This is a genomic window from Streptomyces sp. NPDC051976 (assembly GCF_040680795.1).
Classification (GTDB): Bacteria; Actinomycetota; Actinomycetes; order Streptomycetales; family Streptomycetaceae; genus Actinacidiphila.
Genome location: NZ_JBFAXL010000010.1, coordinates 173,014 through 230,684 on the forward strand (window position 1 = coordinate 173,014; position 57,671 = coordinate 230,684).

General features: G+C 73.0%; 32 protein-coding genes and 1 riboswitch (2 of these 33 only partly in view). Of the genes, 13 read left to right on the top strand and 19 right to left on the bottom strand.

Annotated features, from left to right (window positions below):
- Together AB0M29_RS14040 and AB0M29_RS14045 are read left to right on the top strand one after the other, a co-directional pair.
- On the top strand, nt 1-571 hold the 3' portion of the coding sequence (locus AB0M29_RS14040; RefSeq protein WP_365382493.1) for a hypothetical protein. It extends 398 nt beyond the left edge of the window; only the last 571 of its 969 coding nucleotides appear in the window; its start codon lies beyond the left edge, outside the window; its stop codon occupies nt 569-571.
- Nucleotides 572-856: 285 nt separating this feature from the next.
- On the top strand, nt 857-2,041 hold the full coding sequence (locus AB0M29_RS14045; protein WP_365382494.1) for a type III polyketide synthase: 1,185 nt from the start codon (nt 857-859) through the stop codon (nt 2,039-2,041).
- 81 nt (nt 2,042-2,122) lie between these two features.
- On the opposite strand, the gene AB0M29_RS14050 is transcribed toward AB0M29_RS14045, so the two are convergent.
- Complete coding sequence (locus AB0M29_RS14050; protein ID WP_365382495.1) at nt 2,123-4,297, bottom strand: SpoIIE family protein phosphatase; 2,175 nt, start codon at nt 4,295-4,297, stop codon at nt 2,123-2,125.
- A 257-nt stretch (nt 4,298-4,554) separates the two neighbouring features.
- Nucleotides 4,555-6,873, bottom strand: coding sequence for a 5-methyltetrahydropteroyltriglutamate--homocysteine S-methyltransferase (metE, locus tag AB0M29_RS14055; protein ID WP_365382496.1), 2,319 nt, complete (start codon nt 6,871-6,873; stop codon nt 4,555-4,557).
- A gap of 161 nt (nt 6,874-7,034) precedes the next feature.
- A riboswitch (cobalamin riboswitch) is annotated at nt 7,035-7,251 on the bottom strand.
- 216 nt (nt 7,252-7,467) lie between these two features.
- On the opposite strand from metE, the gene AB0M29_RS14060 reads away from it, so the two are divergent.
- Nucleotides 7,468-8,427 (top strand): ROK family protein, encoded by a 960-nt coding sequence (locus AB0M29_RS14060; RefSeq protein WP_365382497.1) that lies wholly within the window; start codon nt 7,468-7,470, stop codon nt 8,425-8,427.
- 184 nt (nt 8,428-8,611) lie between these two features.
- Nucleotides 8,612-8,812 (top strand): DUF397 domain-containing protein, encoded by a 201-nt coding sequence (locus AB0M29_RS14065; RefSeq protein WP_365382498.1) that lies wholly within the window; start codon nt 8,612-8,614, stop codon nt 8,810-8,812.
- Between the two features lie 263 nt (nt 8,813-9,075).
- Here AB0M29_RS14065 and AB0M29_RS14070 read toward each other — a convergent pair whose 3' ends face one another.
- The 4 genes from AB0M29_RS14070 to AB0M29_RS14085 all read right to left on the bottom strand — a co-directional run bounded on the left by AB0M29_RS14070 (nt 9,076) and on the right by AB0M29_RS14085 (nt 13,434).
- Nucleotides 9,076-9,498: a hypothetical protein gene (locus AB0M29_RS14070; RefSeq protein WP_365382499.1), complete on the bottom strand. Its 423-nt coding sequence runs from the start codon at nt 9,496-9,498 to the stop codon at nt 9,076-9,078.
- Nucleotides 9,499-9,583: 85 nt separating this feature from the next.
- Entirely contained in the window at nt 9,584-10,444 is an 861-nt protein-coding gene (locus tag AB0M29_RS14075) for a helix-turn-helix transcriptional regulator (protein WP_365382500.1), read from the bottom strand.
- A gap of 261 nt (nt 10,445-10,705) precedes the next feature.
- Nucleotides 10,706-12,511 carry a ricin-type beta-trefoil lectin domain protein gene (locus AB0M29_RS14080; protein WP_365382501.1) on the bottom strand — a complete coding sequence of 602 codons (1,806 nt, stop codon included), beginning with the start codon at nt 12,509-12,511 and terminating at the stop codon, nt 10,706-10,708.
- A 287-nt stretch (nt 12,512-12,798) separates the two neighbouring features.
- A complete protein-coding gene (locus AB0M29_RS14085) occupies nt 12,799-13,434 on the bottom strand; it encodes a TetR/AcrR family transcriptional regulator (RefSeq protein ID WP_365382502.1) in 636 nt (211 codons plus the stop codon).
- 583 nt (nt 13,435-14,017) lie between these two features.
- Here AB0M29_RS14085 and AB0M29_RS14090 point away from each other — a divergent pair.
- Nucleotides 14,018-15,256 carry an RICIN domain-containing protein gene (locus AB0M29_RS14090; RefSeq protein ID WP_365382503.1) on the top strand — a complete coding sequence of 413 codons (1,239 nt, stop codon included), beginning with the start codon at nt 14,018-14,020 and terminating at the stop codon, nt 15,254-15,256.
- A gap of 111 nt (nt 15,257-15,367) precedes the next feature.
- On the opposite strand, the gene AB0M29_RS14095 is transcribed toward AB0M29_RS14090, so the two are convergent.
- Nucleotides 15,368-16,111 (bottom strand): SDR family oxidoreductase, encoded by a 744-nt coding sequence (locus AB0M29_RS14095; protein WP_365382504.1) that lies wholly within the window; start codon nt 16,109-16,111, stop codon nt 15,368-15,370.
- A 104-nt stretch (nt 16,112-16,215) separates the two neighbouring features.
- Here AB0M29_RS14095 and AB0M29_RS14100 point away from each other — a divergent pair, with 104 nt between their 5' ends.
- The 3 genes from AB0M29_RS14100 to AB0M29_RS14110 all read left to right on the top strand — a co-directional run bounded on the left by AB0M29_RS14100 (nt 16,216) and on the right by AB0M29_RS14110 (nt 17,387).
- Nucleotides 16,216-16,710 (top strand): Rrf2 family transcriptional regulator, encoded by a 495-nt coding sequence (locus tag AB0M29_RS14100; RefSeq protein ID WP_365382505.1) that lies wholly within the window; start codon nt 16,216-16,218, stop codon nt 16,708-16,710.
- A 115-nt stretch (nt 16,711-16,825) separates the two neighbouring features.
- Nucleotides 16,826-17,005: a CopG family transcriptional regulator gene (locus AB0M29_RS14105; protein ID WP_365382506.1), complete on the top strand. Its 180-nt coding sequence runs from the start codon at nt 16,826-16,828 to the stop codon at nt 17,003-17,005.
- 1 nt (nt 17,006) lies between these two features.
- Nucleotides 17,007-17,387, top strand: a complete 381-nt coding sequence (locus AB0M29_RS14110) for a VOC family protein (protein WP_365382507.1) — start codon at nt 17,007-17,009, stop codon at nt 17,385-17,387.
- Nucleotides 17,388-17,393: 6 nt separating this feature from the next.
- Here the strand turns inward: AB0M29_RS14110 and AB0M29_RS14115 are convergent, their stop codons facing one another.
- The 4 genes from AB0M29_RS14115 to AB0M29_RS14130 all read right to left on the bottom strand — a co-directional run bounded on the left by AB0M29_RS14115 (nt 17,394) and on the right by AB0M29_RS14130 (nt 21,550).
- On the bottom strand, nt 17,394-18,311 hold the full coding sequence (locus AB0M29_RS14115) for a LysR substrate-binding domain-containing protein (protein ID WP_365382508.1): 918 nt from the start codon (nt 18,309-18,311) through the stop codon (nt 17,394-17,396).
- A 105-nt stretch (nt 18,312-18,416) separates the two neighbouring features.
- A complete protein-coding gene (locus AB0M29_RS14120) occupies nt 18,417-19,610 on the bottom strand; it encodes a glycine C-acetyltransferase (RefSeq protein ID WP_365382509.1) in 1,194 nt (397 codons plus the stop codon).
- A gap of 80 nt (nt 19,611-19,690) precedes the next feature.
- Nucleotides 19,691-20,719, bottom strand: a complete 1,029-nt coding sequence (gene tdh / locus AB0M29_RS14125; protein ID WP_365382532.1) for an L-threonine 3-dehydrogenase — start codon at nt 20,717-20,719, stop codon at nt 19,691-19,693.
- Between the two features lie 96 nt (nt 20,720-20,815).
- The gene (locus tag AB0M29_RS14130) at nt 20,816-21,550 is read right to left on the bottom strand and encodes an alpha/beta fold hydrolase (protein WP_365382510.1); all 735 of its coding nucleotides are present in this window, start codon (nt 21,548-21,550) and stop codon (nt 20,816-20,818) included.
- A 317-nt stretch (nt 21,551-21,867) separates the two neighbouring features.
- Between AB0M29_RS14130 and AB0M29_RS14135 the strand changes: the two genes are divergently transcribed.
- The 5 genes from AB0M29_RS14135 to AB0M29_RS14155 are packed head-to-tail and all read left to right on the top strand — an operon-like array spanning nt 21,868 to nt 33,072.
- Nucleotides 21,868-28,992 (top strand): amino acid adenylation domain-containing protein, encoded by a 7,125-nt coding sequence (locus AB0M29_RS14135; RefSeq protein WP_365382511.1) that lies wholly within the window; start codon nt 21,868-21,870, stop codon nt 28,990-28,992.
- 24 nt (nt 28,993-29,016) lie between these two features.
- The gene (locus tag AB0M29_RS14140) at nt 29,017-30,555 is read left to right on the top strand and encodes an amino acid adenylation domain-containing protein (protein ID WP_365382512.1); all 1,539 of its coding nucleotides are present in this window, start codon (nt 29,017-29,019) and stop codon (nt 30,553-30,555) included.
- Between the two features lie 59 nt (nt 30,556-30,614).
- Nucleotides 30,615-30,911 carry a hypothetical protein gene (locus AB0M29_RS14145; protein ID WP_365382513.1) on the top strand — a complete coding sequence of 99 codons (297 nt, stop codon included), beginning with the start codon at nt 30,615-30,617 and terminating at the stop codon, nt 30,909-30,911.
- Complete coding sequence (locus AB0M29_RS14150; RefSeq protein ID WP_365382514.1) at nt 30,911-31,963, top strand: 2-ketoarginine methyltransferase; 1,053 nt, start codon at nt 30,911-30,913, stop codon at nt 31,961-31,963. Before AB0M29_RS14145 ends, AB0M29_RS14150 begins: the two co-directional genes overlap by 1 nt.
- On the top strand, nt 31,960-33,072 hold the full coding sequence (locus AB0M29_RS14155) for a beta-methylarginine biosynthesis bifunctional aminotransferase (protein ID WP_365382515.1): 1,113 nt from the start codon (nt 31,960-31,962) through the stop codon (nt 33,070-33,072). Before AB0M29_RS14150 ends, AB0M29_RS14155 begins: the two co-directional genes overlap by 4 nt.
- 58 nt (nt 33,073-33,130) lie before the next feature.
- Here AB0M29_RS14155 and AB0M29_RS14160 read toward each other — a convergent pair whose 3' ends face one another.
- The 8 genes in view from AB0M29_RS14160 to AB0M29_RS14195 are tightly spaced (at most 40 nt apart) and all read right to left on the bottom strand, a layout consistent with a single transcriptional unit that may run on beyond the window.
- On the bottom strand, nt 33,131-39,841 hold the full coding sequence (locus AB0M29_RS14160; protein WP_365382516.1) for an aminotransferase class III-fold pyridoxal phosphate-dependent enzyme: 6,711 nt from the start codon (nt 39,839-39,841) through the stop codon (nt 33,131-33,133).
- A complete protein-coding gene (locus AB0M29_RS14165) occupies nt 39,838-44,058 on the bottom strand; it encodes an SDR family NAD(P)-dependent oxidoreductase (RefSeq protein ID WP_365382517.1) in 4,221 nt (1,406 codons plus the stop codon). The genes AB0M29_RS14160 and AB0M29_RS14165 overlap by 4 nt, the downstream gene beginning before the upstream one ends.
- A complete protein-coding gene (locus AB0M29_RS14170) occupies nt 44,051-47,539 on the bottom strand; it encodes an amino acid adenylation domain-containing protein (RefSeq protein WP_365382518.1) in 3,489 nt (1,162 codons plus the stop codon). The genes AB0M29_RS14165 and AB0M29_RS14170 overlap by 8 nt, the downstream gene beginning before the upstream one ends.
- A 7-nt stretch (nt 47,540-47,546) precedes the next feature.
- Nucleotides 47,547-53,168, bottom strand: coding sequence for a type I polyketide synthase (locus AB0M29_RS14175; protein WP_365382519.1), 5,622 nt, complete (start codon nt 53,166-53,168; stop codon nt 47,547-47,549).
- Entirely contained in the window at nt 53,165-53,530 is a 366-nt protein-coding gene (locus tag AB0M29_RS14180; RefSeq protein WP_365382520.1) for an acyl carrier protein, read from the bottom strand. The genes AB0M29_RS14175 and AB0M29_RS14180 overlap by 4 nt, the downstream gene beginning before the upstream one ends.
- A 40-nt stretch (nt 53,531-53,570) precedes the next feature.
- Nucleotides 53,571-54,317, bottom strand: a complete 747-nt coding sequence (locus AB0M29_RS14185; RefSeq protein WP_365382521.1) for an SDR family oxidoreductase — start codon at nt 54,315-54,317, stop codon at nt 53,571-53,573.
- Nucleotides 54,314-55,687 (bottom strand): fatty acid--CoA ligase family protein, encoded by a 1,374-nt coding sequence (locus AB0M29_RS14190; protein ID WP_365382522.1) that lies wholly within the window; start codon nt 55,685-55,687, stop codon nt 54,314-54,316. The genes AB0M29_RS14185 and AB0M29_RS14190 overlap by 4 nt, the downstream gene beginning before the upstream one ends.
- Nucleotides 55,688-55,699: 12 nt before the next feature.
- Nucleotides 55,700-57,671: the 3' portion of an amino acid adenylation domain-containing protein gene (locus AB0M29_RS14195; protein ID WP_365382523.1), read on the bottom strand. The gene runs 5 nt beyond the window's last position; only the last 1,972 of its 1,977 coding nucleotides appear in the window; its start codon lies beyond the right edge, outside the window; it ends in the stop codon at nt 55,700-55,702.

Here is a 57,671-nt window from a genome sequence, read left to right on the forward strand (position 1 = left end):
CACGGTCAGGGACGGCTACACCACCATCTACACCCCGACCATGTACCCGCCCGGCGGCTCCTGCGTCGAACTCGTCACCGTCTACACCAACACCGGCCGCTCGGTCTCCGCCTGGGACTGGTGCCAGAGCGTCAACTTCGCCGCGTCGGTGCCCATCAACAGCTCCTTCCTGAGCACCTACACCAACGGCACCGGCGCCTACACCGGCCGCGTCATCCGTACCAGCACGGCCTCCAACACCTGGTCGGCGGCGCTCTGGAACTACACCACCGGCCGCTGGGACACCCTGTTCACCCAGTCCGGCGTCAACCAGTCGGGCCGCACCGACGGTTGGGACATCGAGGAGCTGTACTCCACCGTCGCCTCCTCGGGCCGCGCCTACTCCTGCGACGACATGGCGGGCATCACCTTCGAGTCCAGCAACATATCGGTGCGCAGGAACGGCGCCTGGTCCGCCGCGTCCACGGCCAACGCCGACACCCACTACGACGCTCCGAACAGCGCCTTCTACTGCCCGAGCCGCAGCTACCAGATGGTCAGCGCGTACGACCACTGGAAGGCGGTGGGCTGACCCTCCCGCCGTTTCCGCACGTCACACCGCACGTCCTGGACCCCCGCCGGTCGCACCGCCTCGCGGTCACGGCGGGGGTCCCGCGCGTCCCGGACCCGTAACTCCCCTTCCTGGGAGGGGTGTGGCGCAGGCCACAGAGAGGCATCTCACAGCCGCATCCGGGCCAAATCGGTATATAAATTCCTAAGTGGAGTGCAACGGCACTTACTTGAACATCATTCGCCGAAGTGACCCATTTCATACGCCCCATGGCAGCCGTCAACCCTGCGTAGAAAGGTGCTTATTGTGGCCGCGTACCTGTCTCCCCCCGCCGTGATACACGGCGAGAACGCCGTCGAGACCCAGCAGATCCTGGCCGAGGTGCGTGACCGGCACCCCCAGGCGCCCTGGCTGTCGCGGATCGACGGCATCGCGGCCAGCACCGGCATCGACACCCGCGGGTGGATGCTGCCGCTGGACGCCGCGGTCGCGCCCGGCGGTGGGAGCGGGCTGCGGAGCACGGGCGTCGGCCCGGCCCGCGCGGCGCTGATCCGCGACGGCTTCAGCGAGCAGGACGTGGACCGCGCGATCGCCGCGCTGGAGGCGATACCGGCGCAGCAGACCGTGCAGGAGCGCACCGCGCCCGCATGGGAGGCCGTACAGGCGTACGGCGAGCGGGCCGCCCGCGGCGCCCTGCAGATCGCCGGTCTCGACACCTCCGACGTCGACTGCCTGATCACCAGCAACTCCACCACCCCGGCGCTGCCCGGGCTGGACGTGGCACTGGCCAACCGGCTGCCGCTCCGCGACGACACACTGCTGCTGCCCGCCACCCAGTGGGCCTGCATCGCCGGGACGCGCTCCCTCGCGCTGGCCGCCGACCTGGTGGCCGCCGACCCCGACCGGGTGGTCCTGGTCGTGATCGCCGAGGCGCTGAGCACCACCTACCAGCCCGCCGACGACACGCTGGAGTCGCTGATCGTCCGGCTGCTGTTCGCCGACACCGCGGTCGCCGCGGTGGTCACCGGGCGCCCCCGCCCCGAGTCCGTGCTGCGGCTGGACGCGTCCTGGCACCACACCCTGCCCGGCACCCGTGACCTGCACAAACTGGACACCCGCGAGACCGGCACGCACTTCGTGATGGACCGCCGCGGGCCGCGCGCCGTGCAGGAGACCGTCATCGCGATGTGGGAGTGGCTGCGCAGCCGCCACGAGGGCGACGCCGACCCCTGGCACCCCGACCTGCTGCTCGCGCACCCCGGCGGCACCCGGGTGCTGGAGTATATGGAGCAGACCATGCCCGAGGGCTGGCCGACGGACGTACTGGAGTACAGCCGGGACAGCTACACCAGCGGCAACCGCGGCGGTGCGGCCGTGTTCGACATCCTGCGGCGCGCCCACGACGCGGGCCAGGAGAGCGGCAGCCGTACGGTGCTGTACGCGGCGGCCCCCGGGCTCACCGCCACCGCCGTCGAGGGCGAGTGGCTCTAAAACCTGCCGCCCTTGGCCCGGTGACCTCGCGTTACCCCCGGTAGTACAGGTGGGTGCGTGACACGCGTCACCTGACAGCGCCTACCTGGCGATCTCCGCCCAGACGACCTTGCCGGTGTCCGTCCACCGCACACCCCACCGGGTGGTCAGCCGGTGGACGACGTGCAGACCGCGCCCACGGTCGTCCAGCGGTCCCACCCGGCCCAGCCGCGGCCGGCCGTTGCCGGTGTCGCCGACCTCGCACAGCAGACCGTGACCGGCGTTGATCAGCCGTACGGTGACGGGCCCGGTGGCGAAGCGGACCGCGTTGGTGACCAGTTCGCTGATCAGCAGCAGCGCGCTGTCCCTGGTGTCCTCCTTGGTGTCCCACTGCCGCAGGAGCGTGGAGGCCAGCGCGCGCGCCTTGGCGGCCGCGTCGTCGCGGGCCGGCAACCGCCAGGCCGCGGTGTCCCGCTTGCGACGGCCCGCCATCCGGGCCAGCAGCAGCGTCACGTCGTCGCGCAGCCCGTTGCGCGGGGTCATCTCCACGACCAGGCGCCGGGCGGCCTGCTGCAGGTCGTCCCAGGGATGCACCCGGCTCACCACCTCCGCCAGCCGGGCGATGCCCTCGTCGATCGGCACCACCGGGGTCTCCACCAGGCCGTCGGTGTAGAGGGCGAGCATCGATCCCGGGGGAGCGGCGAAGGTGTGCACGTCGAACGGCTCCCGCAACGCGAACTCGGTGCCCAGACCGGGGTGCGGGTTCACGGTGAGCACTCTCGCGGACCCGTCGGGCAGCACCAGGATCGGCGGGAGGTGCCCCGCGCTGGACGTCACCACCTGGTGGCTGACCGGATCGTAGACCGCGATGCAGCAGGTCGATCCCAGGGCGCTGTAGCCCGCCGCCAGGCCCGCGTCCGCGTCGTCCAGCAGCGTGACCGTCTCGTCCAGGTGCTCCAGCACCTCGTCCGGCGCCAGCCCCGCCGAGAGCAGCGCCCGCGCCTCCATGCTGAGCTGGCCCATCGCCGCCGCGGCCCCCAGCCCGTGCCCGACGACGTCGCCGACCATCAGCGCGGTTCGGCCGCCCGGCAGCGGAAAGCTGTTCACCCAGTCACCGCCGACGCCCGCGCTGTCGGGTGTGGTGGGCTGGTACACGCTGGCCACCTCGATGGTGCCGCTGCCGGTGCGCGGCAGCAGCCGCCGCTGCAGCGCCAGCACCTGGGCGTGCTCGCGCTGGTGCTGACGGGCAAGGTCGACGTGGTGGGCGGTCCTGGCCACCAGTTCCTGCAGGTCCAGCAGCTCGCTGTCCTGGAACGGGCGGTCCGGCCGCCGCCAGATCTCCGCCACGCCCAGCACGATCGGCGGCGTGATGTCCGAGCCCTCCAGGACCAGCGGGATGCACGCCACGCTCACCGGACGGTCACCGGGCACCAGGGCGCGCACCAGCCGCGGATCGCCGAGCGCCCGCGCGATGGCCTCCCGGTGCGGGATCACGATCGCCTGGGCCACGTCGCCGCGCCTGACCGCGTCGGACAGCAGCCGGCTCGCCTCGACGGGCAGGCTGTCGCCGGGGGTCAGATAGCCGTCGGGCCACACCCGGTCCGGCACCAGGGCCGCCCGCCGCAGCCGGATACGCTCCTGCGCCTGCTCGGTGACCGCCTCGCCCGTCCACACCGCGTAGTCGAGGTCGACCGCGGCCACGTCCCCCCAGGCCAGCAGGGACTGCGCCAGCGACTGGGCGGTCTCGCCGATGTCCAGCGAGGTGCCGATCGCGGTCTCGGAGGCGTACAGGTGCAGCCGCTTGGCCATGGCGATCAGCGAGACGGTCAGGGCCTCGTCCGGCGCCGCGGCGGGCAGGATGCTCATGGAGACCACCAGCTCCGTGCCGTCCTCCCGGCGCAGCCGCTGCACCCGGGCGACATGTGCCTCGCCCGTCTCGACGACCTGCCGCAACCGCCGGATGACCGTCGGCACGTCCCCCGCGGGCAGCAGCTCGGCGAACGGCCTGCCCGCTGAGCCCCTGAGCCCCTCGAAGGCGGGCGCCTCCAGGTTGGAGCGGGTGATCCTCAGGTCCTGGTCCAGGTTGACGGCGCCGAGTATCTGCTCCTGGCTGCCGGTGGACCGCTCGCCCTGCCCGGGTGCGGGCACCGGGGGGTCGCTCGGTGTGGCGGCAGCACTGACCGCCGCCGTCGCCCCACCTCGCGGGAGGTAGTCCCCCAAGGCGCGGCTGACCTGGTCGAACGGCGACGACGACGAGGGGGAGGGTGTGGAGTCCATGCGGCGCTCCCAGCTCGCTCGCCAACCCCGGCATCTGACCGGAGGCGTATCCGAGTTTTCCGTGCGATGAAGCCCCGAGATCCCTACCGCACCCCCATTGAATAACACTCGTGCCCGCTTCGCCTGTACGAGCGCCGGTGACACGCGGTGACGGGCCCGCGGCAGGCGTGGGTACGGGCGCGGACGCGGCGCCGGTACGGGCACGGGGACGGGCGCGGGCCGGGGGGCCTGCCCCGGCCCGCGCCCGCTCCGGTCGGTCAGGACGCGGTCAGCTCGCCGCGTACCGTGCGGGCGGCCGTGACCAGGTTCTCCAGGGAGGCCCGGGTCTCGGGCCAGCCGCGGGTCTTCAGGCCGCAGTCCGGATTGACCCACAGGCGGTCCGCGGGGATGGCCCGCAGTCCGGTGCGGAGCAGCTCGGCCGCCTCGTCGGCGCCCGGCACCCGGGGCGAGTGGATGTCGTACACGCCCGGTCCCGCCTCGCGCGGGTAACCGTGGGCGGCGAGCTCGCGGGCCACCTGCATGTGGGAGCGGGCCGCCTCCAGGCTGATGACGTCGGCGTCCAGGTCGTCGATGGCGCCCACGATGTCGCCGAACTCCGCGTAGCACATGTGGGTGTGGATCTGGGTGTCCGGGCGCACGCCGCCGGTGGTGAGGCGGAAGGACGCGGTGGCCCAGTCCAGATACGCGGGCCGGTCGGCGGCGCGCAGCGGCAGCGTCTCGCGCAGCGCGGGCTCGTCGACCTGGACGACCGACGCGCCGGCCGCCTCCAGATCGGCCACCTCGTCGCGCAGGGCGAGCGCGACCTGCCGTGCGGTCTCGCCGAGCGGCTGGTCGTCGCGGACGAAGGACCAGGCCAGCATGGTGACCGGGCCGGTGAGCATGCCCTTGACGGGCCGCTGGGTGAGGGACTGGGCGTAGGACGTCCAGCGCACCGTCATCGGCGCGGGCCGCGAGATGTCACCGGCCAGGACCGGCGGCCGTACATAGCGGGTGCCGTACGACTGGACCCAGCCGTGCCGGGTGGCGAGGTAGCCGGTGAGCTGCTCGGCGAAGTACTGCACCATGTCGTTGCGTTCGGGCTCGCCGTGCACCAGGACGTCGATGCCCGTCTTCTCCTGGAAGGCGATCACCTCCTGGATCTCGGCCCTGATGCGCTCCTCGTACCCGGCCGTGTCGATCCGGGCCGCCCGCAGGTCGGCGCGCGCGGCGCGCAGCTCGTCGGTCTGCGGGAAGGAGCCGATGGTGGTGGTCGGCAGCAGCGGCAGACCGAGGTGCGCGCGCTGGGCCGCGGCCCGCTCGGCGTACGGCTGGGAGCGGCGGCCGTCCGCCTCGGTGATCGCGGCGGTACGGGCCCGCACCGCGGGGTCGCGGGTGAGGGTGGAGTGCGCGCGGGAGGCCAACCCGGCGCGGTTGGCGGCGAGTTCGCCCGCGATGGCGCCCGTGCCCTCCGCCAGACCGCGGGCCAGGGTGACGACCTCGGCCGCCTTCTGCCGGGCGAAGGCCAGCCAGCGCAGGATCTGCCCGTCGATGTCGCGCTCGGCCGCCGCGTCGAGCGGCACGTGCAGCAGCGAGCAGGAGGCCGCCACGTCGACCCGCCCGGCGAGGCCGAGGAGGGTGCCGAGGGTGGACAGCGACTTCTCAAGGTCGTTGACCCAGACGTTGCGGCCGTTGACGACGCCCGCCACCAGCCGCTTGCCGGGCAGGCCGCCGACGGCGGCGAGGTCGTCGAGGTTGGCGGCGGCGGGCCCGGTGAAGTCCAGGGCGAGACCGTCGACCGGGGCCTTGGCCAGCACCGGCAGCGCCTCGCCGAGCCGGTCGAAGTACGACGCGACCAGCAGCTTCGGCCGGTCGGTGAGGCTGCCGAGGTCGCGGTAGGCGCGGGCGGCGGCGTTCAGCTCGGCCGGGGTGCGGTCCTGGACGAGCGCGGGCTCGTCGAGCTGCACCCACTCGGCGCCGGCCGCGCGCAGGTCGCCGAGGACCGACGCGTACACCGGCAGCAGCCGGTCGAGCAGCGTGACCGGGGCGAAGTCCGAGGGCACCCCCGGCGCGGGCTTGGCCAGCAGCAGATAGCTGACCGGCCCGAGCAGGACGGGCCGCGCGGTGTGGCCGAGCGCGAGAGCCTCCCGCAACTCGCCCACCTGCTTGGCGGAGTCGGCGGTGAAGACGGTGTCCGGTCCCAACTCGGGCACCAGATAGTGGTAGTTGGTGTCGAACCACTTCGTCATCTCCAGCGGCGCCACGTCCTGGGTGCCACGGGCCATGGCGAAGTAGCCGTCGAGCGCGTCGGTTTCGACCGCGGCGCGGTGCCGGGCGGGGACGGCGCCGACCATCACGCTGGTGTCCAGGACGTGGTCGTAGTACGAGAAGTCACCGGTGGGCACCTCGTGGACGCCCGCCTCGGCCAACTGCCGCCAGTTCGCCCGGCGCAGGTCGGCGGCGGTGCGGTGGAGGGCGTCGGCGGTGACACGGCCCTTCCAGTACCCCTCGACGGCCGTCTTCAGTTCACGGTGGGGGCCCTGGCGGGGGTAGCCGTACACGGTCGCCCGTGCTGCCGCGGCTGCGGACTTCGCTGTCACGGAAATCTCCTTCGCGAGATGATTCCTGAACATCCCGGCGACGGGACGCGGACGCGAAGGGACTGCGCGACCGGCGGACGCGTGACGCGCCTTCCGCGCGTACGTCCGCCTGGTGTGCACGCCGACCCGCCCACGAGGTCACCGGGACACCGCACGCGATCGGTCGCGTACGGGCAACGGGCAGGTCTTCGGACTCGCGGGCACGCCTGCCGGGGCAGACACCTACTGGCCGTCGCTTCCCGGATCCCGCGGATCCAGTGCGTATGACGGCGGTTGTTCCCACTCACCGCTGCGGGGCAGTCCCGGATTCCCACCGGGTTCCCTCTTGCGACGCACCTGCCTGGCGGGCAGGGGCGAACCAGTTGCACACGCCACGTTAGGGGGCGGGCGCCCTCCTCGGCAGCACAGTTCGCCATCCGAAACGGATCACGCCCGGTTTCGGGCCTTCGCCCTCCCGCCGGCTGCTCGGGTCCGCCGGACTCATTGCGCGTTCATGACTGAATCTGGTACTAAACACTCACCTTCGAGCATGACGTGCTGATTCTCTGCTGTCGTGGCGGTCGAAGGTCTGACCAGCCTGATCGGAGGAGCCGGGTGAGGGACGCACGGGTGATCGCCGTCGACGTGGGCGGCGCGGACATCAAGGCGGGGCTCCTGGAGGACGCTTCGGCGCATGTCGGCGGATGGATACGGCGGCCGACCGGGCAGGCGGCGGGCCCCGAGCGGGTGATCGCGAGCATCGTCGAGCTCGTGGCCGAACTCCAGGCCCGGGCCGAGCGGGAGGGCGCGCCGGCGGCCGCGGTGGGGCTCGCCGTGCCCGGGATCGTGGACGAGGAGGCCGGGGTCGGGATCTACTCGGCGACCATCGGCTGGCGTGACGTGGCGTTCCAGGCGCTGATCGAGGAGCGCACCGGGCTGCCGACCGCGGTCTGCCACGACGTACGCGCCGGTGGCACGGCGGAGGCGCGGCTCGGTGCGGGCCGCGGCCGCGGCGACTTCCTCTTCGTCCCCGTGGGGGCCGGGATCGGCGCGGCGGTCATGACCAAGGGCCACGCGCGGACGGGCGCCACCCACCGGGCGGGGGAGATAGGCCATCTCGTCGTGCGCCCCGACGGTGAGCGTTGCGCGTGCGGGGCCCACGGCTGCGCCGAGGCGTATGCCTCCGCGCCCGCCATCGCCCGCCGCTACCTGGCCGCCACAGGCCGGTCCGCCGAGCCCGCCGAGGTCGCCCGGCGCGCCGCCGCGGACGACATGGCGGCAGGCGCCGTATGGGACGACGCGGTCGAGGCGCTCGCCGACGCGCTGCTCGCGACCGTCTCGGTGCTCGACCCCTCGCTGATCGTGCTGGGCGGCGGTCTGGCCCGCTCCGGCGGCCAGCTGCTCTTCCCGCTGGAGAACGCGATGATCTCCCGGGCCGGCGTCCAGGCGATCCCGCCGCTCGCCCCCGCCGTGCTCGGCGACCGCGCCGGGTGCGTCGGCGCCGGCCTGGCCGCCATGGACCTCGCCGCACGGCTGCGGACGAGCCGCCGCCGGGTCACGGTGTTCGCCCGCTGACGCCCGCACGGACACGCCGGCCTCCTTCATGTGCCGGGGTGATGGTTTCCGCCAGGTTTTCGCCCCCGGTGGGTTTCATCCGGCCTTCTCCGGTACTTTCCTGCGGTCGCCGAAGGTGGCCGCTATCTTCGGAAAGTACTGATCCGAGCGAATCGGGGCAGGCGTGGGGGGAGTGGAGGGGACTGTGGGGCATGAGGGGCGACCCTTATGGCGCAGGAGCACAGCCTGTGGCAACGAAGGTGAGTGTGTGGAGGTCGCCTTGGGACATGAGCAGGTGCTCGCCCGTGACTCCAAGAACCCTTCAGGTCCGACGCTGAGCTTCACCGGCTCCGCATGGACGTTCTTTCTCCATGCCGTCGTCTCAGGGGAGTTCGACGGCTCATGACGATCTCTTCACAGCGGCAAGGGGGCGAGGTCTGATGGACACCAGGGAAATCACCGCGCAGCGGTCGGGGACACCTTCTCCGCGGCCATCCGGCGGGGTCGGCGAGGTCCTGCTCTTCACGGTGTCCACCGGAGTCGCCGCCACGATGGTCGCGGCGGCGTGCTCGCTCCTGGTCTCCGGTACGTCGGCCAAGCTCCTGGTGTGGATCGTGACCGCGCTGCTGGTGTCCGTGGTCGCGGGACTGTGGCGCGCCTCGGTCTCGGTCACGGGGCACCAGCGCGGTCTCGGTTCCCTTCCTCCGTTCGATCGTCGGGCGGGCTCTCCGAGGTAGCCGACTGCCGACGGCCCGTCAGGAGCCGTCGGCCGCCGAAGAACGCCAGACCGCTGACGCCCGAGCCGCCGAGGACGGTGCTGGCCACCAGGCCGAGGAACGGCAGATGCATCCCCGCCACGGCGTGGATCACGATGTACGCGCCCAGCACGATGACGACGAGCAGCATCAGCACGATGACGCCCACCGCCCGCATGATCTTGAGATCCGCCGTGCTGCGGGCGTTCTCGATCGCGATCAGGTTGCGCGTGCGCTCGGCGCTCTCGCTGGCCCGCAATTTCACCAGGTTGTCAGTGGGACACCCCGCCTCTTCCTCGGACTGTGTCGGTTCCGTTCCGGACGTGCTGGTGCGCACCCACTCTCGCAGGCGCTGGGCTATCGACCCCAAGCCCATGCAGACCCCTCCCCTGAATCCGCCACCGGTGTTGGGAAACGGGGCCTCAGCTCACGCCGAGGTCCTCTTTGATGCGGCGGATCAGGTTCAGCGAGTCGTTCTCGTCAAGTGACCTGTCCATCAGCGTCTCGAAGCACTCCTGGTAACGCCCCAGGAGATCCATGTCCTCGCCGCCGGTCATGCTTCCGGCGGCGTGTTCCAGGTACAGCAGGTCGTCGTCCTCCTCGAACGTGAGCAGGACGAAGCTGCCCAGGGTGCTGTAGTGCGCGCCGGACTCGAACGGGAGGACCCGGATCGACACGTCGTCCCGTGCCCCGAACGCCTCCAGCGCGTCGAGTTGGCCGCGCATGACCTCGCGCCCGCCGACCTGGCGGCGCAGGGCCGCCTCGTCGAGGACGAACCGGGCCGGGGGCCGGCTCCGGCCGTTGAACATCCGCTCCTGCCGGAGCATGCGCAACTCGACCAGCCGCTCCAGGCGCTTGCCCTCCAGGCCGCGCGCCTCGAGCAGTGCGGTGGCGTACTGGTGCGTGTGCAGATGACCGGGCACCACGATCGGGTGGTACGTGCGCAGCGACGTGGCCGCCGTCTCGTAGCCCAGGTACTTGGCGAACTGCGGGTTGAGCACGTCGTGGAAGGACGACCACCAGCTCGCCCCCTTGCTGCCCCGGGCGGCCGCCTCCAACTCCGTGACCTTCCGCGGGTCGCGGACCTGATAGAGCTTCAGCAGGGCGCGCAGGTCGGTCACCGACACACCGACCGTGCCGGTCTCCACGCGGATGAGCTTGGAGGGCGACCACTCCAGGGCCGTCGCGGCATCACGCTGCGTCAGCTTGGCGCCCTCGCGCGCGTCGCGCAGCGCGAGGCGCAACTTGCGCCTGTTGAGGCTGGGATCGTCCTGGGGTGTCATTCGCCGCTCCTTCGTCGTGCACCTACCCGGGGCAACGGGGGCCATGCTCAATATGTTCCTCGCTATTGGTGCCCATCAGTATGCACCTACCGAAAAGCTACTAGCCAAACGACACTGGCATGTACGCGGCATATGGAAAAGGGCAGCGGACGAGGGCGGCCGGGGTGCCGCCACCGGCGGCGAAAAGGGCAGAGAACAGGGCAGCGAAAAGGGCAGTGGCCAGGGCGAATGCCCCGGCCACTGCCCTGCTGTTCGCGCCGGCTAGGCGGCGGGTGGTGCGGTGAAGGGGGCGCTCCAGGTCTGGTTGGGCTGGTGGCTGCCGCAGGCGTACGTGGCGACGACGGAGTTCTGGTTGGTGAAGTCGCTGCCCGCGATGTCGGCGCAGACGCCGCCGGCCTGGCGGAGCTGGCCCGAGCGGTTGTACGTCCACACCTGGTGGCTGTCGGTCCCGTCGCAGGCGGCCAGCCGCAGGCCGGTGGAGTCACCGGACAGGCAGAGCGCGCTGTTCTGCAGCGAGGAGATCAGGCCGTTGGACTGCCGCTTCCACTGCTGGTTGGCGCCGCCGTGGCAGGAGTAGAGGGCGACCTTGGTGCCGGAGGTGGCGCCGTTGTAGGCGTCCAGGCAGAGGGCCGCGCTCTGGAACGCGCTCTGCGGTGCCTGGATCTGGCCGACGGCCGACGCGGCGCCGCAACTGCCGGGATCGATCGTGTAGATGGCCGTGTCATGAGCGGCGATGGTGGTGCTGATCGACGACGTGACGGCGAAGTTCGTGTGGCTCCACAGGTCGCGCGCGGTGCGTGAGCAGCCGAGGTTGTCGAAGCCGGCCCGCGCCAGGTCCAGGGTGTAGGAGGTCGCGGAGGCGTTCTTGTTGAGCACCGCGACCGCCCGGCGGCCGCCCGACAGCGGCTTCACCACGACGTCGACGCCCGCGGTGGTCGAGGAGTTGTCACGGGAGGCCAGATAGCCGCCCGCGCCGAGCGCGTCCTGGTCGACGGCGATGATGTCGGCGTTCTTCAGGATGGCCAACTGCGGTGCGTACGTGGTGGGGTCGGCGGCCATCTTGCGGACGTCGGTGCTGAGCATCAGAGGCGAGCCCATCGCCGACCACAGGGCGAACTGGCTGCGCTGCTCGGCCAGGGTGAGCTGGCCGTTGTCGCCGATCAGCAGCATGTCCGCGTCGTTGTGGTTGCCCGGCCCGTCGTAGCGCGCGAGGGCGAGGGTGTCGGTGAGGTTCTGGTAGACGCCGCCCTCGTAGTAGTCGCCGCCGTGCGGCCAGTCCCAGGCGGAGGCGGGGCTCGGGTGCCACACCGCGATGTCCGGGCTGACCCGCCACATCTGGCCCAGCCCGCGCACCCAGTCCAGCGAGTTGTACTTCTCCGCGCTCGTCGGGGAGTAGCCCGCGGGGGCCGACTCATTGAAGAGGATCTTGCGGCTGCTGTTGGCGGTGGCCGTGTTCAGGGCCTTCGCCATCGTGGTGAACTCCTGCTGCCGATTGGCCGACGTCGTACCGCAGTTGTCCAGCTTCAGCGAGTCGACGCCCCAGTACGCCAGTGAGTTGGCGTCCGCCTGCTCGTGCCCCATCACTCCGGCGGGCACGCCCTGGCAGGTGTTCACGCCCGAGGTGCTGTACACCCCGGCCTCCATGCCGAGCCCGTGCAGGTAGTCCGCGTACCCGGTCAGCTCCCAGTCGAAGCCAGGCTGGCTGCTGCCGCCCCAGGTCGCGGCGCCGTGCAGATACCCCGCGCTGGTGCGCTGCATCCAGCAGTCGTCCACCGTCATGTTCGTGTACCCGGCGGCCACCAGGCCGGTGTCCTTCATCGCCTTCGCCTGGTCCTCCAGGAACTGCTGGAACGAGTAGCCGTCCCGCGTCCCGTCCAGCCGCGCCTGCGCCGCGCAGGTGAACCGCGCCCAGTCGTTGAACCCCATCATCGGCTGCACGCCGACGGGTGCGTTCGTGTTCGCGGCCACGCCGTCCGCCACCGCGGGCCCCTCACCGCTGATGGCGAGACATGCTCCGGCGAGGATCATCACTCCGCCGAACCCGACAAACCGCTGACGCCATCTCATGGGACGCTCCGGAGGTGAGGGGGGATGTCTGAAGTTGCTCATTCCGCGCTTTCGCTGCGCAACTTCGAGCACACCGTGCCAGCCGGGCATGCACCAGTCAAGGGGGTGCGGTGCGCTTGGCGGGTGCCCGGCGGGGGCGGGTCGGACGTCAGGGGTCGGCGCCGGTCACGGGTATCTCCTCGGCGGCGAACGCGCGCGCACTCCGCCGCTGACCGTCTTCCGGTTCGCCACCCTGCGGGGACACCCCTGCCCGTCGCCTCCCGGTCGGTTCGTCTGCCGGGGTGCGGTCAGGGGGTGGGGCCGAAGAGGAGGACGGCGGCGGAGTCCCAGGCGGTGACCAGGTCGACCGATTCGGGGGCGCGGAGCCACTGGATCTGCAGGCCGTCCATCAGGGCGACGATGTGGCGGGCCAGGGCCTCGGGGTGGTCGCTGATGTCCTCGGCGAGGGAGGTGAAGGCGGCGATGGCCTGCTGCTGGCGCCTGACGAAGTAGTCGTGCGCCGGGTGGGTGGGGGTGAGGGACTCGGCCTCGAGGACGGTGAACAGGCGTACGAACTCCGGCTGCTGGGCATTGCGCCGCATGGTCGCGGCGCACAGCTGGCGCAGGTCGACGCCGTCAGGGCCCCCCGCGGACCACTCGTCGGGGACCTCGTCCTCGCCGACGCCGAGCTGGGCGCGCAGCGAGCGGGCGTCCTCCAGGTCGCGGTGTTCCAGCACGGCGACGAGCAGCCCGACCTTGGAGCCCGCGTGGCGCAGCACGCCGGGCACGGTCAGCCCGCACCGGTCGGCCACGTCCTGCATCGACATACCCCAGAAGCCGCGCTCGGCGATGAGGACGGACGTCACGTCGATGATCTGCCGCCGCCGTTCGGCGGCGGGGAGCCGTGGCCGGTCGCGCCGGTAGGAGGGCGCACCCTCAGCCATCGTTGCCAGAACCCTTTCCCCGGTCTCGTTCGCCAGTGGCTACCCGGGCGAATTGGTGAGTAGCTACTAGCCAGTGACCAGCTTTGGGACGGCACCCTAGTCCGGCCCCCGCGGCCGCGGCAAGACGCGCGTCCGTAACGCACGGGAAGTGATGTGAGAGAGGGTCGTGCGTACCCCGTCCCCTTTGACTGGTGAACTCACCGCGACACCAGGGGTGTTCGGCGGCCACCGTGAACGAGGCCAACACGTTCCCGCTCGTCAGCGGCATGACGTATTGGCTTCACGAAGTGAACACACGCACACCGCTTGACAGTTAACAAGACTCGCTGGCTTCATGTCTCCCGGCGTGCACGAGCCGGGCGAGCTCGCATGCCGCGTACGGGCGTCGAACCGTGAAACGCCAACCGCAAGCCGTACCGCGAGTACCGCACCGCGACGTCGCACCGCACCTGATGTCACCTCCCTCTCCGGAAGGAGTCGGCGTCGGCGTCGCCATGAACGGGAGCGCTCCCATGCTCCCGGCACGCCTCCCCCCACCGACCGGGAGCGGCACCCGCCGCACCTGGCGATCGAAAGGATCCCCATGCCCAGATCGCGCCTCAGGCCCTATCGCGGGGCCGCCGCAGTCGTGGCGGTCGTCTCCGCCCTGCTGCTGGCCGCCCTCTCGCTGACCAGCGCCTCCTCGGCGTCCGCGAGCACCACCCTGTGCGGCAAGACGGACAGCATGAAGGTGTCGGGCGGCAAGTACGTCGTCCAGAACAACGAGTGGGGCGACTCGATCCAGCAGTGCATCGATGTGAACGACGACGGTTTCAACGTCACCACGGGCTGGCACAACGTGGGCACCGGCGGCGCGCCCGCCGCGTACCCCTCGATCTACGCCGGCTGCCACTACGGCAACTGCTCCAGCGGCAACGGCCTGCCCCTGCAGGTGTCGGCCTTCGGCAACCCGCAGTCCAGCGTCAACTTCAACACCGCCGACGGGCAGTGGGACGCGTCCTACGACATCTGGTTCGACACCAGCGCCAACCCGTCGGGGCAGAACAACGGTGAGGAGATGATGATCTGGGCCAACCACTCCGGGCCGCCCTCGCCCTTCGGGTCCAAGGTCGGCACGGCCAGCATCGGCGGCGCCACCTACGACGTCTGGTACGGCCGCCAGAACAACGGCATCGCCTGGAACACCGTCAGCTACGTCCGGCAGCAGACCACCAACGCGATCACGGTGAACATCAAGGACTTCACCAACGACTCCATCAGCCGGGGCTATCTGCAGCCGTCCTGGTACATGACCAGCGTGCAGTTCGGCTTCGAGCCGTGGGTCGGCGGCCCCGGCCTGGCGGTCAACTCCTTCTCGTACGACTCCAACGGCTCCGGCGGCACCGGCGGTTCCACCGGTGGCGGCACCGGCGGCGGTGGCGGTGGCGGCAGCGCGGGCACCATCTCCGGCCAGCAGAGCGGCCGTTGCCTGGACCTGAAGGACTGGGGAAGCGCCGACGGTACGGCCGTGCAGATCTGGGACTGCGGCACCGGCTGGAACCAGCAGTGGAAGCGGAACGGCGGCCAGGTGGTGGACCCGCAGTCGGGCAAGTGCCTGGACGTGGCGGCCGGCTCCACGGCCAATGGCGCCAAGGTGCAGCTGTGGTCGTGCAACGGCAGCGGCGCCCAGCAGTGGCAGTTCAACGGCAACGGCACCGTCACCAACCCGCAGTCCGGCAAGTGCCTGGACGCCGGCGGCTCGGGCAACGGCGCGCTGCTGCAGATCTGGGACTGCTACGGCGGCGGTGGCACCGCGCCCAACCAGGTCTGGAAGCAGAACTAGTCACCGCCCGTCCCGTCGCCGCCCGGGGCGCCGCACCGGATCTCCGGGGCGCCCCGGGCGGTCGGGCGCCCCGTGAGCCGCCCCCGCGGCCAGGTCGGGCGAGGCGGTGGTTCAGTGGCTGGCGGCGGCCAGCCAGTCGCTGTAGTGGGTGGGCGCCAGACGGGCGTCCGGGCCGCCGATCAGGACGTCGCCGGGGACGGCGGCGAACATACCGGCCTGCGGGTCGACGACCACGGGGCGCGGGTCCTTGCGGGCCGCCAGCGTGACCTTGCCCAGTTCGTCGAGCGTGAAGACATCGGGCCCGGCGACGTTCCTGATCCCCTGGAGAGGCGCGCCGACGGCGGCCTCGGTGACCGCGGCCGCCACGTCGGCCGCGGCCATCGGCTGGATCGGACAGGCGGGCAGCCGTACGGCGGACGCGTCGGAGGTCCAGGACAAGATGGCGTCGACGAACTCGAAGAACTGCGTCGCCCGCACCACCGAGTACGGCGTCGGCCCCTGCCGCAGCAGCTCCTCCTGGAGCGCCTTCGCGCGGTAGTAGTCCAGGTCCGGCACCTTGTCCACGCCGACGATCGACAGCGCGACCTGGTGCGTGACGCCCGCCCGTGCCCCGGCCGCGAGGACGTTCTCCATCGAGGTGCGGAAGAAGTCGAGGGACGCCTCGTCGAAGGTCGGCGAGTTCGCCAGGTTGACCACGGTCTCGGCGCCCTCCAGCGCCTCGGCCAGGCCCTTGCCCGAGATCAGGTCGACGCCCGTGGAGAGCGCCGCCGGGGTGGCCTGGTGTCCGGCCGCGGTCAGATTGCGCACGACCTGGGAGCCGATCAGTCCGGTCCCGCCGATGACTGTGACCTTCATGGCTTCCGCCTCTCGTAGATGAAACTCGGACACTTCTTATCCGAGATTGTAGTCGGATAATCTATGTCCGAGTCAACCGGGGGATCCGAGGGAGCTGAGGGGCGATGAAACTGTCGGGTGGTGTCGAGTGGGCGCTGCACTGCTGCGTCGTGCTGACCGCGGCCACGGATCCGGTGCCCGCGGCGCGCCTCGCGGAACTGCACGACGTCTCCGGCAGCTACCTGGCCAAGCAGTTGCAGGCCCTGTCCCGGGCGGGTCTTGTGCACTCCGTGCAGGGCAAGTCGGGCGGCTATGTCCTCACCCGTCCGGCGGCGGAGATCACCCTGCTCGACGTGGTGCAGGCCGTCGACGGCCCCCGGCCCGCCTTCGTCTGTACGGAGATCCGCCAGCGGGGGCCGCTCGCCACCCCGCCCGAGCAGTGCGTGCGCGCCTGCCCGATCACCCGCGCGATGGCGGGCGCGGAGGCCGCCTGGCGCGCGGCCCTCCAGGCCGTGACCATCGCCGACCTCGCCCGCGACGTCACCGAGGACTCCGGCCCGGACGCCCTCCCCGCGGTCGCCGCCTGGCTCGCGGGCCCGCCGTCACTCCCCACGGCCTGACCCTCCCGCTCACCGGACCCGCTCATCTGACCCGCCCGCCGATCCGTCGGCGGGCGCTTTTGTGCCGTCTCAAGCGGGGCGTGCTTCTAGCTCTCTAGTTTGCTAGCATGCTCATGTGGGAGACGACGATGTGAAGCAGTTCAACGTGTACCTGCCCATCGGGTTGATCAAGCAGGTCAAGTACCGCGCCATCGAGTCGGAGATGTCGCTGTCGGCGCTGGTGGCCGACGCGCTGCGTACGTATCTCGCTCTCGATGACACCCAGCCCGGCGAACAGTCCAGCGAGGAGAACTGAGATGACGACCGAAGGCATCGAGGCCGTGTTCATGGAGACCCACAACTGGGGGAAGGCGGTGAAGTTCTTCCAGGCGCTGGGCTACGAGCTGGAGTTCGCGACGGACCACAACTCGGGGCAGCTGCGCAACGGCGGCAGCCCGTCCCTCTTCATCGCCGAGATCCCCGAGGACCGGGAGATCCAGACGCAGCTCGTCCTGAGGGTGCCGGACGCCGACGCGATCCGCCTCGATCCGGACGTGAAGGTGGTGGCGCCGTTCGAGGACACCCACTTCGGGACCCGGCTGATGACCGTCGAGGACCCGGACGGACGGCAGTGGACCCTCCAGGCCCCCGGAAAGGAGTCGGCGGACGGCGGGGAAGGGCACCCGCACCACGCGTAGCGGCTGCTACGGGGCGCCGCCCTCGACCGGCGCGGCGCCCGCCAGGGCGTCCAGCATCGGGCGGATCAGCGGGTGCTCCTCGGCGCCGCAGCGGACCGCGGCGAAGACCCGGCGGGTGGGCGCGGCGCCGTCGACCGGGCGCACCACGACGCCGCCGAGGTCCATGCCCAGGAGGGCCGAGCGGGGGACGAGGGCCACGCCCGCGCCCGCCGAGGCCAGCGCGACCACCGCGCGGAAGTCGTCCGACTGGTGCTCGAGACCCGGCTGGAACCCGGCCGCCTCACAGGCCAGGACCACCACGTCATGGCAGGGATTGCCGGGGTACGGGCCGATCCAGGGGTCCTTGGCCAGCTCGGCGAGCGGCACCTGCTCGGCGCCGGCGAGCCGGTGCGCGACGGGCACGACGGCGTCGAACGGCTCGGCGTAGAGCGGCACATGGGTCAGCCGGGCGTCGTCGACACCGGGCGCGCCCCGGTACTCGACGGCGACGGCGATGTCGACCTGCCGGTCCAGCACCATGGGCAGGCTCGCGTCGCCCTCCGCGTCCTGCACGCGGACCCGTATCCCGGGCGCGGTCAGCGCGAGGCGGGCCAGCGCGGGCGCCACCACCAGGCCGATGCCGGTGGCGAAGGAGGCGACCGTGACCGTGCCCGCAGCGCCGGAGCTGTAGGCGGTCAGTTCGGCCTCGGCCCGCTCCAACTGGGCGAGCACGGCGTTGGTGTGCCGCAGCAGGATGTCGCCCGCGGGCGTCAGCCGTACCCCGCGCCCGCTGCGTTCCACCAGCCGGTGGCCGGTCTCCTGCTCCAGCGCGGTGAGCTGCTGGGAGACCGCGGACGGGGTCAGGTACAGCGCGGCGGCAGCGGCCGTCAGCGTGCGGTGGTCGGACACCGCACGGAGGATGTGCAGCCGCCGCGCTTCGATCATGAAGCCCATTGTCTCAGGTCACGGGGCCCGCGGCGGCGGCCCCGCGGGACCGCCACCCGTACGGGGACCGCGCCCGGACCGCGCCCCGCCCCCGCCTTGCCCGCGTCAGGCGTCGAGCTGCGCCCGGGCCGCCACGAACGCGTCCACCGCCCGGTTCACGTCCGCCGTGGAGTGCGCGGCGGAGAGCTGCACGCGGATCCGCGCCTGACCCTGCGGCACCACCGGGTACGAGAAGCCGGTGACGTAGACGCCGCGCTCCAGCAGCAGCTCCGCCATCCGTCCCGCCGCGGCCGCGTCGCCGATCATGACCGGGACGATCGCGTGGTCGCCCGGCTTGATGTCGAAGCCCTCGGCGGTCATCCGGGAGCGGAACAGCGCGGTGTTCGCGTTCAGCCGCTCCCGCAGGTCGCCCGCCGACTCCAGCAGGTCCAGGACCTTGAGCGAGGCGGCCGCGATCACCGGGGCGAGGGTGTTCGAGAACAGGTACGGACGCGACCGCTGGCGCAGCAGCGCGACGATCTCGGCGCGCGCGGCCACGTAGCCGCCCGACGCACCGCCGAGCGCCTTGCCGAGGGTGCCGGTGATGATGTCGACGCGGTCCATGACGCCGTGCAGCTCGGGGGTGCCGCGCCCGCCGGGGCCGACGAAGCCGACCGCGTGCGAGTCGTCGACCATCACCATGGCGTCGTACCGGTCCGCGAGGTCGCAGATCTCCCGCAGCGGCGCCACGTAGCCGTCCATCGAGAACACGCCGTCGGTGACGACGAGGCGGCGGCGGGCGTCGGACGCCTCCTTGAGGCGCTGCTCCAGCTCGCCCAGGTCGCGGTTGGCGTACCGCAGGCGGCGGGCCTTCGACAGCCGGATGCCGTCGATGATCGACGCGTGGTTGAGCGCGTCGGAGATGACCGCGTCCTCCTCGCCGAGCAGCGTCTCGAAGACACCGCCGTTCGCGTCGAAGCAGGAGGAGTAGAGGATCGTGTCCTCCTGGCCGAGGAACGCCGACAGCCGCGCCTCCAGCTCCTTGTGCACCTCCTGCGTACCGCAGATGAAGCGCACGGACGCCATGCCGTAGCCCCAGCGGTCCAGCGCCTCGTGGGCGGCGCCGACCACGGCGGGGTGGTCGGCCAGGCCCAGGTAGTTGTTGGCGCAGAAGTTGAGGACCTCACCGGGGCGGCCGCCCGCGGTGACGTTGACGGTCGCGGACTGCGGGGTGCCGATGACGCGCTCGGGCTTGTGCAGTCCCGCGGCGCGGATCTCGTCGAGGGTGGCGCGCAGGTCGTCGCGTACGGAAGCGAACATCATCTGGTCCTTAGGCGGTGGCGAAGACGGGAGCGAAGGCGGAGGCGGGGCGGGGGCGGAAGCCGGGGCGTACGACGTGGTCAGGAGGTCCAGTCGAGGATGACCTTGCCGCCGCGTCCGCTCGCCGCGTCGTCGAAGGCGGCCTCGAAGTCGCGGTAGCCGTACCGGCCGGTGATCACCGGGGCGAGGTCGAGCCCGCCCTCGATGAGCACGGACATCGCGTACCAGGTCTCGAACATCTCGCGCCCGTAGATGCCCTTGATCGTGATCATGGAGGTGACGATCCGGGACCAGTCGACGGGGTACTCCTGCGACGGCAGGCCGAGCATCGCGATCCGCCCGCCGTGCGTCATGTTCGCGATCATGTCCCGCATGGCCGCGGGCTGACCGGACATCTCCAGGCCGATGTCGAAGCCCTCGCGCAGCCCGAGCGCGCGCTGCCCCTCGGCGATGGAGGAGTCCGCGACGTTCACCGCCAGGCTCACGCCGATCTTGCGGGCGAGTTCGAGCCGCTCCTCGCTGACGTCGGTGATCACGACGTTACGGGCGCCCGCGTGCCGGGCCACCGCGGCGGCCATCAGACCGATCGGCCCGGCCCCGGTGATCAGGACGTCCTCGCCGACCAGCGGGAAGGACAGCGTGGTGTGCACGGCGTTGCCGAACGGGTCGAAGATCGCGGCGACGTCGAGGTCGACCGGGACGCGGTGCACCCACACGTTCGACGCGGGCAGCGCCACGTACTCGGCGAACGCGCCGTCGCGGCCGACACCGAGACCGATCGTGGCACGGCACAGGTGGCGGCGCCCGGCCAGACAGTTGCGGCACTTGCCGCACACCAGGTGCCCCTCACCGCTGACCCGGTCGCCCGCCGTGATGTCGGCGACGTCACGGCCGACGTCGACGACCTCGCCGACGAACTCGTGACCGAGCACGAGCGGGGTGTTGATCGTCTGCTGCGCCCAGCCGTCCCAGGCCCGGATGTGCAGGTCGGTGCCGCAGATCCCGGTGCGCTGCACCTTGATCAGTACGTCCCCGGGCCCGATGACCGGCTCCGGCACGTCCATCAGCCAGAGACCCGGCTCCGCCTTCTTCTTGACCAGCGACTTCAACGCGCACGGCTCCCGTCGTTCCCGCAGGTGCCGTCCGGCACCCGGGCCGATCAGAAGCCTCGCCGACAAGACCTTTCCTGGTCCATCGAGGATTTCTTAACCGCGGTCGCAGCTTTCCTTCACGTGCCCACCACCGGCGGCGGTGAGGGTGCCGCGGAGGAGGTCGGCGACCGTGGCCGGGGTGTCGGTGAGGTGGAAATGGCCGCCCGGGACGACATGGAGGGTGAAGGGGCCGGTGGTCTCGTTGCGCCATGCCCGGGCATCGGCGACGGAGACGTCGGGGTCGCTGTCGCCGACCAGGGCGACAATGCGGCAGCGCAGTTGCGCGGCCGGTTGCCGGGCATAGGAGTAAACCGCACGAAAATCCGACCGCAATGCGGGCAGCATGAATTCGAGTGCTTCGGCGTTTCCCAGGATGTCGGCGTCGGTGCCGTCCAGCTCGCCCATTTTGGCGAGAATCCACGCATCTGTGGGGAAGGTCGGGTCCAGCCCGCCGAAGGGCGGCGAGAGCTGTGACGGGGCCTGTCTGGCCGAGGCGAAGAGCGCGGTTACCGGGCGGCCTTCCGCTTCGAGACGGCGGACGATCTCGTACCCGATCAGGGCGCCCATGCTGTGCCCGAAGACGGTGAGCGGGCGGGTGTCGTGCGGGGAGAGTGCGCTGTACACGCCGTCGGCCAGTGCCTCGACGGTGTCGGGGCAGGGCTCGGAGATCCGGTCCTGGCGGCCCGGGTACTGCGCGCACAGCACCTCGGCGGTATCCGCGAGCTTTGCTGACAGTTGGTGATACGTGGACGCGCCGGCGCCCGCGTGAGGAAGACAGAGAAGGCGCATTCCGGTTGTGGGGGAGGAATGAAAATTCCGGATCCAGCTACGCACGTCGCCCCCGTGTCACATCCCGTATCGCACCCCGTATGAGAGCCGTACCGGATCGCCGGCTCCCCGCCTCTCGCACGTTACCATACCTCGATGGCGGGCTTACCCGGCGTGAGTTCCTATACACAATGGGGCGGTTGAACACAAGGGTCGATTGGTATTCACCGAATCCCCGAAAAAGCTTGCGCCGCACCGGGAGTTCCGGCGAACCTGGGATGGTGGTTGCCAACGAGACGCCAGAGGCGACTGATCCCCTTGGGGCAGTCGGTGGACGTGTGGTTCGGGCCTCGTCGGCGCAGCGCCGGCTCTTCTTCCTGTGGTCACTGGACCCGGACAGCGCCGTCTACAACGTCCCCGGCGCGCTGTCCGTACGCGGCGGGCTCGACACCAAGCAACTCGACGCGGCGCTGGGCGCGTTGCAGTGGCGGCACGAGTCGCTGCGCACCACCTTCGAGGAGAGGGACGGCGACGTCGTCCAGCGGGTGCACGGCATCGAGGCGTGCCACCGGGTGCGGGCCGACGTCACCGACGCCCGGGGCGCCACGCGCGGGGAGCGCGAGGACTGGGCGCTGGCCGAGATCCGCCGTCTCGGCGCGGTCCCCTTCTCGCTCACCGCGGGCCCGCTGTGGCGCTGCCATGTGATCGAAGTGGCGCCCGACGCCCACCTGGTGGCCTTCGCCTTCCACCACATCGTCATGGACGAGGTCTCCTCCAGCGTGTTCTCGCGCGAGCTGGACCTCGCGTACGCCGACCCGCTGGTGTTCCTCGACGCCCCCGCCGCGCCGCAGTACGCCGACCACTGCGCGGCGCCGGAGTCGCAGCCCGGCTACGCCGACGGACTCGCCTACTGGAAGGGCCGGTTGACGGGGATCGAGGCGACCGCGTTACCCGAGGACGGCGCCCCGGACGAGAGCGACGCCGCCGGGGACAGCGTCCCGCTGACCCTCGACGAGGACGGTGTCCGGGCGCTGGAGGAGCTGTGCGCCCGCCAGGGGGCCGGTGCCTTCCCCGGCTTCCTCGCCGCCTACCTGGTGCTGCTGCACCGATGGACGGGCATGACCGACGTGGTCGTCGGGATTCCCGTCGCCGGACGCTCCGACCCCGCGTCGTACGGCGTCATCGGCTTCTTCTCCAACACGGTCGTCGTGCGCTGCGAGATCACCCCCGACCTGACCTTCGAGGACGTGCTGGCCCGTACCGGCGACGCGGTGTACGACGCGCTGGAGTTCCAGGAGATCCCCTTCGACGCGGTCGTGGACGCCGTACAGCCCGACCGCGAGCCCGGGCGCAACCCGCTCTTCCGGATGAGCATGGTCTACGAGACCGCCGACCTCGCGGACACCTGGGGGCTGGCCGGACTCGATGTCACCGAGGTCCCCGTCGAACTCGACGTCAGCCACTTCGACCTCACCCTCGGCCTGCGGCGTGGGAACCTGACGACCGGTGAGATCACGTACAGCACACGGCGGTTCTCGCGTCCGGCCATGGACCGGATGGCGGCCGGGTACGCGACGCTGCTGCGGCACCTGTGCCAGAACCCCGGCACGCCCGTCGGCGACCTCGAACTGCTCTCCGCGGCCGAGCGGGAGCAGGTCCTGCGGCTCGGCGAGGGACCGGCGGTCGGGCGCGCCGACGCGGGCGGCCCGCAGACCGTGTGGGAACTCTTCGAGACGACCGCCCTGGCCCACCCCGACCGCGAGGCGCTGCGGTCCGACACCGAACGGCTGACGTTCCGGGAGGCCCACGCGCTGGCCGGGCGGTGGGCCACGGCGCTGGCGGCACGCGGCGTGACCGACGACGTGGTCGTCGGCATCCGGCTGCCGCGCACCGCCGCGCTGGTGGTGATGATGCTCGCCGTCTGGCGGGCCGGGGGCTCCTTCGTCCTGCTCGACCCGACCCAGCCGGAGGAGCGCCAGCGCGTCCTGCTCACCGACTCCGGCGCCGCGCTCCTGGTGACCGACGGCGAGCCGCCCGACGGGGCGCCCGCGGCCGTGACGGTCGCCGCACTCGACGCCGCCGCGGCCACCGGAGCGACCGCCCCGCCGCCGCTCCCGCGCGCCGACGCCCTCGCCTACGCCGTCTTCACCTCGGGCTCCACCGGCCGCCCCAAGGGCGTACTCATCGAGCACCGCGGTCTGGTCGTCCACGCCACCAGCCATCTCGCCGCGATGTACGGGGAGTTGGACCCCGGCGTCCGGCTGAACGTGGCGGGTCTGGCCGCCGTGAGCTTCGACGTCTTCATCAACCAGGTGCTCGGCATGCTGGTGTTCGGGCACCGGCTGCTGATGATCGACGACGAGGAGCGGCAGGACCTGCCCCGGCTGCTGGCCCGCGCCGAGGACCCCGACACCGCGGTGCAGATCCTGGACTGCTCCACCAGCCAGCTCGACGCGCTGGTCGACAGCGGGCTGCTGGAGCGCCCGTATCCGCCGCGGCTCGTCATCTTCGGCGGCGAGAGCTGCTCGCGGCGGCTGTGGCAGGCGCTGCGCGCCGCGCCCGGCCTGCACGCCTTCAACGTGTACGGCGCCACCGAGTGCACCATCGAATCGACCGCCGTCCACGTCCGCGAGTCGGCGGACGCCGTCGCCGGACGGGCCACCGGCGGCACCCGGATGTACGTCCTCGACGGCCGGCGCCGCCTGCTGCCGCCCACCTTCGTCGGCGAGATCTATCTGGGCGGCTCCGGAGTCGCCCGGGGGTACACCGACCCGAAGCTGACCGCCGAGCGGTTCGTCGCCGACCCCTTCACCGACCGGCCAGGGGGTCGGATGTATCGGACGGGGGATCGGGGGCGGTTGCGGGGGGATGGGGAGTTGGAGTTCTGGGGGCGTGTGGATGATCAGGTGAAGATTCGGGGGTTTCGGATCGAGCCTGGTGAGGTGGAGGTGGTGTTGTCGCGTCATGTGAGGGTGGCGCAGGTGGCGGTGGTGGTGCGGGAGGTGGCGGGGAGTGCGCAGTTGGTGGCGTATTTCGTGCCGGAGCCGGGTGTCTCCGTGGGCGTGGAGGAGTTGCGCCGGTTCGTGGGGTTGAGTGTGCCGGTGCATATGGTGCCGTCGGTGTTTGTGGCGGTGGGGGTGATGCCGTTGACGGTGAATGGGAAGTTGGATCGTCGGGCGTTGCCGGAGCCGGTGGTGGTGTCGGGGGTCGAGCGGGCGGCGCGGACGCCGTTCGAGCATGTGTTGTGTGAGTTGTTCGGTGAGGTGCTGGGACAGGGCCGGGTGGGCCCTGAGGACAACTTCTTCCATCTGGGTGGGCATTCGCTGTTGGCGACGCGGTTGGTGAGCCGGGTGCAGGCGGTGCTGGGGTTCCGTATCCCGCTGCGGGCACTGTTCGAAGCACCCACCCCCGCCGCCCTCGCCACCCACCTCACCCAGGAAGGGCCCGAGCGGCCGGTCCTGGAGCCGGCGCCGCGGTCGGAGCGGCCCCCGCTGTCGTACGCCCAGCAGCGCCTGTGGTTCCTCAACCAGCTCGAAGGCACCGGCCCCGCGTACAACATCCCCGTCGCGCTGCGGCTGACCGGTGCACTCGACACCACCGCGCTGTCGGCGGCACTGGACGACCTCGTCGCACGCCACGAGACCCTGCGGACGCTGTTCCCCGCCCCGCACGGCACCCCCCACCAGCGGGTGGTGGCCGCCGAGGAGGCCCGGCCCCGGCTGACGGAGGTACGCACCACCGCGGCCGAACTGCCCGCCGCGGTCGCCGGGGCCGCCCGGCACGGATTCGACCTCACCTCCGAACTCCCGCTCAGATGCCACCTGTTCACGGTGGCTCCGACCGAGCACGTACTGCTGCTGGTGCTGCACCACATCGCCGCCGACGGATGGTCGATGGAGCCGCTGGCCCGCGACCTCGCCACGGCCTACCGTGCCCGGCTGGCGGGCACCGCGCCCGACTGGGCGCCGCTGCCGGTGCACTACGCCGACTACACGGTGTGGCAGCGCCGCCTGCTGGGGGAGAGCGACGACCCCGACAGCCTCTTCCACCGCCAACTGGACTACTGGACAGGGGCGTTGGACGGACTGCCCGCCCAGTTGCCGCTGCCCTACGACCACCCCCGTCCCGCCCGGCAGAGCCACCGGGGCGGCGACATCCCGTTCGAGATCCCCGCCGAGCTGCACCGCGCGCTCGCCGACGTGGCCAGGCGGCAGAACGCCACCTTGTTCATGGTGCTGCAGGGCGCCTTCGCCACGCTGCTCCACCGGCTCGGCGCCGGTGAGGACATCCCGCTGGGCACCCCGGTCGCCGGACGGACCGACGAGGCACTGGACGATCTGATCGGCTTCTTCGTCAACACCCTGGTCCTGCGCACCGACCTCAGCGGGAACGTCACCTTCGAGGAACTCGTCCGCCGGGTCCGGGAGACCCATCTGCGGGCACATCAGCACCAGGACCTGCCGTTCGAGCAGATCGTGGACCGGCTCAACCCCGACCGCTCGCTCGCCGTGCACCCGCTGTTCCAGGTCATGGTGGTGTTCACCAGCGAGGCGGGCGTCCGAGGCGGCCTGGACGCCATGGAACTGCCGGGCCTTACGGTCTCCGAGGAGCCGCCGGACACCGGGGCCGTGAAGTTCGACCTCCAGCTCGACCTTGCCGAGACCACCGACGTCGACGGCGCCCCCGCGGGCATCCGCGGAACCCTCGGATACGCCGCCGACCTGTTCGACGAGACCACCGCGCGGGAGATCACGGCACGCCTGGAACGGGTGCTGGCCGCCGTCGCCGCCGACCCGGCCGCCCCCGTCGCCGACATCGACGTCCTCAGTCCCGAGGAGCGCGAGGCGGCACTGGCGCACCCGCCGGCACCGTACCCGCTGGACCTCACCCTGACCATGCCCCGGCTCTTCGCGCAGCAGGTCGCCGCCACCCCGCACGCCCCCGCCCTCGTCTGCGGCGACACCGTCCTCGACTACGCGGAGCTGGACCGGCGGGCCCGGCGCCTGGCCGCCCGCCTCGTGGCACGTGGCGCAGGTCCCGAGCGGATCGTGGCGCTCGCGCTGCCCCGCTCGCCCGAGCTGGTCATCGCGGTCCTCGCCGTACTGATCAGCGGCGCCGCCTATCTGCCGCTGGACACCGCCTACCCGGCGGAGCGACTCGGCTACCTGCTCGACGACGCCGAGCCGATGTGCCTGCTGACCGACCGTACGGTCCTCGACCGACTGCCCGCGACGGCCGTACCGCGGCTGTTCGTCGACGAGATCGTCAACGGAACGGGCGACGGACCGGGTGAGGGGTCGGGCGACGGATCGGGCGACGACCGGTTCGACGGAGGCGGCGTCCCCCGGGAGCCCGTGCAGCCGCACCACCTGGCGTATCTCATCTACACCTCGGGCTCGACCGGAAGGCCCAAGGGCGTGCAGACCGAACACGCCCAGCTGACCAGCTACTTGCTGTGGTGCCGACACGCCTACCCCGGCATGCGGGACAGCGCGGTGCTGCACTCCTCCTTCGCCTTCGACCTCACCGTGAACGCACTGCTCGGCACTCTCGCGCTCGGCGGCCGGGTCCTGGTGCCGGTCCCGGGGGCGGCGTATCCCGACGGCGCGGCCTTCGGGAAGGTCACACCGGGTCATCTGGAGATCCTGGACCTCGACGGTGAACTGCGCAGCCCCAGCAGCGAATTGATCGTGGGCGGCGAAGCCCTCACCGGCGAGCAGCTGGTCCGCTGGCGGGCCCGCCACCCCGAGGTGGCGATCCTCAACGAGTACGGCCCGACGGAGACCACCGTCGGCTGCGTCGTCCACCGCATCGCGCCCGGGGACCCGCTGCCGTCCGGTGCCGTCCCCATCGGACGCCCGATCGCCCACACCCGGACGCTGGTCCTCGACGACCGCCTCCGCCCGGTGCCGCGCGGCGTGGTGGGCGACCTCTACATCACCGGCGCGGGTCTGGCCCGGGGCTACCTCAACCAGCCCCAACTGACCGCGGAAGCCTTCCTGCCCTGCCCGTACGAGCCCTCCGGGGGTCGGATGTATCGGACGGGGGATCGGGGGCGGTTGCGGGGGGATGGGGAGTTGGAGTTCTGGGGGCGTGTGGATGACCAGGTGAAGATTCGGGGGTATCGGATCGAGCCTGGTGAGGTGGAGGTGGTGTTGTCGCGTCATGTGGGGGTGGCGCAGGTGGCGGTGGTGGTGCGGGAGGTGGCGGGGAGTGCGCAGTTGGTGGCGTATTTCGTGCCGGAGCCGGGTGTCTCCGTGGGCGTGGAGGAGTTGCGCCGGTTCGTGGGGTTGAGTGTGCCGGTGCATATGGTGCCGTCGGTGTTTGTGGCGGTGGGGGTGATGCCGTTGACGGTGAACGGGAAGTTGGATCGTCGGGCGTTGCCGGAGCCGGTGGTGGTGTCGGGGGTCGTGCGGGCGGCGCGGACGCCGTTCGAGCATGTGTTGTGTGGGTTGTTCGGTGAGGTGCTGGGTCGGGGTCGGGTGGGTCCTGAGGACAACTTCTTCCATCTGGGTGGGCATTCGCTGTTGGCGACGCGGTTGGTGAGCCGGGTGCAGGCGGTGCTGGGCTTTCGTATCCCGCTGCGGGCACTGTTCGAAGCACCCACCCCCGCCGCCCTCGCCACCCAACTGGCCGACGGCAGGGAGGACGACTCCCTCGACGTACTGCTGCCGTTGCGTACGGGCGGCTCCCGGCCGCCGCTGTTCTGCGTCGCGCCCGCGTCGGGGCTGAGCTGGGGCTACGCCGGTCTGCTGGAACACCTCGACACCGACCAGCCGGTCTACGGCCTCCAAGTGCCGGGACTCACGTCGTCCGACGAACTGCCCCGCTCGCTGGAGGAGTTGGTACGGCGCTGCCTGGACGCCATCCGGGCGGTGTGCGGCAACGGCCCCTACCAACTGCTCGGCTGGTCGGCCGGCGGCGTGCTGGCCCATGAACTCGCCGTACGCCTGCGGGAGGAGGGTGAGGACGTCGCGCTCGTGGCCCTGCTGGACTCGTATCTGACGCCACCGGAGCAGGCCGCGCTCGACGAACCGGCACTGCTGCGGAACTTCGCCGAGGAACTGGGCGCCCCCGAAGGCGACGTCACCCGGGACACGCTGCGCGACTGGGCCCGCCGCCCCGAAGGACCGCTCGCGTCGCTGAGCGAGGCGGCGGTCGACCGGGTGATCGACGCCTACCTGCACACCGCCCGCCTGCTCGCCGCGCACCAGCCGCGCGTCTTCCCCGGCGACGTCCAACTCTTCACGGCGGAGGCCGACCGCGCCCCCGCGTCCGCGCCGACCGACCCCGCCGCCCCACCCGACCCGCTGACCTGCGCCCGCCCGTACGTCGGCGGACAGCTCACCGCCTACGGCGTCGACGCGCACCACGTCGAGATGACCGCACCGGCGCCGCTGCGCCGTATCGCCGCCCATCTGGCGCCACTGCTCAGCCCCGGCCCGGACCGCCCCACCCGCTAGCGACGACGGAACGAGAGCCGCGACATGACACACCCCGCCGACACACCGACCGCGGAGTCCTCCGGATCGCTCTTCGCGGCGTTCGCCGCCGTCGCGCGGTCGGCGCCGGACGCCGTGGCCGTCGCCGACGACAAGGAGCGGCTCACCTACGGCGAACTGGCCGACAGGGCACGGGAGACGGCCGAGCTCTTACGCCGCCACGGCGTGGGGCCCGGCCGCACGGTCGCGGTACGGATGGCACCGCGCGCCGAACTGCTGGTGGTGCTGCTGGGCATCCTCGCGTCCGGCGCCGCGTATCTGCCGCTGAACGAACCGGCCGTCCCCGAACGGGAGGGCCTCATCCTCTCGGACGCGCGGCCCGCCGTCCTGGTCGAGGACGCCGACGGCGCCGGGGCGGCCGACGGCACCGGGGGCGGCGTCGCGCCGACGGCGACGACCCGGCTGCGGAGCCTGGCGGGCGAGGCCGCGGCCCGGGTGCCCGACGGCACGGCGTATGTCATCTACACCTCGGGCACCACCGGCCGCCCCAAGGGCACAGCCGTCAGCCACCGCAACGTCCTCGCCCTCTTCGCCGCCACCCGCCCGCTGTTCGACTTCGGCCCCGACGACCGCTGGCTGCTCTACCACGCCATCGCCTTCGACTTCTCGGTGTGGGAGATCTGGGGCGCCCTGCTGTACGGCGGCGCACTGCACGTCCCCGACCGGATGCAGACGCGGGACCCCGAGGAGTGCGCGGACCTGATCCGGCGCGAAGGGATCACCGTACTCAACCAGACGCCCACGGCCTTCGGTGTGCTGGCCCCGCTGCTGGCCGAGGCGCCCGCGGAACACGCCCTGCGCTACGTGGTGTTCGGCGGGGAGCGGCTGCACCCCTCCTCACTGGCGGCGTGGACCGAGGCGCACGGGCTCGACCGGCCCGCGCTGGTCAACATGTACGGCATCACCGAGACCACGGTGCACGCCACCCACCACCGGCTGACCGCCGCCGACATCGCGGGCACCCGGTCGGTGATCGGCCGGCCCCTGCCGGGCTTCCGGGCCCGGGTCGTCGACGAGCGGGGCGCCGCCGCCATCACGGGCGAACTGCTGCTCGCCGGACCCCAGGTCACCGGCGGCTACCTCAACCGCCCCGACCTGACCGCGGAACGCTTCGCCGCGGAGCCCGATACCGGCACGGTGTACTACCGCACCGGGGACCTGGTGCGGGACGACGGCGACGGCGTCCTGACGCACATCGGCCGCCAGGACGACCAGGTCAAGGTGCGCGGCCACCGCATCGAACTGGGCGAGGTGGAGTCCGCGCTGACCGGCCTGCCCGGTGTCACCGGCGCCATCGCCACCACCTTCACGCTGGCCGGGGCGGAGTCGCTGGGCTGCGTGTGCGCCACCGCCGACGCGGCGCCCCCGGCGCTGACCGCCGTACGGGACCACCTCGCCGCCCGGCTGCCCGACTACATGGTCCCGGGCAGATTCCGGTGGCTCGCGGAACTGCCGTCCACCGTCAACGGAAAGGCCGACAGACGGCAGGCCAGAGCGCTCCTGGAAAGCGGCGGCCACCACTAGAGCGACACGAACGAAGAGCGACACGAACGAAGAGCGACACGAACGAAAAGGGGGAACCCGTGCCGACCATCGAGTTCTACGGCATGCGGGGCGAGGAGCGCGACGCGATGGAGAAGCGGGTGCGCGCACTCCTCGCCGAGGAGGACTTCCGTGAGGAGTGCGTGTTCGTCACCGCGGCCGACTCCCGGGTCGTCGACTGGCAGGGCGTGAGCCGCCCGTTCGTCCGGGTCAGCACCCGGTCGGAACAGCGCGCCGGACGCTTCAGATCGCTGCTGCGCCACACCTGCGACCTCGAGATCGTCCGTATCGACTTCCAGCCCATGGCCGCCACCGGCGCACCCGACGAGGAGAAATGATGGACGACGGATTCGAGCTCCAACTCATCGACGCACTGCAGCCGGTACGGGGATTCGCCCTGGCGCAGGGCCTCTACCACCTCTTCAGCAGCGGGATCTACGAGCGAATAGCCGACGGCCCGCGGCCGGTGCGGGACGTGGCCGACGCCCTCGAACTCGACGTGGCGCGCACCAGCGGATTCCTGCGCTATCTGGCCAACGAGAACTACGTAGCCCTCAGCGGCGACACCGTGAGCCTGACCGGCAAGGGCCGCCAACTCGCCCCGTACCGGCCCTGGTACGAGCTGCTGGTCGGCGGCTACGCGCAGACGTTCCAGCAGATCACCGACGTCCTGCAGGGCAAGGGGTACGCCAGCCGCGACGGGCGGATGGTGGGCGTCGGGAGCTGCGGGATGAGCGCCTTCGACGCGCTGCCGCTGGTCCGCGACCTGATGTCCGACCTGCCCGCCGCGCCCGCCTCGCTCGTGGACCTCGGCTGCGGCGACGGCACCTTCCTCACCAGCCTCGTCACCGAGTCCGATCGGCTCACCGGCCTGGGCGTCGACCCGTTCGCACCGGAGGAGCCGACCGCGCCGGGGGTGCGCTTCGTGCGCTCCGGCGCCACGGACTACGTGGCCGAACACGGGGCGGCGCCCGGTGCGGAGCCCGACCCCTCGCGGATGTTCGTGGCCGCCTTCCTCCTCCAGGAGATCCTGGAACAGGAGGGCCGCGCCGCCGTGGTGGGCCTGGTCCGCGGCGCCCTGCGGCAGGGCGGCCATCTTGCGGTGGTCGAGGTGGACCACCGCCCCGCCGACCCGGCCGTCATGCGGCACGGTCTCGGCCAGGCGTACTACAACCCGTACTACCTGCTGCACGTCCTCACCGAACAGCGCCTGGAGACCGACGCGTTCTGGCAGGACCTGTTCGCCGACGCCGGGGCCACCGTGGTCTCCCGCCGGGTGGCCGACCCGCGGGTGGACTCCACCGGCCTGGAGATCGGCTATCTGCTGACCCGGAACACCGGCGCCCCCGGCCACCCGGGCGGTACCCGCGGCGAAGGCGCGGGGGAATGAGCCTGACGCCGCTGGGACGGCGACTCGCCGAGGTGGCGCGGTCGCCGCGGGAGCCGTGGCGGATCCTCGCCGAGAACGTTCCCGTCTGGCCCGCCGCACCCGAACTGCGGTCACCCGGCTGGGAGGTGGACGGGCAGTACGCCGCGAGCCAGGGCACCGACGAACTCCTGGAGGCACTGCGCCTGCGGGAACGGGGCCAGGGCGTCGCCGTCGGCGCCGACTCGCTGCTCGTCACCAACGGGGCCTTCGACGGGCTCGGCCTCGTCGCCCGCCGCCTCACCGGCAGCGGTGTGCGGCGCGCGGTGTGCAGCGGACCCGTACTGCTCAGCGTGGCCGACCTGTTGCGGGCCGCGGGCCTGGAACTCCTCGTCCTGGACTGGCCGACGCTGATCGGCGAACGCTCCTGGACCACCCTCGGCCTCGGCCCGTCCGATGTGCTCTACCTCAACACCCCGCACAACCCGACCGGTGCCTGCCTGGACGAGGAGGAGGCGCGCTCGCTGTTCGCCGCGCAGCGCCGCCTCGGCTTCACCCTGGTGCTGGATCTGGTCTACGACTCCTTTGTGCACGATTCCGCCGCGCTGGCCGCGCCGCTGGCCCTGGTGGAGGACTGGCGGAGCGTGTACGGCCTCAACAGCTTCTCCAAGAACTACGGGGCGCCCGGGCTGCGCGTCGGCTGGATCACCACACACCCGGACGAAGTCGCCCTGCTCACCGGGCGGATGGAATGGGAGCGCATCGCGGTGTCGACCCGCGCCCAGAACCAGGCCGCGCAGTTGTGCGCGCTCGGCAACGGGCCGCTGGCCGAACGGGTGCGGGCGGGCCGCGCGTTGGTGCTGGACTGGGCGCGGGCCAACGGCGTCGGGGTGCTGGCCGCGCAGGGCGGCACGCATGTGTGGGCCGATCCCCAGGTGCCCGACACGGAGGTCCTCGCGGACGTCCTGATGGCCGAGCACCGGCTCGTCATCACCACGGGCGCCAACTACCACCCCGCGGACGCCCGCCACATCCGGGTGCCGACCGGTGTCGACCCGGCCTTCCTGGCCGCGTCCCTGGAGACCGTCTCCGCCACCGGCGCCCGGCTGCGTACGGCCGCGGCCGTACGCTGAGGGAACCGCACGCACGAGTCCCGGCCGGGCGCTGACCGCCCGGCCGGGACTCGGTTTCTCAGCGGGCCGCGCGGGCGGCCAGGGCCTGCGCCAGCGCCCCCAGCGGACGGTTCTCGAACACCATGCGCACCGGGCGCTCCACGTCGATCTCCTTGCGGACCCGCTGGGCGAGCTGCACCGCGGAGATGGAGTTGCCGCCGAGCGCGAAGAAGTCGTCCTCGGGGCCGACCTGTTCGAGCCCGAGCAGCTCCCGTACGTGCTTCATGACCACCTGCGCCGCCCTGTCGGCCTGCGCCGAGCCGGTCGTCGCCGTCTCACCCGCGGCGGGCGCCGCCGGCGCCGACTCCGCCTCGCCGCCCACCACGTCGAGAACGTCCCGGTCCAGCCACCGCGCGGGCAGCCCGGTCCGGTACGGCGCCGCCGACGAGACGGCCGCGCCCTCCACGCACAGCTCGCCCAGCACACCGGGCGGGCAGGGCCGCAGCGCACTGTCACGGACCGACACCCGGGAGCGCGGCACGGCGCGTACCGTCGGCCCGGCCGCGGGTACGTCCTGCCCCGGGACACGGCTGTGATGGAACGCCGGACCCGCCGTACGGGCGGTCTGGTACGAGCCGTGCAGCGCGACCGCCGGGTAGTGCCGGGACCAGCGTGCGGCCAGCGCCGGGTCGACCAGACCGCGGACCAGCACCTGGCGCAGCGCCGGGAAGGCGGGCGCGGTGCCCGCGGCGTCGGCCGCGTCGACCAGCAGGACCAGCCCGGGGACGTCCACTTCCAGCACGGTGACGTCGGAGCCGCCCTCGTCCAGGGCCGCGTCGGTCAGCGGTGCGGAGCCGGTCGGCAGCCGCAGCTCGGCGCCGCGCAGCAGCGGCGTCACGAAACGCCACGCGGGCACCTCCGCCCCGACGGCCGTCTGGAACAGCACCGCGTCCGCGTCCAGGGCCAGCAACTCCGCCTCGGCCAGTGCCACATCGCGTACGGAGGTGTGGTCGGTGACCCAGGCCAGCGGGCCGGTGCCGGTGCCCGTATGGGAGGCCGGGCCGGGGTCGCCGTCGGCCGGGTCGCCCTCGGCGAGTACGGCGTAGGCCGGTCCCGCCGGCTCGGTGGGTGCCGGGGCGACCGGTTCCTGCCGGGCCGCCGCCGCACGCAGCTCCGCGAAGGAGAGCCACGGCACGCGGGTGACCGCGGGCGCCTCCCGGTCGCTGAACACCGCCGCGAGCGCTGCTTGCGCGCTCTGCCCGCCGCCCGCCGTACCCGCCGCGTCCGGCGCATGCGTCACGAAGCCCGCGCCGCTCTTCCACACCGCGAGGGCCGCCTCGACCCGGTCGACCGGGTCCGCCAGATCGATGCCGACCAGCGCGCCCGCGCCCACGTCGTACGTGTCGCGGAGGGCACGCGCCAACCGGTCGGTGCCCGCCTCCAGTTCGGCCCGGGTGACGACCCGGTCGCCGCAGCGCAGGGCCGTCGCGTCGGGTGCCTTCGCGGCCTGGTCGGCCAGCAGCGCCCAGACCGGGCCCGCCGTCGTCCCCTCGGTGTCCGCCCCCTCGCCGTACGACAGCAGTTCGTGCCGGTCGTTGTCCGTCAGGTGGTCCAGCGCGTCCAGCGGCCGCCCGGTGTCGTCGAGCATGGCGCGCAGCAGCGTCAGGTAGTAGTACGGCAGTCGCTCGGTCAGCTCCGCCGCGAACAGGTCGTCGGCGATGTCGAAGTCGAACCGGTAACCCTCGGCCGTCTCCAGGATGTTGACCGCCACCGCGTACGCCGCGTAGCGGATCGGGAGGGCCGCCGCCTCCGTGACGCGCACCCCCGGCAGGCTCGGCGGAGCCAACTCGCGGTCGAAGGCGATCGAGGTGCCGAGCAGGTCGCTGCGCAACTCGCCCGCGGCGCCGCCGAGATCGGCCACCAGCTCCGCGAACGGGTGGTTCTGGTGCTCCAGCGCGTCGAGCAGCCGCTCCTGCACCTCGGTGAGGAGCGCGGCGACACTGCGGTCACCGGCCGGGCGCACCCGTAGCGGCAGCACATTGGTGCAGTAGCCGACGACCTCGTCGAACTGCGGTGCCCGCCGCGCCGCGGCGACCGGCAGCACCACGTCGTCCTGCCCGGTCAGCCGGTGCAGCGTCGCCGCCCACACCGACACCAGGTACGCGAAGACCGTCACGCCGCCGGCGGCGGCGCCCTCGCGCAGCCGCCGGGCCAGGCCGCTGTCGACGGTCACGCTGTGCCGGGACGCCCGGTACGGCGGGGTGCCCGTCGCGCGGACCACGGGCAGCCGCAGCTCCGGCGCGCCGTCCAGGACCGCGTGCCAGTAGTCGCGGTGCCCGGCCGCCTCGGCGCCGGTACGGGCCTCCTCCTGCCAGTCGAGGAAGGAACGGAAGGGGACGGCGGGCGGCAGCGCGGCGGCGGCCGCGGACCCGCCCGCCTCGTACAGCGCGAACAGGTCGCGCAGCACCGTGGTGGTGGACCAGCCGTCGGCGACGCTGTGGTGCACGACCAGCAGCAGCAGATGCCGCTCGGGGGCGGTCCGCACCAGCCGGACCCGGAAGACCGGGCCGCGCTCCAGGTCGAAGGGGCGGTCGGCCTCGGCGTCGAGGAGCTCGGTCAGCCGTCGCTCGCTGTCGCAGGCGCTCTCCTCGAACACCTCGTCGAGAGCGTCCCCGTCGCTGTCGCGGACGACCAGCGTCTCGCCGTCCGGGCTGAAGGTGGTCCGCAGCGACTCGTGCCGGGCCACCAGCGCCCGGACGGCGGTGCGCAGCGCGGCCGGGTCGACCGGCCCCTCCAGCCACAGCGCGGTCGACAGGTTGTACGCCAGCGAACCGTCGGTCCCGGTCTGGGCCAGCGCCCACAGCTGCTTCTGCGCCAGACTCGCCCGCGCCCGCGCCCGCGCCGGGGCGGCGGGCGCCGCCACCGGCGCCGGGCCCTCAAGTGCCGCCATGCTCGCGGCCGTCGGGGACACCCCGGTCGCCGCCGGTGCCGCGCCACGCCCGCGGGAGACACCGCTCGCCCTGTCCAGGACGCCGTTCTCCCGCATCTCCCGGATCGTGTCGCGTACGGCCTCGCGCACATGGTCGAGATCGGCCTGCTCGTGCGCGGTCGACAGGAAGCAGTTGCGCCACTCCCACATGAACACACCGCGGTCGACGAGGTTGGTGTAGAAGAGGTCGACGTTCGCGTCGTGCTCGAACCGGAACAGCGACGAGAACCGGCGGATCTCGATCGGCGCCTCGAACTCCCGCAGATCCTGGTTGAGCAGGTCCACGAACTCCGCCGTCCTGCGGTTCAGCCCCTCCTGCAGCGCGGGCCCCTCGGCACGCAGATGGTCCAGCACCGCCTTGGAGGCGACCATCGACAGCGGGTGCTGGTTGAAGGTGCCGCCGAAGAAGGTGGACTCGACGGCCGGGTACGAGGTGTCGCCGAAGTTCCAGACACCGCCGTCGATCGCGTCCATCACACCACCGCGCCCGGCGATCACTCCCAGCGGCATTCCGCCGCCGATGACCTTCCCGTACGTCACCAGGTCCGCCTCGATGCCCAACAGGCCCTGGACGCCGCCGGGATGGCAGCGGAAGCCGGTCACCATCTCGTCGAACATCAGCAGTACGCCGTGGGCCGTGGTGAGTTCGCGCAGCCGGTGCAGGAAGCCGGGGTCCTGCTCACCGGGGTGCCTGGTGGTGACCGGCTCGGTGACGACCGCGGCAAGCTCCGAGCCGTGCTTGTGGATGAAGTCCAGCGCCTCGGCCGAGCCGAACTCCAGCACGTACACGCTCTCCACCGCGCTCGGCGAGATGCCCACGGCGATGGGCTGCGAGCGCAACCGGCCGTTGTCGTAGCGGGGTGAGGCGAGCACCCCGTCGGAGTGGCCGTGGTAACCGGTGGAGAACAGCACGATCTTGTCGCGTCCGGTGGCCGCGCGGGCCAGCCGCAGCGCGGTGATCACCGCCTCGCTGCCGGTGTTGACGAAGGCGACCCGGTCCATGCCGGTGAGTTCGAGGATGCTGCCCGCCACGTCCTCGACCAGTTCGGTACGCGGGCCGAGGACGAAGCCCTCCTCCATCCGCTCCCGCAGCGCGTCCATGACGAGCGGCGGGTTGTGGCCCAGGAGATGGACGCCGAAGCCCATGGTGAGATCGACGTACTCGTTGCCGTCGACGTCCCACACCCGGGCGCCACGCCCGCGCTCGGCGACCAGCGGGTACAGCAACTCCTTGGTGGAGGGCCGGAATCCGATGGTGGACCTGCTGTCCGACACCTTGGGCCGGTAGCGCTGGGCGAACTCCTTGGAGCGCCGGGTGCGGTCACCGTGCCGCTTGGTCAGCGTCTCCAGATACCGGGCCCGCTTGGCGGTCTCCGCCGGTGCGGCGCCCGAGGCCCGCTTCCCGGGGGCGAGCGGCGCCCGGGGCTTCTCCGCGGGCCGGGGCGCCGCCTGTACGGGCTGGGGCCGTAGCTGGACCTGGGGTTGCGGCGGTACCGGCGGGGGCTGCTCCTGGCCCGCCATCAGCTCCAACTGCCGCTGCATCACCCGCAACTGCTCCATCGCGAGGCGTTCGAGCTGGGACATGGACGCGGGGTCGACACCCGCGGGCGCGGCGGTCGGCAGCGGGGTGGTCACCGACGCGGCGACCGGTGTGACGACCGGTGCGGCCGGGGGCTCGGCGGCCGCGGGCGCGTCAGCCGGTGGTGCGGTGAGCGCGGTGGCGGGCGCGTGCGACCGCAGGTAGTCCGCGAGTTCGGTCAGGGTCTGGAACTCCCCGAAGAACTGCCGCAGCGAGAGCTTGCAGCCGTAGCGATCCTCCAGCACCGGCAGCACGCTGAGCAGCATCATCGAGTCGCCGCCCAGCTCCAGGAAGGGCACCTCGGGGTCCAGGTCCTCCGGAGCGACCTTGAACCGCTCGGCGACGATGGCGATGAGTTCCGGCAGGAGGGGATCCACGGACTGTTCCTCGCTCTTCGGGTCTACGACGGACGGGGACGGGGACTCGGACGGGGCATGAGCCGCGGGCCGGGACGGTTCGGGCATCGGGACCGGCGGTGGTGCCGCTTCGGCGGGAGCCGCCGGCGCCTCGGGCCAGTACCGCTTGCGCAGCATCGGATGCGTCGGCAGCGGCACCCGCCGCCGCCGCTCTCCGGGGTAGATCAGGCTCCAGTCGACGGACCGGCCCGCGAGCCAGCGGCTGCCCATGTCCTCCAGCACGTCACCGGAGAGCAGCGGCTCGTCCCCGGCCATGGCGTCGCCGTCGCGGTACGTGGCGCGGCGCAGCGCGCGGGCCGCCTCGACGCGGTCGCGGGCCACCAGCATGCGGCGGTAGCGGTGCGCCTGCCGCCCGCGCTGGAGGGTGAACGCGACATCGGCGGGGTTGAGTCCGGGGTGGTCGTCCAGGTGCCTGCGCAGGGCGACGGTCGCCTCGTCCAGCGCCTCAGGGCTCTTGGCCGACAGCACGAACAAGTGCCGTCGCGCGGGGGAGGGTTCGTCCGGTACCTCCGCGGCCTCCTGCAGCACCACATGGGCGTTGGTGCCGCCGATGCCCAGCGAGCTGACCCCCGCGATCCGCGGGCGGCCCGCCGACGGCTCCCAGTCCGCCGACTCGGCGGCGACGTAGAAGGGGGAGTCGATGAGGCCGATCTCCGGGTTGGGGACGCGGAAGTTGAGGCTCGCCGGGATCCGCCGGTGGCGCAGCGCCAGGACGGTCTTGATCAGACCGGTGATGCCCGCGGCGCAGTCCAGGTGGCCGACGTTGGCCTTCACCGAGCCGATGGCGCAGTAGCCGCGCCCGTTGGCGGGTCCGGTGGCGAACGCCTGGGACAGGGCCTTGATCTCGACGCTGTCACCCAGCGGCGTACCGGCCCCGTGGGTCTCCACGTACGACACGTCGGCCGGGTCGACCTCCGCCGCTTCGAGCGCCTCGCGTACCGCGCGCGCCTGCCCGGCGACGCCGGGAGCCGCGTAACCGGCGCGCTGCGCACCGTCGTTGGTGAGGGCGGAGCCGCGGATCACCGCGAGGACGGTGTCACCGTCGGCGAGGGCGTCCTCCAGCGGGCGCAGGACCACGACCCCGGCGCCGTCGCCGAAGATCAGCCCGTTGGCGTCGGCGTCGAAGGGGCGGCAGCGGCCGTCACCCGAGCGCGTGCCGCCGGGGCGCCAGAGGTATCCGGTGTGCTGCGGGACGCGCAGCGCGACACCGCCCGCCAGCGCCATGTCGCACTCGCCGCCCAGCAGTTGCCGGCACGCCAGGTGCACGGCGACCAGGGAGCTGGAGCAGTAGGTCTGGACGGTGAACGCCGGTCCCGTGCAGTCGAGTTTGTAGGCGGTCTTCGTGGCGAGGGCGTCCGGCTCGTTGCTCGCCTTGATGAACTCGTCGGTGACGTTGTCGTACTCGGGGCCGTTCAGCAGGTCGCCGTACCCGCTGCGGCGGGTGCCCGCGTACACGCCGACCGCGCCCTTGTACGTGCCCGGCGCGTGCCCCGCGCCCTCCAGCGCCTCCTGGCAGATCTCCAGGAAGATCCGCTGCTGCGGATCCATGATCTCGGCCTCCCGGCCGGTGTAGCCGAAGAAGGCGGCGTCGAACTGGTCGATGTGCCGCAGGTGGGAGCCGCGTTTCACGTAGTCCGGGTCGGCCAGCAGTGCCGGGGGCACACCCGCCCGTTCCAGTTCGAGGTCGGAGTAGTCCCGTACCGCCTCCTTGCCCTCGTCCAGGGCGGTCCAGAACGCGTCCGGACTGTCGCTGCCGGGGAAGCGCCCCGCCATGCCGACGACGGCGATGCTCGTCTCCTGGTTCATCCGTCTGAGCCCCTTCGTCGATTGCCGCGGCCACGGGCCCTCCGTGCCTGGCGCTGAGCGGACATGCCCCGGTCGTCCCGGCCGCCCCCGCCGTCCGGCGCGTCCTTGTCCAGATGCGCCAGCAGGTGGTCGATCGTCGGGTTCTCCAGCAGGTCCGTGGTGCTCAGCGGGGTGCCCAGCTCGTCCGTGATCCGCTGGGCGAGCTGGACGGCGAGCAGCGAGTCGCCGCCCATGTCGAACAGGCTCTGGTCGAAGCGCTCGATGTCGGCGCGCAGCACCTCGGACCACAACCGCACGAGCGTGCGCCGCAGTTCGTCGCCGTGCAGCGGCCGCCTCGCCGCGGCGGGCCGCGCCACCGGCTCCGCGGGCCGGGACCAGCGCTGGATCCGCCGGTCGAGCTCCTCGGTGGACACCGCCAGCCGGGAGTACGGCGTGGCGCGCAGGGTCAGCTCGAAGACCTCGGCGCCCTCCTCGGGCGTCAGGGCCAGCCGCCGCACCTCCTGCCAGCTGCGGGAGCGGAGATCACCGGCCGGGGGAGCGGTCTCGGGGAAGGCCCAGCCCTCCCAGGCCACGCTGAGCACGGCGTGCCCCTCGGCGGCGTCGCGTTGCGCGAGCGCGTCGAGGAACCGGTTGGCGGCGGCGTATCCGGCGTAGCCGACACCGCCGACGACCGACGACAGGGAGGAGACCATGCAGCCGAAGACCTCCGGCCGGCCGGCGAACACCTCCCGCAGCACCAGCGCACCGGTGACCTTGGGGGCCAGGATCTCCCGCCATCCGGCCCGGTCGGTGACGTCGATCCAGCGGGCCACCTCGGCGGTCGGCAGCCCGGCGGCGTGGAACCAGCCGTCGACCTCGCCGAAGCGCAGTCGTGCGGCCTCGACGACCGCGGCCATGGCGTCGCGGTCGGTGACGTCCGCCGCCGCGACCAGCACCTCGCCGCCGAGCCGTTCGATGGCGCGCAGCGTCACGATGGTGCGGCTGACAGGGTCCTCGGCGCCGTGCTCGGCGATCCAGCGGTCGTACGCCTCGGGGGCGGGGAAGGCCGAGCGGCCGGTGAGGACGAGCCGCGCGCCGCAGCTCGCGGCCAGCCGCTCCGCGAGGGTCAGCCCGATCCTGCCCAGACCTCCGGTGATCAGATAGACCCCCTGCGGGGTGAGCCGTCCGGGACCGCCCAGCCGCGCCGCGGGTACCCGGGCGAAGCCGGGCACCCAGCGCCGGGTGCCGCGCAGCGCCACCGACGGCTCGGCGTCGGCCAGCACCTCGGCCAGCAGGGCGTGCGGCGGTACGGGGCCGGGGCCGAGGTCGACCGTCCGGCAGTGGACGCGCGCCGACTCCTGCCGGATGACCGCGCACGCCGCGTCGACCATCCCCGCGTCCGGGCAGACCCGCTCGTCCCCGAGGACGTCGTGCACCCCGCGGGTGACGGCGGTGAGCCGCAGCGGTCCGGTGGACGGTGTCCTGGCGAGGCTCCTGGCGAGGTCGAGGACGCTGAACAGGCCGCGTTCCAGGGCGCTTTCCACGGATGCCGTGCTGAGCGGCGCCTCGGGATCGGTGTCCAGTGTCCACAAATGGACGATCCGGTCGGGCAGCTGACCGTCGGTCAGCAGCGCGTCGCAGAGCGCCGCGCAGTCGCCCGGGGCCGCCGGGTCGAGGGTGAAGTCGTCCGCGGCCGACCGGTGGAAGGCGGCGCCCGGCCGGACCACGGTGACGCCCGCCCCCAGCGCCCGCAGTTCCGCGGCCAGCAGCTCACCCGTACCGCCGCGGTCGGCGAACACCAGCCAGCGGCCCTCGGGCGCGGGGGACAGGGGCACGGGGCCGAGCCGCTGCCAGGTCTCGGCGTGGATCCAGTCGGCCGGGGTGCGGCCCTCGCCGGTCCGGCGGTCGCGGTCGGACGGCGGGCGCAGCCTCAGCTCCTGACGGTGCATCGGATGGGTGGGCAGCGGCACCCGGCGGCGTCGCTCGTCGCGCCAGCCGGTCCAGTCCACCGCGACGCCCGCCTCCCACAGCCGCCCCGCGACCTCCAGCAGCCGGGCCGCCGCGGGCCTCGGCGCCGAGGCATCGTCCGGGGCACCGCCCGGGGCGGCGACGGTGTCGTGCCCGAGCAGCCGGGGGTCGTCGCGCAGCGCGGCGGGCGGGCGGCCGACGGCCAGCACCAGGTCACCGGCAGAGGGGTCGGCGAACGCCTCGGCGAGCCGCTCACCCCGCCAGATCTCCCGGGTCCAGTGCGCGCCGTCCAGCGCCCGGTCCTCCGCGAGCACCCCGCCGGTGACGGCGGACAGCACGGGGATCCGCGGCGTCCGCGGGGTGAGGACGGGCGGGTCGGGGACCGCTCCGGCACGCCAGGCGAGCACCGCCATCGCCTCGGACGGCTTCAGCACCCGGGCCACGCACGCGGCCAGCAGCTCCCCGGCGCCCTGGCCGCCGACCGCCCGCGGTTCCACACCGGATCGCAGCCACAGGGCGGCGAGCGCGTGCCGGGCCGCGAAGTCGTCGAACTCCCGCCGTGCGGCGGGCGGTCGCAGCAGCGTGTGCGAGCGGCGGGCCGCTTCCCGTACGCCCGGCAGCTCGCTGCCGAGGTCCTCGAAGCCGTCGGGCTCGCCCTCGCCCAGCAGCAGCGCCACGCCCGCGCGGCCCGCGTCGGTGTCGCAGACGCGCCCGGGGGACCGTAGTGCTGCCGCCGCCTGCCGCGGGTCGGCGGCCACCACCGTCCTGCGGTGCGCGAAGGCGCGGCGGCCCACCCGCAACGTGAAGGCGGCGTCGGCGAGTTCGGGCGCGTCGGGAGCGGTGAGGGCGTCCGCGAGCGCCGCGGTGTGCTCGTGCAGCGCCGCCTCCGTCCTGGCGCTCACCGCCAGCAGGTGCCATCCGGTGCTCGGCGCGGCGGGCGGCTGGAGGGGCGCCTCTTCCAGGACGACATGGGCGTTGGTGCCGCCGACCCCGAAGGAGCTGACCCCGGCCCTGCGCGGTACGTCACCCCGCGGCCAGGGGATCGGCAGCGTGTTGACCCGGAAACCGCCGTCGGCCAGCGGCACTTCGGGGTGCGGGCGGCCGAAGGTGGGATGTCCGGGGATCTCCTCGTGCCGCAGGCACAGCACCGTCTTGATGAACCCGGCGATGCCCGCGGCGGCCGCCAGATGCCCCATGTTGGCCTTCACCGAGCCGAGGACGCACGGCGCGGCGCGCTCACCGCCCAGCGCGAACGCCTCGCGCAGCGCCGCGAACTCGATGGGATCGCCGAGCGCGGTGGCGGTGCCGTGCGCCTCCACGTAACCGATACCCGCGCTGTCCACTCCCGCGACCGCGTGCGCCTCGGTGATGACGGCCCGCTGGCCCGCGATGCTCGGCGCGGTGTAACCGATCTTGTCGGAGCCGTCGTTGTTGACGGCCGACCCCTTGACGACCGCCAGCACGCGGTCGCCGTCGTCCAGCGCCTCGCCCAGCCGTTTGAGCGCCACCATGCCGACGCCGTCACCGAAGGTCGTACCGGACGCGGCGGCGTCGAACGGACGGCAGCGCCCGTCGGGCGACATCATCAGCCCGTCCTGGTACAGGTAGCCGGGATACGGGTTGGCGACCACGCACACCCCGCCGACCAGCGCGATGTCGGACTCCCCGGTCAGCAGGCTCTGCACGGCCAGATGGACGGCCACCAGCGAGGTGGAGCAGGCCGTCTGCACATTGACGCTCGGCCCCTTGAGCCCGAGCTTGTACGAGACCCTGGTCGGCAGGTAGTCCTTGTCGTTGGTGAGCATGATCTCGGTGCCGTCGTACGACAGCAGGTCGACGGAACGCGCCACCACGTTGGTGAGATAGGTGTTCATGGTGGCCCCGGCGAAGACCCCGACGGCCTCGTCGCCCGAGCCGCCCGCGTAGCCGGTGGTCTCCAGCAGTTCCCAGGCCGTCTCCAGCACCAACCGCTGCTGAGGGTCGAGGAGTTCGCCCTCACGCCGGGAGAAGCCGAAGAACTCGTGGTCGAAGTCGTAGGCGTCGGGCAGGGATGCCGACATCCTGACGAACCCCGGGTCCGACACCAGGTGTTCGGGGGTCCCGGCCGCGGTCAGCTCCTCGTCGGTGTGGAAGGTGCGCAGGTCGTGGCCCGCCCGCAGGCGCTGCCAGAACCGGGGGAGGTCCGGCGCGCCGGGGAACCGGCCCGCGGCGCCGATCACCGCGATGTCGCCCGGCCTCGGCTCCTGGCCTTGCGCGTACTGCTCAGTCATCCGCGTCCTTAGATGGGTCCGATGTCCGCCGTTCGGCGCCGCGCCGCCGCGTCAGGGGCCGGGCCGGGGCCATGTCGCGGCGCCGGGCGGCCCGGCGCCTGCCCCGGTCGTCGTCCAGGCCGCCGATGCCGTCCATGCCGTCCGTGCCGTTCTCGTCGTCGTAGCCACCGGAGTCGGTGCCGCCGTCCGCGAAGTCCGCACCGCCCGCGCCGGGTTGTTGCCCCTTCGCGGGCCCGGGCCCCGCTCCGAGCCGCCGGGCCAGATCGGCGACCGTGGGGAAGCGGAACAGCTCGTTCACCGCCAGCGGCCGATCGGGGAAGTCGGCGGCGAGCAGCCGGTGCACCTGGAGCAGCAGCATCGAGTTGCCGCCGATGTCGAAGAAGTTGTCGTGCGCGCCCACGCTCCGCCGGTGCAGCACCCGTTGCCAGATCCCGGCCACCGTGCGCTCCGCGCCGCTCAACGCGGCTGCGGCGGGCCGCGTCACGTCCGCCGCCCCGTCGCCGCGGGCCACACGCGCGGCCAGCGCGGCACGGTCCACCTTGCGGTTGCCGGTCACCGGCAGCGCGTCGAGGAACAGCAGCGACGCGGGCACCATGTACCCGGGCAGCCGTGCCTGGAGCGCGGTCCGCAGCCCGCCCTCGTCCGGTGCCGCCCCCGCCTCGGGCACCACGCAGGCGACGAGCCGCCGGTCGTCGGCGCCGCCGCCCACGACCAGGGCGACCGCCCGCGCGACGCCCGGCAGCGCGGCCAGCTGCGCCTCGACCTCCTCCAGCTCGACCCGGTAGCCGTTGATCTTCACCTGGTGGTCGACGCGCCCCAGGATGTCGAGGCGGCCGTCGGGACCGACCCGGGCCAGATCGCCCGTCCGGTACATGCGCGCGCCCGGGGGCCCGAACGGGTCGGGCAGGAAGCGTTCCCGGTCCAGTTCGGGGCGGCGCAGATACCCCCGGGCCACGGCCGGTCCGCTGATGTGCAGTTCGCCCGCGACCTCGGGCGGCGCCGGTCGGCCGTGCCGGTCCAGCACATGGGTGCGGGCGTTGGCCAGCGGTACCCCCACGGGCACCCCGGAGCCGGTGCAGTCCTCGGGGCGTACCCGCTGGGCGGTGACGAACACCGTCGTCTCGGCGGGCCCGTACAGATTCCACAGCGCGTCGCACCAGCCGAGGAACTCCGCGGCCAGCGGGGCCGGGAGCTGCTCCCCGCAGGAGAAGACCTGCCGCACGGCCAGTGCGTCCGCCCCGCGGCGGCGCAGCACCCCGGCCAGCCCGTGCAGCCCGGAGGGCGTCAGGGTGAGGTGGGTGACGCGCTCGGCGGCCAGCAGGTCGTGGAAGTCGTCGGGAGCCCTTCGGGTCGCCTCCGGTACGACCACCAGGCAGGCCCCGGACAGCAACGGCCCCCACAGCTCCCACACCGAGAGGTCGAAGGCGGTGGAGTGGAACAGCGTCCACACGGCGCTCTCGTCGGGCGGCACCAGCGCGGCCGCGGCGTCCATCAGACTGAGCACGTTCGCGTGCGCCACGTCGATGCCCTTGGGCTCACCCGTGGAACCCGAGGTGTAGACGGTGTACGCCAGATCGTGCGCGCCGACGGGCGTACCGCTGACGGGGTCCTCCTGCGCCGGGCCCGGGTACGCGCCGTCGTCCATCACCAGCGCCCGCGCCCCCAGGCCGTCCAGCGGCCCGGTGAACTCCTTGTGCGTGAGCACGGTCCCGGCCCGGCAGTCGGCCAGCAGCGTCCGCCACCGGGCGGGCGGGTGGTGCGGGTCGAGGCAGACATACGCGGCCCCGGCCTTCAGCACGGCCAGGATCGCCACGACGAGGTCCTCGTGCGGCGCCAGCAGCACCGCGACCCGCTCCCCGGGCCGAACGCCCGCGGCTCGCAGCCGCGCCGCCCACCGGTCGGACAGCGCGTCGAGCGCGCCGTAGCTCAGCGCGCGGTCCGCGTACCGTACGGCCGTCCGCCCGGCGTACCGCCGCGCCGTCCGTGTGAAGCGGCGCACCAGACTGTCGGATGTGTCGAGGGCGGCGGGGAGTTGACCCTGACCGGAGTCCTGGCGGTCACCGTCGCCGTCGCGCGTCAGCGGCAGCTCGGTCAGCGGCCGGTCGGGCTCCGCCATGGCGCCGCGCAGCAGGTGGGTGAAGTGGGCGACGGCCCGCCGCGCCGCGTCCGCGGAGAAGACCGCCTTGCGGTACTTGACGACACCCAGCAGCCGCTCGCCGTCCTGGACGATCTCCAGGATCAGGTCGAGCTGGTCCTCCTGCTGCGACAGCCGGAAGGGCCGCAGGGTCAGCCCGCCCCAGGAGACCGGTGTCGCGTGCTCGACGCCCATGTACAGCGAGGCGAGTGCGGGCAGCCGCTGCGGCTTCTGGTAGATGAACATGGTCGGGAACAGCGGGTTGCGCCCGGCGGCCCTGGCCGGAGCCAACTCCCGTACCAGCAGCTCGAACGGGTAGTCCTGGTACTCCAGCGCCTCGGTGACCAGACGCCGGGTGACCCGCAGCGCCTCGCGGAGGGTCGGCGCGCCGCGGAAGTCCGCGCGGAGCACCGACGGGTCCACGAAGTAGCCGACGCAGCGATCGAACACGGGGTCGGTACGGCCCGCCACCGGGGTGCCGACCAGCACCTCGTCGTCACCGGTGTAGCGGCTGATCAGGAGTTGATAGAGCGTCAGCAGCAGCACGTACGGCGTCACCTTCTCCTGCTTGGCGAAGGCGAACACCTCCCGCGCCAGGTCGTCGGGGAGCGCGAACTCGGCGGACGCGCCACCGGTCCGCTCGCCCGGATCGAGCCGGAACGCGGGCCACTCACCGGCCGGCAGGTCGCCGCCGAGCCGCTCGTGCCAGTACGCCCGGGCCCGCGCACCCCGCTCGTCCGCGAGCAACTCCCGCTGGTGGTCGACGAAGTCGGCGTACGTCACCGGGAGCGCGGGCAGGCTAACGGTCTCCTGCCGCACCTCGCCCCCGTACAGCGCGCCCAGTTCCTCCACGAGGGTGCCCAGCGAGTGGAAGTCGACGACCAGGTGGTGCATCACCAGCAGCACCACCGCCTCGCCCGGCGCGACATCGAACACATGGGCGCGGACGGGGGGTCCGGCCATGATGTCCAGCGGTGCGCGGTAGGCCGCGTGCACGCGTGCGCGCAGGGTGTCCTCGTCCCAGCCGTGGGCCGCCACCACCTCGAAGCCGGGCTCCAGCCAGCCGTGGACGGTCTGCCGGGCCGAGACGTCCCAGCCCTGGAAGGTGGTGCGCAGCGTCGCGTGCCGGGTGACCAGCGCGCGCAGCGCCTCACGCAGGGCGTCCGGGTCGAACCCGCCGGTGAAGCGGGCGGCGAAGCCGACGTGGTACGCGGCGCTGTCCGGCTCCAAGTGGTGGAGCAGCAGCAGGGAGTGCTGGCCGTGCGAGAGCGGGACCTCGGTCCTGGCCTGCTCCGCGCGGCGCCGCAGCATCTCCCGCAGCCGGTGGCGGGTGGCGTGGTCGGTCATGCCGTCCTCAACTCTCCTCAGCTCCTCGGTCTCCCCGTGCCGCTGACTCGTCTAGCGACTCCTCCAGCGCCCGGATCTCCGCCTCGCTGAGGGTGTCGAGCGCCGCCAGCAGCCGCTCGGCCTCCGCGGGCGACAGCGCGCCGGTATCGCTCGTGCCGCCGGTGCCGCTCGTGCCGTCCGTGTGGTGGGCTTCGCCCGTGTCGCTCCGCGGAGCCGGGGACTCCCGCGGCGCCCGTACGGCGGGGGCGCCGCCGCGCAACCGGTCGAGCAGCGCGTCCGCCAGGTTCTGGAAGGCGTCGGCGTCGAGCAGCCCGGCGAGCGGCAGGTCGATCGCCAGATCGCGGCGGATGGTGCCCCGGACCTCGACGGCGAGCAGCGAGTCCAGGCCGAGCGCGGTCAGCGACACGTCGGGGCCGATCTCGGTCTCGGACATGCCGAGCCGGGCCGCGAGCATCTGCCGCAGATACGTGGTGACGCCCGCCGCGCGCTGCTCGTCGGTCGCGAACTGCCAGTCTCGGCGCAGGGCTTGGGCCGCGCTCTCGCGTGACGGGGCGCTCGCGCCCTCGGCCGGGGAGCTGACCGCTCCGGGGACGGCCGGGCTCGCGGCCACGGCCCTGCCCTGCGGGTAGCGCTCCCGGTAGCGGGTCCAGTCGACCTGGAGGACGCCGCAGTGGGCGTACCCGCCGGCCAGCGCCTGGTCCAGGGCCTCGAAGGCGGGTTCCGGGTCGAGCGGGGTGTACCCCGCCGCCGTGAGCCGGGCCCGCAGCCGCGGGTCGAGCCGGTCCGCCATGCCGATGCTCCACGGGCCCCAGCCGACGCTGAGCGCGGGCAGCCGCAACGCCCTGCGGTAGTGCGCGAACCCGTCGAGGAAGGCGTTCGCCGCGGCGTAGTGCGCCTGTCCGGGCGAGCCCAGGAAGGCGGCCGTGGAGGAGAAGAGGACGAACTGCTCCAGGGCGCAGCCGAGGGTCGCCCGGTGCAGATGCCACGTCCCGGCGATCTTCGGTGCCATGACGTCGGCGAAGGACTCCCAGCCGAGCCGGGAGACGGCGGCGTCGTCGATGACGCCCGCCGCGTGCACCACGCCCCGCAGCCCGCCCCACTCCCGCTCCGCGCGGGCCACCAGCTCCTCGACCGCGGCCTCGTCGGTCACGTCGAGCGCCGCCACGGTGACCCGCAGGCCCGACGCCTCCAGGTCCGCGACGGCAGCCGCGGCCGCCGGGCCCGGCACGGACCGCGAGGCGAGCACGACATGGCGTACCCCGCGCCCGGCCAGCCAGGCGGCGGCCCGCAGGCCCAGTGCTCCCAGGCCGCCGGTGACGAGCGAGCACCCCTGGCCGCTCGACCGCACCCCGTCACCGCGCCCCGTGACAGCCGCGCGGCGCAGCCCGCCGCGGTACCACCGGCCGCCGCGTATCGCGGTCTCACCGGGCAGGCCGGGCGTCCCGAGCGCGGCGCCGAGCAGGGCCAGCGATCCGGCCGGGTCGGCGGGGTCCACCTCGCACAAGCCGACCGCCAGCTCCGGCAGTTCGAGCGAAACGGTGCGACCCAGGCCCCACAGCGCCGAGGGGTGCGGATCGGACACCTCCGCGGGCCCGGCGACGGCGACGGCGCCGCTCGTCACCAGGGTCAGCGACAGCAGTTGACCATCCGTCAACTCCGCGGCCCGCAGGGCGGCGGGCACGCTGCCGCACAGGGTGCGCAGACCGGCCTCGTCGTAGCGGCCGCCGTCCGGCGCCAGGCAGTGCACGAGGTGCGCCGGGCCGGACTCGCGGAAGAGCTGGCCCAGTTGGTCCGGGTCGGCGGGGTCCAGGGCGACGTGGCCTTCGTCGTGCCGGACGAAGTCGGTGCCCGCCTCCACCGCGGTGCAGTGGGCGCCGCGGGCGCGGACCCGGTCCACCAGATGCTTGGCGTAGCCCCGCGGGTCGCCCAGCACGATCCAGGTGGCGCCGTCCAGCCGTGCCGGGGCGGGCGCCGGGAACTCCTCCCAGGTCCCCACGTGCACCAGCCCCTCCGGGCGCACGCCGGTCAGCTGGGAGCGGGTGAGGAAGCGCAGTTCGAGGCCGAGCAGGTCGAGGCGCGGCCGTCCCTCCTCGTCCTCCAGCCAGACGTCCACCACCGCGCGCTGGTCGTCCACGACGCGCGGCACGACACGCACCCGCCCCGCGTCGCGGTCGCCGAGCGCCGGACGCAGGGTGGCCCGCGCGATCCGGAACGGCAGCAGCACCCGGCCCCCGAAGGACCCGCCCGACCGCACCAGCACCGCGGCGATCGCGGTCTGCACGCAGGCGTCCAGGACGGCCGTTTCGCGTTCCCTGGCGGTCGGAGCGGCCAGGGCCACCGCGGCGACCGTCTCCCGGCCGATCACGCTCAGCCGCTCGATCCAGCGGAAGGCGGGCCCGAACCGGAAGCCGTCCGCGCGCAGCGCCGCGTACAACCGGTCGACGTCCTGCGGCACATGAGGTTCCCGCGGCCGCGGCGGCGGGGCCGCGGACGGTGCCGCGGTGTCGAGGGCGGCGATCCGGCCCTCGGCGTGCACGTGCCAGGAGTCCTCGTCGTACGGGCCGCCGGAACCGCCGTCCAGGCCCAGTACGCGGACCGGGGACCAGCCGTCCTCGTCGGGACCGGCGACGATCTGCAGGCTGTGGTCGGCGCCGTCCGCCACCAGGGCGCGCGGGAACACCAGATCTGTCACCACCGCGCCCGCCCGGCCCGTGACCGCCTCCAGCATGCAGGCGGTGTGGTACGCGCCCGGCACCACCGGGCGGTCCATGATCACGTGGTCGTCCAGGGACGGCAGCGTCGCCGTACTCACCGAGGTCTCGAACCTCCGCTCGGCGGAGCCGGGCAGCGCCAGCCTGCGCAGGGCGGGCAGCGCACCGGGCAACGTACCGGCCGACACACCGGCCGACACACCCGACCGCACCCCGGGCGGCTCCGCGTCGGCCGTGCGCGCCGGTTCCGGCTGGGATCCCCGCCCCCCGTCGCGGTCCGCCCAGTAGCGGTGCCGGGCGAAGGGATAGAGCGGGGCGGGCACCCGGCCGCGTCCGTACGGACGGTAGTACGCGGGCCAGTCGACGGCGGCGCCGTCCGCGTCCAGCCGGGCCAGCGCGGTCAGCAGCGCCGTGGTGTCGGGCTGCTTGCGGGCCAGGCTCGTCATCCAGCGGTCCGGCGGGCCGCCGGCCTGGAGGCGGCCGAGCGCGGCGAGCGTGCCGGAGGGACCGATCTCCACGAAGTGGGTCAGGCCGCTGCCGAGCAGCGCCGCGACCCCGTGCGAGAACCGCACCGGAGCGGTCAACTGCCTTGCCCAGTAGTCCGGTCCGATCTCCGCGTCACCCGCGGGCGCGCCGCTGAGGTTGGTGACGAACGGCAGCCGGGGCGCGCCGTGCGCGATGTCCCGCGCCGCCGCCCGCAGTCGCTCGGTCGCCGGAGCCATCAAGGGGGAGTGGAAGGCGTGGGTGGTGTCCAGGGCCGTGGTGTGCCAGCCGCGCGCCGCGAACTCGCCCTCCAGGGCGGTGATCGCGTCCGTGGCGCCGGAGACGGTGACCCGGCCCGGGGCGTTGTACGCGGCCACGGTCACCTGCCCGCCGTGCGCGGCGACCAGCCGCTCCACCTCCGCGCTGTCGGCGCCGCCGACGGCGATCATGCGTCCGGCGTCCGGCAGTTCGGCCACCGCCTGCCCGCGCGCGGCGACCAGGCGCATCGCGTCGGCCACGTCCAGCACTCCCGCGGCGCACGCGGCCGCGAACTCGCCGAGGCTGTGGCCGATGACCGCCGCGGGGCGGATGCCGAGCCCGTCCCACAGCTCCGTCAGCGCCAACTGCACCAGGAAGAAGACCGGTTGCAGCAGTTCCGCCCGCCCGAGCGGCTCCGCGTCGGCGAGCACCTTCAGCGGATCGGTGCCGGTCAGGCTCTCGAACGCGGGCGCGTGCCGGTCGACGGCGGCCCGGAAGAGGGGGTTGTCCCGGTACAGGTCGAGCGCCATGCCCGGATACTGCGAACCCTGCCCGGAGTAGAGGAACGCGATCCGCGGCCGGTCCGCCGGGGCGGTGTCCTGGTGCAGCGGCGCGGTCCCGCCGGACAGCCAGGACTCCAGCCGCTCGGCGGCCCGTTCGGCGATGTCGGCGGTGACACCGACCCGGTGGGCGAACCGGCGCCGCCCGACCTGCCCGGTGTACGCCAGCGCCCGCAGATCGGCCCCGGGCTCGCGCAGCCGGGCGGCCCAGTCGCGGGCCAGCTCCCGCAGGCCCTCCGCGGTCCTGGCCGAGACCGTCATCAACTCGGCCGCGGGCTGCGGAACCGCCGCGGCCCGCTGCCCTGCCGCCGCGGGCGCCTCCTGCAGTACGGCGAAGGCGTTGGTGCCGCCGATCCCGAGGCTGTTGACCGCGGCGCGGCGCGGCGCCGCCGTCCACTCCAGCGGCTCCCGGTTGACGTAGAAGCCGCTGTCCTCCAGCCGGAGCCGGGGGTTGGGCCGCTCGAAGTACGGGCTGGGCGGCAGCACCCCGTGGTGCAGCGCCAGCGTCGTCTTGATCAGCCCGGCGACACCCGCGGCCGCCTCCAGATGGCCGACCAGCGCCTTGACCGAGCCGACGGCCCGGGAGCCGTCGCGGCCCAGCGCCCGTCCCAGCGCGGCCAGTTCGACGGGGTCGCCCATGGCCACGCCCGTGCCGTGCGCTTCCACATAGCCGATGCCGGCCGGGTCGACGCCCGACACGGCCAGCGCCTGCCGCATGGCCCCCAGCTGCCCCGGCAGGCTGGAGGCCCCGTAACTCGCCTTGTCCCCACCGTCGTTGTTGACGGCGGTGCCCAGCACGGTGGCGTAGACGGTGTCCCCGTCGCGCAGCGCGTCCTCCAGCGGCTTGAGCACCACCGCGCCCACACCGCTGCCGAAGAGCGTGCCGGACGCCCGCTCGTCGAAGGGCAGGCACCGGCCTTCGGGCGACAGGATGCCGCCGTCGCGGTGGAAGTACCCGGCGGCGGTGGGCACCCGTACGGTCGCACCACCGGCCAGCGCCACCGCGCACTCGCCGTTGAGCAGGCTCTGGCACGCCATGTGCACCGCGACCATCGAGGTCGAGCAGGCGGTCTGCACGGTCAGCGCGGGCCCGGTGAGGTTGAGCTTGTACGACACCCGGGTGGCCAGGAAGTCCTTGTCCACGCCGAGGTGTTCGAGGGACGCGGTGGGGTCGGGCAGCCGTCCGCCGGAGCCGAGCACCTCGGGCAGATAGCCCGCCATCACCCCGCCCGCGCCGCCGAACACCCCGACGTGCGACGGCGCCCCGCCGGGTGTCATCAGCCCGGCGTGCTCCAGCGCGTGCCAGCACGTCTGCAGGAACAGCCGGTGCTGCGGGTCGAGGACGGCCGCCTCCCGGGGGGACATGTCGAAGAAGGGCGCGTCGAACCGGTCGACGTCGTCGAGGACCGCGGCGGACTTCACATAGTCGGGGTGTGCGAGCCACGCCTCGTCGACACCGGCGCGGCGCAGCTCCGCGTCGGTGAGGTCGCGTACCGCCGAGCGGCCCTCGGCGACCATGTCCCAGTACGCGTCGAGGTCCGGCGCGCCGGGGAAGCGGCCCGCCATGCCGACGATGGCGACCTGCCCCTCGACTCCGGGCGAGTCGTGGCCGGTCACGCGTCGTTCCCGGCGGCGAGCCGGGCGGCGCGGTTGCCCCTGGCCACCGCCCGCCGCGGCCCCGGCCGCTCGTCGGCCGCGTCCGGCGCCGTCCCGTCACCGGGAGCCGGCCCGTCGGCCTCGTCGTAGGCGCGCAGCAGGTCCCCGACGGTGCGCACACTGGTGATGGCGACCCGCTCGGCGAACGGATCGGTGCCCAGCTCCAGTTCGAGCACCGCGACGATACGGGCCAGATGCAGCGAGGCGAGCCCGAGCTGGTCGACCAGCGACTGGTCCTCCTCGACGCGGTCCACGTCCCCGCCCACCTCGTTGACCACTTCGAGCACGGTGGCCTTGATCAGCTCGTGCCTGTCCACTGCCATCTGGTCTCTCCTTCTCGTCCCGGTCGGCGCCGACCGGTGTTCAGCAGGTGTAGCCGCCGTCGACGGCGATGGTCTGGCCGGTGATGAAGCCCGCCGCGGGGGAGATGAGGAAGCCCACGACGCCGAGCACGTCCTCGACGGTGCCCAGCCGGGCCAGGGGGGTACGCCGGACGACCCGGCGGCGCTGGTCCTCGCTCATCCCGGCGGTCATCTCGCTGTCGAAGTAGCCGGGAGCCACGCTCACCACCCGCACCCCCGCGGGCCCCACCTCCTTGGCCAGGCTCCGGGTGAAGCCGTCCAGGGCGGCTTTGGCGGCGCTGTAGACGGCCACACCGGTCTGGCCGCGCAGGGCGTTGATCGACGAGATGTTGACGACCACACCGCGGCGGCGCGCCAGCATCGGTTTGAGGCAGGCGCGGGTGAGCAGCACCGGCAGGGTCAGGTCGACATGCAGGGCCTCCTCGATGGCGGACGGCGCGGTGAGCGTCAGCAGCCCTTCGAGCCCCACGCCCGCGTTGTTGACCAGGACGTCCACCCGCCGGTGCGCCCGGATCACCTCGCGTGCGAACGCCTCGACCGCCACCGGGTCCCCGCCGTCCACCGCGGACCACATCAGGGTCTCCTCGCCGACGGCCTTGCGCAGCTCCGCGAGGTCGGCGGACTCGCTCCGGCTGAAGGTCGCCACCCGGTGGCCCCGGTCGAGCAGGTCCTTCACCAGCGCGAAGCCCAGCCCCCTGCTGCCGCCGCTGACCACGGCCACCGGCCGGTCGTCCCCGGTCGTGCTCACGCGATGCCTCCTCGGCGCTTGAACCGGCCGCTGTACAGGGGTCCTTCGGACACCCTGAAGACGGCGGGTGACTTGTGCGGGGCGAGCTGCCCGGCGCACAGGGCGCGCAGCCGCCGCCCGAGCTCTCTGGGGTCCTCGGGTGCCACCAGCTCCACGGTCGCCACGACGACCTGCCCCGTGACGGGGTTGGGCTTGCCCTCGACCACCACGTCCCTGACGTTGTCCGCGCCGAGCAGCACGTTCTCCACCTCGGCCGGATGGACCTTCTCGCCGCCCACGTTGATCAGGCTCGACGCCCGCCCGATCACCCGCAGCGCGCCGTCCTCACCGGTCTCGACGGCGTCCCCGGTGTTCAGCCAGCCGTCCGCGTCGAAGGGGTCGGGGGCGTTGAGGTAACCGAGCATCGCGGTGGGCGACTTGATCCACAGGACGCCGTCGACGATCCGCAGCTCGAACCCGTGCCCGCCCACGTCCATCCGCAGCGAGTCGGAGGCGCGCGACCGGGTGGGCAGGATGCCGGTCTCCGTCAGCCCGTACGTCTGCTTCAGCCGCACTCCGGGGAACTCCTTCGCCAGATGCGCGAGCGTCACCTCGCGCATCGGCTCGGTGCCGTAGCTGATCAGCTCCAGCGACGACAGATCGGCCTCACGGTGCGCCCCCGACATCAGCAGCATGGTGAGGAACGACGGTGTGGTGGGCAGCAGTTGGGCGCGGTGCTCCGCGACGGCCGCGCAGATCCGCTCCGGGGTACGGCGTGGCTCGGTGACCAGGGTGCCGCCCGAAGTGAGGGTCCGCAGCAGCGTGTTGACCCCGCCGATGTGGTCGGGGCCCATGAACTGCACGGTACGCAGCGGCCGCGCGCCACCGTCCCGCATCGGGGCCAGCAGCCGGGTCAGCGACAGCAGCGCGGCCTTCGCCTCGCCGGTCGAGCCGGAGGAGAAGAGCACCAGGCCCGCGTCACCGCAGTCCCGCAGCTCCGCCAGCCGTACGGGCAGCGGCGTATCGGGCGGCGCGACCTCGCTCACCGTCCACACGTCGGCGGAGAGGAACTCCACGACCCGGGTGACATGGGCGGTCGCCAGCCGGGACGGCCGCGCGGCGACCGGGGGATCGGCCGGCGCCAGCGGTACGACGGTCCCGCCGCGCAGCGCCAACGCCAGGAACAGCGCGGCCAGGCCCGGGGTGGTGTCCCCGACGACGGAGACGGTCTCGCCCCGGGCCACTCCCATCTCGCCGAGCCGCTCACCCCAGTCGTCGACCCGCCGTGCGAGCTGGGCGTACGTCGCCGCACCGCCGTAGCCGCACAGCGCCTCCCGGTCGCCGAACCCGGCGAGTCGTTCCCGCAGCCAGTGCATGGTCTCCTTCTCCACAGTCCGGTGTCCCTACAGTCCGATCCGGTGCGCCCGTACGTGGTCGGCGTCGGCCAGCAGCCGGCGGTCGGTCTTTCCCGAGCCGGTGCGCGGCAGCTCGGTGAACCGGTCGTATCCGGTGGGCACCAGGTAGGGCGGCAGCCGTGCGGCGAGGTAGTCGCGCAGGCCCTCGCGGGTCAGGTCCTCCCCGGTGACGGCGGCCCGGAGCGTGGCCAGCGCGGTGCCCGGCCGGTGCACGGTGACCGCGCACTCGCGGACGCCCGGGGCCCGCTGCAGCACGCTCTCGACCTCGGTGACGTCGATCCTGATGCCCCGGATCTTGACCTGGGTGTCCCGGCGGCCTAGGAAGTCCAGCTGCCCGTCGGGCAGCCAGCGGACGATGTCGCCGGTGTCGTACATCCGGCCGCCGGGGTTGCCGTACTCCGGCGGGAAGCCGCGCGCGGTCAGTTCCGGCGCGCCCAGGTAGCCGCGGGCCACGCACTCACCCGCCAGGTGCAGGGTGCCGAACGCGCCGACGGGCAGCGGGTTGCCGTACCGCAGGACGTAGGCGCGCACGTTGTCGATGGGCGCGCCGATCGGGATCCGGCCGGGCTCCGGCCGCTGGGCGCAGTCGTGGCTGGTGACGTCCACGGTCGCCTCGGTCGGGCCGTAGAGGTTGACCAGCGTCGCCTTGCCCGCGAACAGCTCGCCGAACTCCACCGCGGAGGCGCGGGTGAGGCTCTCGCCGCTGGAGAAGAGCCAGCGCAGCGCGTGCAGCCGCGGCGCGTCGGCGGTGGACCGCAGATGGGCCAGGAAGGCGGTGAGCAGGGACGGGACGAAGTGCAGCGCGGTGACGCCCTCGCGCTCCGCGGTCTCCACGATCGCCAGCGGGAAGCGTTCCCTGCCGGGCGCGAGCAGATGCATCCGGCTGCCGACGAGCGTCCACCAGAACAGCTCCCACACCGACACGTCGAAGATCACCGGCGTCTTCTGCAGCAGGGTGTCGCCGGGGCCGAGGGGGTAGCGGCGCTGCATCCACGCCAGCCGGTTGACCACCGCCCGGTGCTCCACCATGACGCCCTTGGGGGAGCCGGTGGAGCCGGAGGTGAAGAGCACATACGCCAGGTCGCGGGGGGAGGTGACCGGTAGCGGCCCGGTCGCCTCGGGGAAGCAGGCCGGGTCCCGCAGGTCCCACAGCGGCACCCCGAAGTCCACGGAGGTGTCCGAGGCGGTCAGCACGACCCCGGCCCCGCTGTACTCCACCAGGTGCCGGTGCCGCATCGCCGGTGCCTGCGGGTCGAGCGGCACATACGCCCGGCCCGACTTGAGCACGGCGAAGAGCGCCACCGGCAGCCAGACGGTCCGCTCGGCCAGCACCGCCACCATGCCCCGCCCGGCGGGCAGTTCGGCGGCCAGCCGGGACGCGAGCGCGTCACTCAGGTCGTCCAGCTCGCGGTAGCTGAGCGACCGCTCGTCCGTGCTGACGGCGACGGCGTCCGGGGTCGCCCGCGCCTGGGCGCGCAGCAGGCCGTGCAGGGTGGTGCCGGAGGGGAAGTCCCTGGCGGTGTCGTTGAAGCCGGCCAGCACCTCGTCGCGGTCCCGCGGGTCGAGCGGCGGGTAGCCGGCCACCGGGCGGGACGGGTCCCGCAGGATCTGGTCCAGTACGGTCGCCCAGATCCGCGCGGTCGCCTCCGCGGTCAGCGCGTCGGGGTGGTCCACCCGTATCGCGTCGGCGGCGGGTTCCAGGTGGTAGAGGGGACCGTCCTCACCGGGAGCGGGAGTGGACTCCGGGCACGGGGTGATGCGCTCGGCGAGCGCGGTGACGGGCTCGTCGGGGTCGACGTCCACCGCGAACTCGGCGCCGAGCGCCGCGAACCGGCTGGTGCGGTCGGTGCCGGTGTAGTGGACGGCGATGGCGGCGGCGGCCAGCGCCAACGCCCGTATCCGTTCCGGTTCTTGTGAACGCGCCTCGGCGGTGTGCCCTTCGAGGCGGCCGTGTGCGGTC

Excerpts from the sequence above, each read along its gene's own strand:
- AB0M29_RS14120 (WP_365382509.1), bottom strand. The coding sequence starts at position 19,610 with ATGTTCGCTTCCGTACGCGACGACCTGCGCGCCACCCTCGACGAGATC.
- AB0M29_RS14075 (WP_365382500.1), bottom strand. The coding sequence starts at position 10,444 with ATGACACCCCAGGACGATCCCAGCCTCAACAGGCGCAAGTTGCGCCTC.
- AB0M29_RS14140 (WP_365382512.1), top strand. The coding sequence starts at position 29,017 with ATGACACACCCCGCCGACACACCGACCGCGGAGTCCTCCGGATCGCTC.
- AB0M29_RS14165 (WP_365382517.1), bottom strand. The coding sequence starts at position 44,058 with ATGACTGAGCAGTACGCGCAAGGCCAGGAGCCGAGGCCGGGCGACATC.
- AB0M29_RS14100 (WP_365382505.1), top strand. The coding sequence starts at position 16,216 with ATGAAACTGTCGGGTGGTGTCGAGTGGGCGCTGCACTGCTGCGTCGTG.
- AB0M29_RS14130 (WP_365382510.1), bottom strand. The coding sequence starts at position 21,550 with ATGCGCCTTCTCTGTCTTCCTCACGCGGGCGCCGGCGCGTCCACGTAT.
- AB0M29_RS14050 (WP_365382495.1), bottom strand. The coding sequence starts at position 4,297 with ATGGACTCCACACCCTCCCCCTCGTCGTCGTCGCCGTTCGACCAGGTC.
- AB0M29_RS14080 (WP_365382501.1), bottom strand. The coding sequence starts at position 12,511 with ATGAGATGGCGTCAGCGGTTTGTCGGGTTCGGCGGAGTGATGATCCTC.
- AB0M29_RS14115 (WP_365382508.1), bottom strand. The coding sequence starts at position 18,311 with ATGATCGAAGCGCGGCGGCTGCACATCCTCCGTGCGGTGTCCGACCAC.
- AB0M29_RS14110 (WP_365382507.1), top strand. The coding sequence starts at position 17,007 with ATGACGACCGAAGGCATCGAGGCCGTGTTCATGGAGACCCACAACTGG.
- AB0M29_RS14160 (WP_365382516.1), bottom strand. The coding sequence starts at position 39,841 with ATGAACCAGGAGACGAGCATCGCCGTCGTCGGCATGGCGGGGCGCTTC.
- AB0M29_RS14085 (WP_365382502.1), bottom strand. The coding sequence starts at position 13,434 with ATGGCTGAGGGTGCGCCCTCCTACCGGCGCGACCGGCCACGGCTCCCC.
- AB0M29_RS14095 (WP_365382504.1), bottom strand. The coding sequence starts at position 16,111 with ATGAAGGTCACAGTCATCGGCGGGACCGGACTGATCGGCTCCCAGGTC.
- AB0M29_RS14150 (WP_365382514.1), top strand. The coding sequence starts at position 30,911 with ATGGACGACGGATTCGAGCTCCAACTCATCGACGCACTGCAGCCGGTA.
- AB0M29_RS14180 (WP_365382520.1), bottom strand. The coding sequence starts at position 53,530 with ATGGCAGTGGACAGGCACGAGCTGATCAAGGCCACCGTGCTCGAAGTG.
- AB0M29_RS14155 (WP_365382515.1), top strand. The coding sequence starts at position 31,960 with ATGAGCCTGACGCCGCTGGGACGGCGACTCGCCGAGGTGGCGCGGTCG.
- AB0M29_RS14170 (WP_365382518.1), bottom strand. The coding sequence starts at position 47,539 with ATGACCGACCACGCCACCCGCCACCGGCTGCGGGAGATGCTGCGGCGC.
- AB0M29_RS14090 (WP_365382503.1), top strand. The coding sequence starts at position 14,018 with ATGCCCAGATCGCGCCTCAGGCCCTATCGCGGGGCCGCCGCAGTCGTG.